Genomic DNA, 56,117 nt, shown 5'->3' with positions numbered 1-56,117 from the left:
CTTCGACGCCAACGGCGGTGTCTTCGAGACCCTCCTCGGCCCCGAGGACGCCGTCATCTCCGACGCCCTCAACCACGCCTCCATCATCGACGGCATCCGCCTGTCCAAGGCCCGCCGCTTCCGCTACGCCAACCGCGACATGGCGGACCTGGAGCGGCAACTGAAGGAGGCGTCCGAGGGCGGTGTCCGCCGCAAGCTGGTCGTCACCGACGGTGTGTTCTCCATGGACGGCTATGTGGCGCCGCTGCGGGAGATCTGCGACCTCGCCGACCGGTACGACGCCATGGTCATGGTCGACGACTCGCATGCCGTCGGCTTCGTCGGCCCGGGCGGCCGCGGCACCCCCGAGCTGCACGGTGTCATGGACCGCGTCGACATCATCACCGGCACCCTCGGCAAGGCGCTCGGCGGCGCCTCCGGCGGCTATGTGGCCGCCCGCGCCGAGATCGTCGCCCTGCTGCGCCAGCGCTCGCGGCCGTACCTCTTCTCGAACACCCTCGCCCCGGTGATCGCGGCGGCCTCGCTCAAGGTGCTCGACCTGCTGGAGTCGGCGGGCGACCTGCGCGAGAAGCTGGCCGGGAACACCGCTCTCTTCCGTCGCCGGATGACCGAGGAGGGCTTCGACGTCCTGCCGGGCGACCACGCGATCGCCCCGGTGATGATCGGCGACGCGGCGAAGGCCGGACGCATGGCCGAACTGCTGCTGGAGCGCGGGGTGTACGTCATCGGCTTCTCCTACCCGGTGGTCCCGCAGGGCCAGGCCCGCATCCGGGTGCAGCTGTCCGCCGCGCACTCCACGGGCGACGTCAACCGCGCGGTCGACGCGTTCGTGGCGGCCAGGGCGGAGCTGGAGGGCTGAACCGCCCCTACGTCTTGCGATAATCGTTTGCATGATCGAAGCGCGGCGGCTGCACATCCTCCGTGCGGTGGCCGACCACCGCACCGTCACGGCCGCTGCCGCCGCGCTCTACCTGACGCCCTCCGCCGTGTCCCAGCAGCTCATCGCGCTGGAACAGGAGACCGGTCACCGGCTGGTCGAGCGGAGCGCCAAGGGAGTACGGCTGACTCCGGCCGGTGAGATCCTGCTCGGCCACACCCACGCCGTCCTCGCCCAGCTGGAACGCGCCGAGGCCGAGCTGGCCGCCTACGGCGCGGGATCGGCGGGCACGGTGACGCTGGCCGCGTTCGCCACCGGCATCGGCCTGGTGGTGGCCCCCGCGCTGGCCCGGCTCACGCACACCGCACCCGGCATTCGGGTCCGGGTCCAGGACGCCGAGGGCGACGCGAGCCTGCCGATGGTCCTGGACCGGCAGGTCGACGTCGCGGTCGCCGTGGAGTACCGGGGCGCGCCCGCTGCGGACGACCCCCGGCTCACGCCCGTCCCGCTCTACGCCGAGCCCTTCGACGCGGTCGTGCCGGTCACCCATCGACTCGCCGACGCACCCGAGGTCCCGCTGGCCGAGCTGGCCAAGGACCCGTGGATCGGCCCGTACCCGGGCAACCCCTGCCACGACGTCGTCGTCCTGGCCTGCGAGCACGCCGGGTTCCAGCCCCGCCTCGAGCACTCCTCGGACGACTTCCGCGCGGTCGTGGCGCTCGCCTCGGCAGGCGCGGGTGTGGCGCTCGTGCCCCGCTCCGCCCTGCGCGGGATGGACCTCACCGGTGTGGTCGTCCGCCCCGTCGACGGCGTCGCGCCCACCCGCCGGGTCTTCGCGGCCGTGCGTCGCGGGGCGGAGGAGCACCCGCTGATCCGCCCGGTACTGGATGCGCTTGCGGAGGCCGCGGCGGTCGACTGACGGTAGGACCGCGCCGGGCACGGCAGCCTTCCCTCTTCGTCTCACATCTGAGACGTAGTCCCGAATATGGGACGGTTGCGATAGGCTCCCCCGAATGGAATCCCACGTCATGGGCACCGCCGATGCCGCCGATGCCGCCGATGTCGACGCCCGGCTGGCCGTGCGCCTCGCCGAACTGCGGGCGGAGCGGGGGTGGTCGCTGGGCGAGCTGGCGGACCGCAGCGGAGTCAGCCGCTCCACGCTCTCCCGGGCCGAACGCGCCGAGATCAGCCCCACCGCCTCGATGCTCAACCGGCTGTGCGGCGTCTACGGCCGCACCATGTCCCAGCTGCTGAGCGAGGTGGAGGCGGAGCCGGCCCAGGTGGTGCGCGCCGCCGGACAGGCCGTGTGGCAGGACGCGGCCTCCGGCTTCGTACGGCGCTCCGTGTCTCCTCCGCACCCCGGGTTGCGCGGCGAACTCGTCGAGGGACGGCTCGCCGCGGGCGCCGACATCGCCTACGACCGGCCGCCCGTGCCCGGGCTCGAACAGCACATCTGGGTCCTCGACGGGACGCTGGAGGTGACCGCCCAGGATGGAGAGCACCGGCTCGCCGCCGGTGACTGCCTGCGGCTGCGGGTGTGGGGCCCGACGCGGTTTCGCTGCCCGGGCCCCGGCCATGTGCGCTACGCGCTGGTGGTGGTGCTTCCATGACCGCGATCGTCCGGCTCGGCGGCCCCGACGTGCTCGGCCGTGCCGAGGAGCTGGCCGACCTGCTGACCGACGCCGTCGACGGCGGCGCCTCCGTCGGGTTCCTCGCCCCGCTCGACCGGGCCGAGGCCCTCGCCTGGTGGCGGCAGCGGGCGGCCGCGGTCGACGCGGGGAGTCTCACGGTGTGGGCGGCGTCGGCGGGCAGCCGGGTGGCGGGCACCGTGAGCCTCGCCTTCCCGGACAAGGCGAACAGCCGTCACCGCGCCGAACTGGTCAAACTCATGGTGCACCGGGAGGCCCGCGGCCGGGGCCTGGGACGCCGGCTGCTGACCACCGCGGAGCGGGCCGCCGCCGAGGCCGGGATCACCCTGCTTCACCTGGACACGGAGACCGGCAGCCCGGCCGAGTTCCTGTACCGCTCCGCGGGCTGGACCTGTGCGGGGGAGATACCGGACTACGCGACGACACCGGCCGGAGCGCTGCACCCGACCACGCTCTTCTACAAACGGGTCGGGGCCTGCTCCCCCTGAGCGGCAGCCGACTGTCAGTGCCATTGGCTACGGTGCGGAGCATGCCGGACGCCGAAGACGTACGCCGTATCGCTCTGTCCTTGCCCGAGACGGCCGAGAAGACCGCCTGGAACATGCCCACGTTCCGGGTCGCGGGGAAGATGTTCGCCACGCTGCCCGAGGACGAGACGTCCGTAGCGGTGCGCTGTCCCAGGGAGGAGCGGGACGAGCTGGTGCTCGCCGAGCCCGGGAAGTTCTGGGTCGCCGGGCACGAGGCGCAGTTCGCCTGGATCCGGGTGCGCCTCGCCGCCCTGGAGGACGAGGCCGAGCTGCGGGACATCCTCGCCGATTCCTGGCGTCAGGCGGCCACGCCCCGGCTCCTCGACCACCACCCGGAGCTCGGCCTGCCGGCCGGAGGGTGACGACAGGAGAGTGACGGCAGGAGAGCGACGACAGGGGTGAATGGCGCATAAACGGGTGCGCGACCACCGTCCCGAGTGCGGTATTGTTTCTGTGCACGTTCGGCCGGGGGAAACCCCAGGTCAGGCGGGCAACGGGACGTGGCGCAGCTTGGTAGCGCACTTGACTGGGGGTCAAGGGGTCGCAGGTTCAAATCCTGTCGTCCCGACAGTGAAGTCGGAAGTTTTCGCGGGTCAGGGGCTCTCTTCGGAGGGCCCCTGTCGCGTTGGCGGGCGCAGTCCGCAGCCCTTCCGGACACGAGACCGACGGTCGACCCACGGTTCAGGTCTGCGTGTCGGGTGCCGGCATGGAGCGATGGTGCAGCCGGGCGGCCAGTACCGCGACGTCGTCCTCCGCGTGGCGGGCGTCGAGGCGGGCGAGCACCGTGTCCAGGACGTCCTCGACGCCTGAGGCGGCCTCGAAGCCGACCCCGGCGAGTCGGCGCAGGGACTGGTCGATGTCCTCACCGCGGCGCTCGACGAGCCCGTCGGTGAAGAGGACCAGCGTCTGGGACGGCTCCAGCCGGTAGGTGGCCGGCTCGTAGCCGCCCAGCCCGGTGCCCAGAGGTGGGCCGACCGGTATGGGTAACAGGCAGGCGCTGCCCTGCTCGTCGATCACGACCGGCGGCAGATGGCCCGCGCTCGTGATCGTCACCTGGCTGCGATTGGGGTCGATCTGTGCGATGAGGCAGGTCGCGGGCCTGCGGTCCGGCTCGCCGGCAGCGAGCTCGTCGAGCTGGCGCAGCACGCGGTGCGGCGGCAGATCGGCGGAGGCGATGTAGCGCAGGGACGAGCGGTAGGCGGTCATGTCGACGGCTGCCTCCAGACCGTGGCCCATGACATCGCCGACCACGAGCAGCGTACGGCCGAAGTGCAGCCGGACGGTCTCGCACCAGTCCCCGCCGATCAGCGCGCTCTGCCCGACGGGGAGGTAGCGGACGGCCACATCCAGATTGGGGTGCGGCCGGCCCGGAGCCGACAGCAGGGCACGCTGGAGCTTTCCGACGATGCCGCTCACCGCGTCATGCTCCCGGGCGTGCCGGATGTGGGAGGCGGCGTGTTCGGCGAGGAACGTCAGGACCTCCGTCTCCTCGTGGGTGAACGGTGTTCTCTCCCGGGCGCTCACCAGCACGCCGTAGCAGTGACCGTTCGTGACCAGCGGCACGCAGAGCGCAGGCCCCCGGTGGCCCGCCACCGCAGACGGGAGTGAGTTCTCTCGCGAGCCCACCGCCTCCTCAGCCGCGGCCACAGTCAGCCAGGGGTCGGGCAGCACGGCCGCGTTTCCGGCGACGGCCTCGTACCGTGCGCGGAACTCGCGCCCGCCGCGCAGCACGGCCGCCGCACCACCGACCTGCCCGGCGATCTCTCGCACCAGCTCGGCGCACGTGGTGTCCTCATCGAGCGTGGTGCCGATCCGCGCCGCCGCCGAGCGCAGCTCACCGAGCCGGGACGGGACGCCGATGCCCGGCACGGGTGCGGCCCCAGGCGTGGGCGGCTCCGCCATCGCCGGCCCGCGAAACGACTCGAACCCTCCCGCCACGTTCACCACCCTAAGCACATGACGACTCCGCGCAGGTAACGCGCAGATTGCATCACTGCGGAGACGCCCCCACACAACGGCACCTCCCGCACGACCGGCGCGCCGGGCCGACCGAGCCGTGGACCTACGGAAACGCCGCCCCCTTCCGTGCGTATGACGCTACATCAGCGTTCGACCGGACGGCGTCCAAGATCGCCCCGACGGCGAGGACCTGTGATCACGACGAGCGCGTTGTCGGTCAGGTCGTGTGCGCCCGAGCCACGTGGCCGCCTCGCTCACAGATTGATCATGTGCCCGGCCAGGCCGTGCAGGGCGTCCTGGACCGCCTCGCTCAGCGTGGGGTGCGCGTGCACGTTCCTCACCAGCTCGGTCACCGTCAGATCCCATTTCTGCGCCAGGGTCAGTTCCGGAAGAAGCTCGGTGACGTCCGGGCCGATCAGATGCGCGCCCAGAAGCTCGCCGTGGCGGGCGTCGCTGATGAGCTTCACGAAGCCGGCCGTGTCGCCGAATCCGTGCGCCTTCGCGTTCGCCGTGAAGGGGAACTTCGCGGCACGGACATCGAACCCCGCCTCCCTGGCCTCCCTCTCGGTCCAGCCGAAACTGGCGACCTGGGGCTGGCAGAACGTGGCCCGCGGAATCATGCGGTAGTCGAGCTCCATCGTCTCGGCACCGGCGATGGTCTCCGCGGCGATGACTCCCATCGCCTCGGCGGCATGGGCGAGCATCAGTTTCGCCGTGACGTCCCCGATGGCGAAGATGTGCGGCCGGCTGGTACGGCACCGGCCGTCGATGTCGATGGCACCACGGTCGGTGAGCCGGACGCCCGCCTGCCCGAGCCCATACCCGGCGGTGCGCGGCTGGAAGCCCAGGGCCTGGAGCACCGTGTCCGCTTCCAGGACCCGCTCCTGGCCGCCCTGCGAGACGACGACGCGCACTCCGTTCGCCGTCTCCTCCATCGACTCCACGCGGGTGGACGTCATCACCGTGATCCCCTGCCGGCGGAACTGCCGGGCCAGTTCCGCGGAGACCTCCTCGTCCTCCAGGGGAGCGATCCGGTCGAAGAACTCGACCAGCGTGACGTCGACGCCATAAGCCCGCAGCAGGTGGGCGAACTCCACTCCGATCGCGCCCGCTCCGGCGATGATGATGCTCCCGGGCACGTGGTCGGAGAGGATCTGCTCCTCATAGGTCACGATGCGTCTGCCGAGGCGGGTCCCCGGCAGCAGCTTCACGGTGGAGCCGGTGGCGATGATGCAGTGGGCGAAGGTGAGGGTGGCTTCCCCGGTGGACATCCGGACGTTCAGGGTGTGGGGATCGACGAACGTTCCCTGCCCCTCGAACTGCGCGATGTCGTTCTTGCGCATCAGATAGTTGACGCCTTTCGCGCGCCCGTCGGCCACCTTGCGGCTCCTGAGGTACGCCGCCCGGTAGTCGAGACTCACCGCACCGTCGAACCGCACGCCGAAGGTGTCCGCCTCATGCAGCACCAGCCGTGCCACTTCCGCGTTTCGCAGCAGTGCCTTCGCCGGGATGCAGCCGATGTTCAGGCAGATTCCGCCCCAGAACCGTCCTTCGACGATCGCGGTCCTGAGACCCAGCTGGGCGCATCGAATGGCTGCCACATACCCACCCGGCCCCGCACCCAGGACCACCACATCGAACTCTGTGTTCATGACTCGGCCTCACGGGTTCATGACGCGTCGGCGGACCGGAACAGCTCAGGGTTGTGCTGGACGAACTCCCGTACGCCCGAGGCGGGCCGCCCGGTGGCCTTCTCCACGTCGTGGGTCGCGCGGTCATAGCGGTTCTGCGCGTGCAGCAGCGCCATGGTGGTCAGGTGCTCGACGACATGGTCCGGAAGGCCCTGCCGGTTCAGCTCGTCCTCGAACTCGCCGTACGGCAGGTCGACGTAGGTGACGGGACGGCCCAGCGCGGAGGACAACTCCTCCGCCATGGCCGCCATGTCCTGCGAGACCGGTCCGGTCAGCTCGTAGACGCGGCCGATGTGTGCGGCGGGATCGGCGAGAACGGCGGCGACGACACGCGCGACGTCCTCGGCCGCCACCGGAGAGGTGCGGCCCTGACCGAAAGGAAGCCGCATCGTCCCGTCACGTGCGATCGAGGCGAAACAGAAGATCCGGAACAACGGATTCTCCATGAAGACCGTCGGCCGCACATGGGTGACGGGAAGACCGGACCAGTCCAGCACCTGCTCGGTGAGCCAGTGCTCGCGTTGCTGTGTCGATTCGGCGGTGCTGGTGAGGTCCATCCGGGAGACCGTCATCTGCGACATGTCGACGAAGACCTCCAGACGGCCGTAAGCGCGCGCCGCCGCGGCGGTGACGAGAGCCGCCTCCAGGTACTGCGACGACACGCCCATGCCGAAATACATGCGATGACAGCCGTCCAGCGCCCGCACCGCGTCCGCCGGGCGCGTCAGGTCTCCCACCGTCACCTCCGCACCCGTTTCGCGGAGCGCATCGGCGCGCTCGTCCTCCCGGTGCACGAGCGCGCGCACCGCGTGCCCCCGCCGCCGAAGGTCGTCCACCACCCGGCGTCCCACCGATCCCACACTCCCGGCCGCCCCGGTCACCAGCATCAGCGGACTGTCGACCACGATGGCTCCTGATCTCGGATCGATGCGAGTGTCCGGACAGCCGGCCCGGTCGATCGGCCGGCATAGCGGCACGCCGTCCCGTCGGCATAGCGGCACGCCGTCCCGTCGGCATACCGGCACGCCGTCCCGGCGGCCGGCCGGCAGGCCGGCACCGGCCCTGGTCAGCCTAAGCGCGGCCCGGCTGCACGGCATGTCGACCCCGGTCCGGGCGCCCTTTGCGGGAGCCCGGACCGTCCGTCGTCCGCCGCCCCGGTCAGGCCTGCGTCTCGGTGCGGTCGGCCGTGCCCCACAGCGTGTGGAAGCTGCCCTCGCGGTCGACGCGCCGGTAGGTGTGGGCGCCGAAGTAGTCGCGCTGGCCCTGGGTGAGCGCGGCCGGCAGGCGCTCGGCACGCAGGGAGTCGTAGTACGACAGCGACGCCGAGAAAGCGGGCACCGGCACGCCCCGGCGGGCCGCGGTGGCGATCACCTCGCGCCACGGCACCTGCGCATCCCTGATCTCCGCCGCGAATCCCGCGTCGGACAGCAGGCTGACCAGGCCCGGGTCCACGGCGTAGGCGGCACGGATACGGTCCAGGAAGGCGGCCCGGATGATGCAGCCCCCGCGCCAGATCCTGGCGACCGCCCCGAGGTCGATGGTCCAGCCGAACTCTTCGGCGGCGTCCAGGATCATCTTCCAGCCCTGGTCGTAGGCGATCAGCTTCGACGCGTACAGGGCCTGCTCCACCTGCGCGGTGAAGCGCTCGGCCTCGTACGAGGTGAGGTCCCACCGGGTGCCGCCGGGCAGCCCCCGGTACGCGTCGCGCAGCGCCGACTGGCCGGAGGCGGCACGGGCGAAGGTGGCCTGGGCGATGGCGGTCACGGGGGAGCCCAGCTCCAGCGCGGTCTGCACGGTCCAGCGCCCGGTGCCCTTCTGCCCCGCGGCATCGGCGACGACGTCCACGAACGGCCTGCCGGTCGCCGCGTCCACATGGGACAGCACCTCGGCCGTGATCTCGATCAGATAGGAGTCGAGGCGGCCCTTGTTCCACTCGCGGAAGATCTCGGCGATCGCGGCGGGGGAGAGTCCGGCCACCTGACGCAGCAGGTCGTACGCCTCGCCGATCAGCTGCATGTCGGCGTACTCGATACCGTTGTGCACCATCTTCACGAAGTGCCCCGCGCCGTCGGTGCCGACGTGCGTCGTACACGGCTCGCCGTCGACCTTCGCACTGATCTTCTCGAACATCGGACCGAGCGCGGCATACGACTCCGGTGAACCGCCGGGCATGATGCTCGGCCCGTGCAGGGCGCCCTCCTCGCCCCCCGAGACGCCCGCGCCGACGAAGTGGATGCCACGCTCGCGCAGCGACCGCTCACGGCGCCGGGTGTCCGCGAAGTGTGCGTTCCCGCCGTCGATGATCATGTCGCCGTGCTCCAGCAGCGGGGCGAACTCCTCGATCACCGCGTCGGTGGCCGCGCCCGCCTGCACCATGATCATGAGGCGGCGGGGACGTTCCAGTGCCGCCACGAACTCCTCGGCCGTCTCGGCGGCCACGAAGGCACCCTCGTGTCCGAACTCCTCGACCAGCGCCTTGGTTCTGGTCGGGGTGCGGTTGTGCACGGCGACGGTGTACCCGTGCCGGGCGAAGTTCCGGGCCAGATTGCGGCCCATCACCGCGAGTCCGGTGACGCCGATCTGCGCGGTCGCCTGCATGCTGTGCTCCTCGGGTCCGGATCCGCCCCGTGCCCGCGTGCCCGGCGGGTGCGGCGGATGTCGCTCGGTACGGCTCGTACCGCTGTACCGGTCAAGTACGGACGGCGGGTCACCGGTTGCTCACCGCGAGAAGAGCGATCTGCGCCGGCCGGGCGCCGGCCCCCCGGGCGGGCCATGCGCTCATGGCCCGACGAGGTGGAGGGAGGCCCACAACGCCACCACTGCGCCCGCCAGGGCGGCCGGTACCGCGATGGCCCCGAGCGGGGTGAACTCCCTGAGGTCGACGCCGCGGCTGTACCGGTGGGCGATGGCGCCGCCAGAGCAGCGTGGCCGGCGACCCCGCACAGGTGAGATCGGGACCGATGTTCACGCCGAGCACGGCGGCGAGCACCGCGCCGGGCCCGGACGGCACGGCCGGCGGCAGCAGGACCGGCACCGCCGGCAGGTTGTTGATCGAATTGGCCGGCAGGGCCGCCAGGGCCGCGATCCCGAGCAGGGCGGGCAGTCCCGTCCCACCCGGGACGAGCCGGTCGAGGCGTCCGCGAGCCCGTGGTTGACGACGGCCCGCACGACGATGCCCAGCGCCAGGACGAACGCCGGAAACGACGGCGCGGCGGCCCGTACCGCCGTGAGCGGGGTGGCCCGGCGCCGGACGAGCGCACGGCCGGCGCGGACCAGCGCTCCGCCCAGCGCCGACCAGGCCGGGTCGATGCCGACCGCCGAGGCGACCACGACCCCGACGAGCGTGCAGCCGACGGTCACCCGGTCATCGACGCCCCACCCCCGTCCCCTACGCCCCCGCCTCCCGCAGTCGCCACCCGTGGTCCACCGGCCCGATGCCGGCGCCCAGCGCGAAGCCCGCCGCGATGGCCGCCGTGACGTACCCCTTGGCCCGTCGTACCGCCTCGGGCACCGTGAGGCCCTGCGCGAGCCCGACCGCGACGGCCGAGGCGAGGGTGCAGCCCGTGCCGTGGGTGTGCCGGTTGTCGTGGCGCTCGGCGCGCAACCAGTGCTCCTCGCAGCCGTCCGTCAGCAGGTCCACGGCCGCCCCGGGCAGATGCCCGCCCTTCACCAGGACCCACCGGGGCCCGTACGACAGCAGGTGCGCGGCCGCGCGGCGCATGCCGGGCTCATCGGTCACCTCCAGACCGGTCAGCTCGGCGACCTCGTCCAGGTTGGGTGTGGTGACCGTGGCGAGCGGAAGCAGCCGGCCGCGTAGGGCGTCCAGCGCGTCGTCGGCGAGCAGCCGGTCTCCGTGCTTGGAGACGCTCACCGGGTCCACCACGACCGGGGCGGCCATGTCCGCGAGCAGATCGGCCACCGTCGTGACCAGCGCGGGGGAGGCGAGCATCCCGGTCTTGACCGCCTGGACGCCGATGTCGTCGACGACGCTGCGGTACTGGGCGCGGACCGCCTCCACGGGCAGCTCCCAGGCACCCTGCACGCCCACCGAGTTCTGGGCCGTCACCGCGGTGACCACGCTCATCCCGTGCGCGCCGAGCGCCAGCATGGTCTTCAGGTCGGCCTGGATCCCGGCGCCGCCGCCGGAGTCGGATCCGGCGATCGTCAGCACACGGGGCGGCGCGGTCATGCGCGACCCTCCTCTCGGGACTGCCGGACCTTCCGGGCTTCTCGGGTCTCTCGGGCGCGCAGCGGCGCGTACACCGCGAGCGCCACCAGGAACGCCACGTAGTACGAGACGTCGGCGCCGTGCAGCGCGCGGGCGACCGGACCCACGTACAGGCCGGTGTCCATGAAGGGCACCGCCGCCGCGAACGCCACGGTGAACGCCAGCAGCGGGGGCCACACCGGCCGCGGCCGGGCCGTCTCGGCGGCGAGATCGATGCCGGTGCCGCGGCGGGCGAGCCAGTCGGTGACCACGATCGCCACGAACCCGGGAATCCAGTAGCTCACGAACAGCAGGACGTTCTGGAAACGGGCTGTCGTGTCCGCCGCGTGCATCCACAGCACCAGCGGGAAGCCGAGCAGCGCGGCGAGCGCGGCCGCCGCCGGACGCGGCATGCGCACGCCCACCGTCTGAAGCGCCAGGGAACCGCTGTAGTCGTTCATCGCGTTGCTGCACAGTGCCGCCAGCGCCACGGCCAGCAGTCCGAAGGCCCCGGCCGCGCCTCCACCCAGCAGCGCCTCGACCCCCGCCGCCGTCTGGTCGGTGAGCGCGGCCGCCGCCCACAGCCCGAGGGCCTGTACGGCCACGAAGGACACCACCAGTCCGAGCAGCGTGCACCAGAACATCCGGGAGCGGGAGGTGGCACGCGGCAGATAGCGGCTGAAGTCGCTGGCGTACGGCGCCCACGACAGGGCGAGGCTGAGCGCGATGGTGCTGGTCAGCACGAACGCGCCCGCCCGGTCGGCGCCGTGTGCGCTGCCCGTGGCGGCCGGGTGGACGCTGCCTGACATCCGCAGGGCGATCAGCGAGAAGGCGGCCGCGAGGACGAACGTCATCACGATCTGGAGGCGGTGGATCGCCTCGTATCCGAGGACCCCCAGGGCTCCCTGCGCGAGCATCACCACCAGGACACCCAGCCAGAACGGCCAGCCGCACAGCCGGGCCAGCGCGTCCCCGCCGAACAGCCCGATCAGCGCGTCCCAGGCGACCGACGACAGCCACTGGAGCACACCCGGCAGAGCCACCGCCCGCCCGAACGCGAGCCGGGCGAGCGGCAGCTGACCGGCGCCGGTGCGGCTGCCCCAGGTGCTCAGATAGGCGGTGGGCACCGCGCCGAGCACCGTACCGAGGACGACCGCGGCGAGGGCGGTGGTGAAGTCGAGCCCGAGCGCGATACCGATGGTGCCGGTGAACACACCGGTCATGGTCAGATTGGGCGCGAACCACACGGTGAACAGGCGGCCCGGGCCTCCGTAGCGACGGGTCTCGGGAACCGGCTCGATGCCGTGCCCCTCGATGCGGAGATCGCCGGGTGCGGTGGGCATCCGCCCGTCGAAGACGGCTCGCCGGCTGTCGGCGGGCAGCCCGCCGGGAACATGCGCCAAAGGCATGAAAGACATCCCTCCGCCAGTACGAACTGGTTCAGGTTCGACGGGTGTGATCTCAGCCCCGAGCGGGGCACCCCGTGTCCGGTACGGCGGCAAGATTAACCCGAGCTGCGGGATGTGCCATACGGATGGGCCGCCGCCGGATCCGGCAGCGGCCCTTCTCCCCTCGCGTGCGGTGCCGGCGGTCGCCGAGGCGGCGGTCCTAGGCCGCGTGCTCCAGCACGCCCTCCGCCACCTTCTTGTCCAGTGCCGCCCGCACCAACGCGGCGGACAGCACCGTAGGTTCGGTGTCGCCGGCCAGCCCCACCAGTTTCTCCGGGTCCTTGGGCAGCCCGAGCCGCTCGGCTCCGGACAGCGCCTTGGCGTCCACGTACGGCGCCACCTCCGGCCAGACCCGCTGCACCTCCCGCAGGAAGATGTCGGCGCCGGCCGGCCCGATCCCCGGAATCTCCTGAAGCAACTCGCGCAGCGTCGGAATGTCCCCGTCCGCCTCCTTCCGCAGCCGGCGCAGATCGCCTCCCCAACGCTCCGTCAGCAGCTCGGCGCCGTCGCCGAGCTGGGTCGCCGTCCGCTCGTCGTAGCGCCGGTAGCCGCCCCGGCCGAGCGCGTCCACACGCTCCTGCCAGTCGGCCCCGGCCATGCGCCGCGGATCGCGCAGACCCGCCTCCTGCAGCGCCCGCACCGTCTCCAGGGCGATCGAGGTGCGGATGCGGGCGCTGAGCAGCAGGGCCATCAGCAGCAGCCGGTAGAGCGGCTGCGGGGCGTCCTTGAGCGGGATACCCGCTTCCTCGGCGTAGGTGTGACCGTGTTCGCGGACGAGTTCTCCCACGACGCGGTCCGCCTTGTCGCGGCGGGGCACGGTGATCTCACTTCGGCGGCTTGAGCGGGTCGTGGCCGATGGTCATCAGCCGATGGCGGCGGTCCTCGTCCTCGGCACGCTCGGGCTCCGGTTCGTCGTACAAGTCCTGCTGGGCGGTCACGGTGTCCACGACCTCATGCATCACCTGGATGTCGTCGTCGGTCAGATCCGTGCGCCGCTTCTGCAGGATCGCGAGGACATGCCGTCCGGTCGGCGGGCCCGCATGCTCGGGCAGCGGCTCGGTGTCCTCGCCGGCGTCCAGGACCCGCAGCCAGGCTGCGAGTTCCTGGGAGGTCATGTTGACCACGCGGTGGAACTCGTCCCACAGCGCGTCCATCTCCAGGGCGTCGGTCATGGCGTACTCCTCTCCGCCCTCGGTGGCACGGCCCCTGTTCGTCGGTGGTTCAGTCCTCCCGCGGCCAGTTCTCGGCCTCGAACATCCAGCGCTGCTTCTCCAGCTCCGCGGTGAGTCCGATGAGCAGGTCCTGGGTGACCGGATCGGCCTTCTCCGTGGCGTCGATCCGCGTACGCAGCCGTCCGATCGCCGTCTCCAGCGACTCCGCCATCAGCCGTACGACGTCCGTGTCATGCAGCCAGCCCTCCTTCGCACCCGTCAGGCCGAAGGCGGACGCGACGGTCTCCGGCCGCCCGTCCGGCGGGACGCCGAGCGCGGCGGCCCGCTCGGCGACGGTGTCGGCGTACGTGCGTGCCGTGGCCACGACTTCGTCCAGTTGGAGGTGGATCGAACGGAACCTCGGTCCGACGATGTTCCAGTGGGCCTGCTTCCCGACGAGTGACAGCCCGAGCAGATCCACCAGGGTCTCCTGGAGGGCGTCCCCCGTGACCTGGCGTGCAGGCTCGGGCAGGGTGCTGTGCACCACGGTCATCGCGCGCTTCTCCTTGTCGGTCGGTATGCCGGTCGGTATGCCGGTCGTCTTGCCCGGCCCGGGTGCCCGGGACGGATGGGGTGAAACCCGGTGGCAGGTCCGGAGCGGGGGAGCGGGGCGGGAAGCTTTCCCGGTAGGCCGTCCGCGGTCTATAGTTAAAACTAGCGGTGCTAATTAATGGTCTGAGGCCGATCAGGAGTCCCGTCGTGCGTACCGTCCACTTCGCGGCAGCCCGCCGCACCCCCATCGGCAAGCTGCGCGGCGCCCTGTCCCCCGTACGGCCCGACGACCTCGCCGCGACGGTGATCCGCGCCCTGGTCGCGGACGTGCCCGGCCTCGACCCGGCCCGCATCGACGACGTCTACTGGGGCGCCGCCAACCAGGCAGGCGAGGACAACCGCAACGTCGCCCGCATGGCCGCGCTCCTCGCCGGACTGCCCGAATCCGTCCCGGGCGCCACGGTCAACCGGCTGTGCGCCTCCGGTCTGGAGGCGGTGACGACCGCCGCCCGCACCATCGCCGCGGGCGAGGCCGACATCGTGCTCGCCGGCGGATCCGAGTCCATGAGCCGCGCCCCCTTCGTACTGCCCCGCCCCGACGAGGCACTGCCGCACCGCATCGAGACCGCCGACACACGCCTCGGCTGGCGCCTGGTCAACCCCGCCATGAAAGACCTCCACGGACTGCTCTCCATGGGGGAGACCGCCGAGGAGGTCGCGGAGCGGTACGGCATCGGACGCGCACGCCAGGACGAGTTCGCGCTGCGCAGCCACCGGCGTGCCGCGGACGCCCGCAAGAACGGGTGGTTCGACAGCGAGCTGCTGCCCGTGGCCAGGCCGGACGGGGTCGTGGTCTCCGTCGACGAATGCGTGCGCGAGGACACCTCGTACGAGAAGCTCGCCCGTCTCAAGCCGGTCTTCCGCGAGGGCGGCACCGTCACCGCGGGCAACGCCTCGCCGATGAACGACGGAGCCGCCGCCCTGCTCCTCGTCAGCGAGGAGGCCCTCGACGAGCTGGGACTGGAGTCCCTCGGCCGCTATGTCGCGGGCGCCTCGGCCGGCGTCCACCCGGATGTGATGGGCATCGGGCCCGTCCCCGCCACCGAGAAGGCCCTCGCCCGCGTCGGCTGGACGATCGGCGGCATCGAGGAGGCCGAGCTCAACGAGGCGTTCGCCGCCCAGACCCTCGCCTGTGTCGACCTTCTCCGCATCGACCCGGAGCTGGTCAACCCCGACGGCGGCGCCATCGCGCTCGGGCATCCCCTCGGCTGCTCGGGCGCACGGATCCTGACCACCCTGCTGCACCGCATGCGCCGCACCGGGGCGTCCCGAGGGCTCGCCACCATGTGCGTGGGGGTCGGGCAGGGCACCGCGGTGCTCGTGGAACGGCCGTAGGATTTCCCCCGCCCGTGATCTACTGAGTCGGCGCGAACCCCGACATGAAGACCGAGGCGATGACCCGACACTGCTGTGCGGCGATGACGGACCGGGTGAACCGGCGCCGCGACCAGCACGACGACCCCTTCTCCTGCCCGGACGCACTGATCCTGTTCACCGGCAGGTTCCGGGAGTACGCGCTGATCGTCCACGACGGCGGCGCATCGGGCATCGGTGTCGACTTCTGCCCGTGATGCGGCCGGCGGCTCCCGGAATCCCAGCGGGACCGGTGGTTCGAGGAGCTCGAGAACCGCGGCGTCGATCCGTGGGACGACGAGATCCCCGCCGAGTTCCAGGACGACCGCCGGCTCGGCTCCTCGGCCGGGAACGTTTGACGCGTGCCGTCGGGCATACGGCAACCCGGGCGTGGGGCAAGGCTGTCGGGGCGCGGTGGACGCAGGGCCCCGGCCTGCGGCCCCGGACCGCGCCGCCGGGCGAGACGCCTCTGAACGGGGCCGGATGCATGGGCATAGCATCGGTCCCCGCATGAACACGATGACGCTCTGGAACATATCCGCATGGGGGTTCGCCGCGCTGGCCGTCGCAGCGATGCTCGTCGGCTTCTCCAAGACCGCCGTGAGCGGCGCCAACACGGTCAGCCTCGCGGTCTTCGCCGCGGTCCTGCCCGCTCGTGCCTCGACCGGCGTCCTGCTGCCCGTGCTGATCGCCGGCGACATCCTCGCGGTCCTCACCTACCGGCGGCACGCCCACTGGCCCACCCTGTGGCGGCTGTTCCCGGCGGTCGCCGTGGGCGTCGTCCTGGGCACCCTGTTCCTGATGTGGGCGGACGACGGGGTCGTACGGACGTCGATCGGCGCGACCCTGCTGCTGATGGCGGCGGTCACGGTGTGGCGCCGCCGCAGCGCCGACCGGCCCGACGGCCCGGATGCGGTGACCACCCGAGCCGGCCGGATCAAGGCCCGCTCCTACGGCGTCCTCGGCGGCTTCACCACGATGGTGGCGAACGCCGGCGGCCCGGTGATGTCGATGTACCTGCTGTCGGCGGGCTTCCGCAAAATGGGCTTCCTCGGCACCTCGGCGTTCTTCTTCCTGATCGTCAACGTCTCCAAGGTGCCCTTCAGCGCCGGCCTCGGCCTGATCGACGGCCGCTCACTGCTGCTGGACGCGGCGCTCGCGGTGTTCGTGGTGCCGGGCGCGTTCCTCGGAAAGTGGGCACTGCACCGGATCGACCAGCGCCTGTTCGAGCGACTGGTGATCGCGGCGACCGTGGTGGGCGCCGTCCAGCTGCTGCTGCGCTGAGCGGGACGGACTCATGGACGCAGCAACGCGGGGAGGTCCGCGAAGGAGTCGAGGACGTGGTCGGGCTCGCCGCTCGCGGCCCGATGGGTCTCCGGCTGGTATTTGCCGGTCCTGACGAGCACACCGGTGATCCCGGCGCGCTGGGCCGCGAGAACGTCGTTCTCGATGTCGTCGCCGACCATGAGCGCCTGGTCCGGGCCGACCCCGAGACGGGCCAGCGCCGCCTCGAAGAACGCGGGCGACGGCTTGCCCGTGACCTCGGCCTCCACCCGTGCGGCCCGCTCCAGACCGAGCAGGAACGCCCCCGAGTCGAGTTGCAGCCCCTGGTCCGTGCGCCAGTACAGATTGCGGTGCATGGCGACCAGCCGCGCCCCGCGCTGAAGATGGCCGAAGGCGCGGTTGAGCGCCGCGTAGTCGAACTCCGGTCCGGCCCCGCCGAGAAGCACGACGTCCGGGACGGCGTCCTCGTCGTCGTCGACGACCGAGACCCCGACCAGGTCCTCCCGGATGTCACCGCTGTTGAGCAGCCGGCACCGCGCGCCCGGACAGCGGTCGGCGAGATACCCGGCGGTGACGGCGGGCGCGGTCAGGACGTCTTCGGCGGACACCGGGAAACCGGCCCCGGAGAGGGTCTCGGCGACCGATGCGCGGGTGCGGGACGTGGTGTTGGTGACGAGGGCGACGGCCAGATGCGCCGCGCGGATCTCCCGCAGTGCCCGGACCGCGCCCGGCAGGGGCTGCCACGAGACGGTGAGGACCCCGTCGACGTCGATGAGCACGGCGCGCACAGCATCCATACCAGGACCCTAGCGAGCGGAGCGCCCGCCCGTCGTGTGGCCGCGGGCGGGGGAGCCGGAGCAGCCCGTACCCTCGTGGCCATGCTCCTCCACGTTCTGGTCCTCGGCGGCACCACCGAGGCGCGTGAACTGGCCGCCTCGCTCGCGGCCCGTCCGGACGTACGGGTGACCACATCCCTGGCAGGCCGGGTGTCCCGGCCGGGAACGCTCGAGGGGGGCGTACGCGTCGGCGGGTTCGGCGGCGCCGAGGGGCTGGCCGCCTGGCTCCGCGCGCACCACGTGGACGCGCTGGTCGACGCCACGCACCCGTTCGCCGCCGGAATATCGGCGAACGCGGCCCGGGCCGCCGCGGCCGCGGGTGTCCCCGCCGTGGTGCTGCGCCGGCCCGGCTGGCGCCCGGCGCCCGGCGACCGCTGGCATGAGACGGGCTCCCTCGCGGGTGCGGCCGCGCTGCTGCCGGCGCTCGGCCGGCGGGTGTTCCTCACCACCGGCCGGCTGGGCCTCGCGGCCTTCGCCCCTCTGGCGGACCTGCACTTCGTCGTACGGTCGGTGGAGCCGCCCGAGCCGCCCTTGCCGCCGGACACGGACGTGGTGCTCGCCCGCGGACCCTTCACGGTCGAGGACGAGACGGTGCTGCTGCGCGAGCACCGCATCGAGGTGCTGGTGACGAAGGACAGCGGGGGAGCGGCGACGGCGGCCAAGCTCACCGCGGCGCGGGAACGGGGAATCCCGGTGGTCGTCGTACGGCGTCCGCCCCTGCCCGAGGGCGTCACCGCGGTGCCGGACGTGGCCGAAGCACTCTCCCGGCTGAGGCTCGGCCCCGCCGGGAACGGGCCGGATCCCGCCTAGTCCCGCGGATGCCTGCGCAGCAGATACGTGTCCATGATCCAGCCCTTGCGTTCCCTGGCCTCCGCACGCAGCCGCTCGATGCGCTCGGCCGTCTCGGTCAGGGGGCCGGAGACGAGTATCTCGTCCGGTGTGCCGATGTACGCGCCCCAGTAGATGTCGATGTCCTGGTCCGCGTACTGCCGGAAGGCCTGGTGGGCGTCGAGCATCACGACCACGTCGTCGACGCCTTCCGGGAAACCCTCCGCGAGACGGCGCCCCGTGGTGATCTGCACCGGCCGCGCCACCCGGTTCAGCCCCGTGCGGTGCCTGGCGACAAGCGCCGAGACGCTGCTGATTCCGGGCACGACGTCGTACGAGAACGTCACCGTGCCGCGGGCCAGGACCTCCTCCAGGATGCCGAGCGTGCTGTCGTAGAGCGAGGGGTCGCCCCAGACCAGGAAGGCGCCGGTGTCCTCCTCGCCCAGCTCCTCGGCGATGAGCCGCTCGTAGATGTGGGCGCGCGCAGAACGCCAGTCGCCGACGGCGGGGGAGTAGGCGGCGCCGCCCGCGGCCCGGTCGCGCTCGGGGTCGCGCGCCTCGGCCAGGCGGTACGTCCCCTCCGGCAGGTGTGCGTCGAGAAGGTCGCGGCGCAGCTGCACGAGGTCCGACTTCACCTCGCCCTTGTCGAGCACGAAGAACACGTCCGTGCTCTTCAACGCCTTGACCGCCTGAAGGGTCAGCTGATCGGGATCGCCCGCCCCGATGCCGATCACATGAATCTTTCGCACGCCACGAGTCTGCCGTACGCCGCCGACAGCCCGCGCACACCCCTGCCCCGGTCCGCCTACCGCTGCTCCCCGCGCAGCCGCGGCGCCCACGCGCGGGCGTCGACCGGCGCCGCCTCCCGCTCCACGGTCGCCGCCGAGTCCCGCGCCCAGCGGACCAGTTGTGCCACCCCGATACCGTACGGCCGTTCCTGGCCGGTCGCGATCGCCCACTCCTCCACGGCCCCGGCACCGCGTCGCAGCAGCCGGGCACCGCCCGTCGTGTTGCCACGGGCCGCGTGTGTGAGGCCGACGGCCAGCTGGGCGAGCCCGCGCCACAGGGCACGCTCCCCGGTGGGACCCGACTTCCACGCGTCCTCGAAAACCTCGTGGGCATGGAACGGCCGCCCGTCGTCCAGCAGCGCCTGAGCCTCGGCGACGGTGTCCTGCGGTGTCCGTACGACTCCCTCCGGCTGGCGCGTCACGCCCGGCGAGCCGTACGGAAGGGGCCGCCCCAGTCCGTCCCGTGGCCGGGCATTGCGGGCCCGCCCCTCGGCGTCCCGGTCGCGGTCCCGGTTCACGGTGGCCTCCGATGCGTCGTTCATACCCCGATTGTCCCCCGCCGTCCGCCCCTTCGGGGCAGTGCGCGGCGTGGGGTAGAGTTCTGTCCGCGCGATCACGCGGGCCACCGCGAGAGGCGCACCGGGACGTGGCGCAGCTTGGTAGCGCACTTGACTGGGGGTCAAGGGGTCGCAGGTTCAAATCCTGTCGTCCCGACGGTGAGGTAGTTGAATTTCCATACGTCAGGGGCTCTCTTCGGAGAGCCCCTGACGCATGACCGGAAGGCTTGATTTCTGCTCCTGTACTCCGGACAGGCGCGCAGCGATGCATACGGTGAACACCTATGACCGCCGTGGGGGTCAGGGTGTGGTCGCGGTCGGGAGGGACTTCTCGGCCCAGACGGTCTTGCCGTCGAGGGAGTAGCGGACGCCCCAGTTCTGCGCGAGTTGGGCGATGATGAACAAGCCGCGCCCGCCTTCGTCGATGGTGTTCGCGTGACGCAATCGCGGCGCGAGGGAATTGCTGTCGTGTACCTCGCACGTGAGTGCGCGGTCCTTGATGAGCTGCAACCGCAGAGGCGGGGTGCCGTAGCGGACGGCGTTGGTGACCAGTTCGCTGACGATCATTTCGGTGGTGTAGGCGGTTTCCTCGTCGATTCCCCACAGGGCGAGCTGCTGCCGGGTGTGGGTGCGTGCCGTGGCGACAGCTTTGGCGTGCTGGTCGAGATGCCATGTGGCGACGTGGTGAGCGGGAAATGTGTGGGTGCGGGCGAGGAGCAGGAAGACGTCGCCGTGGCAGGTGTCGCTCCGCAGCCGGTAGAGCACGTCGTCGCACAGGTCCTGTAGCGGCCGCTCAGGGTGGGCCAGCACCCGCTGGAGGATGTCCGGGGACGGGGCGGTGCGCAGGAGGGATGCGGTGTAGAAGGCGAGGACGCTGCCGTCGCTGACAGGGATGGCGGTGGCGGCGAAGGGGGGTCCCTCGGCACTGCCCAGAGGGGGCCCGGCCGGCAGGTCGGGGATCTCGGTGGTCCCGTCGGGGTGGGCGAGGACGGGTGGGGGATGGCCGGCCAGGGCGATGGTGCAGGCCTCGGCGAGCGGGTCGTAGACCGCGTACACGCAGCTTCCCCCGAGCGGCATGGGGTCGCCGGACGGCAGGGCGGTGCGTTCCTGGGCCAGGCTCAGGGCGGTGTCGTTGAGGCGGGCGAGGAGCTCGTCGGGCCCCAGGCCGAGTGCCGCCAGGCAGTGGGCGGCGGTCCGTATCTGTCCCAGAGTGGTGGCCGCGTGGATGCCCTTGCCGGTGACTTCGCCGACCATCAGCGCGGTGCGGGCGCCGGGCAGGGCGAAGGTGTCGAACCCGCCGCCTCCGCCGATTTCGGAGGGCATGTACATGTGCGCGGTTTCGACGGTGGTCTGCGTCGCAGGGTGGGGCAGCAGAACATGGCGCTGGATTGTCAGGGCGATGGTGTGTTCGCGTGTGTAGCGGCGGGCGTTGTCGATGCACAGCGCGGTGTGAGCGGCCACTGCGAGGGCGAGGGCGACATCGTCGTTGTCGTAGACGTCCGCCCGGCCGGTGCGGTACAGGCTCAACAGCCCCAGCACTGTTCCACGCAGCGTCAGGGGGGCTGTGATGAGGCTGTGGGCACCGGAGGCGCGGATCGCCTCGGCGCGTGCCGGGGCGGCTGCCAGCCAGGGCGTGTCGGGGCCCAGGGCGACGAGGCGGGGCTTGAGATCGGCCAGCGTCTGGGCGTAGGGCGTCGGGAACGGCAGAGCGCGCACGTCACCCACCGGATGCGCCTGCATCTGCTCCTCGCCACCGTCGTGGCCGTAGGCGGCGCGGCGCAGCGGCACCTTGAGTCCCAGAGGGCTCAGCGGAGGGTCCTCGCCGCGTACCACCGCGTCCACCACGTCCACCACGGCTATGTCGGCGAGGTTCGGCACCACCTCATGCACCAGTTCCTCGCAGGTGGCCACCACGTCGAGGGTCTGTCCCACGTGCTCGCGCACCGAGCCGAAGACGCGCACGCGGGCGGCTGCCTTTTCGCGTTCGGTGACATCGAGCATCTCCGCCAGCACCCCCAAGATCTTCCGCTGCGGGCTCTCCAGACGGGATGCCGAGACGGAGAACAGGTACTCCGGCCCCGGCGCGCCCTTCGGACGCACTCCCACCAGGTGGCCCCGTGCGGGCGTGCCGCTCTCCAGCACCCTCTCCAGCATCGCCTCCACCTCACGGGGTGCAGAAAGGTCGTACACCTCGGTGATGTGCCGCCCCACGATCTGCCCGGGGGGTGCCCCGTACAGAACCGGCCGGGTGAGTTTGAGCCGTAGGATTCGCAGCTGCCTGTCCAGGATCAGCAGGCCTGTGGGGGACTGGTGGAACAGAGCTTCCAGTACCGCAACACCCTCGACGGGCGAGATGGCGTCGTCTTGCGCCACGGCAACCACCTCCACTATCCAGCCTGCTCCCGGCTCCTGTGCGTCGCTCCCCAACCCGGTACTTGCCGAACGATCGTCAAGCTGTCTGTGAGGCACAAGCCGGATGTGGCGGATCCTGCCTTCGGCGACCAGCTCGGCCAGGGCGCCGACGGTGTCCTCGATGGGGCACCTTGGGGGTCGACGCGGTGCAGGTAGTACAGGTCGACGTGGTCGGTGCCCAGGTGCCGCAGCGAGCGTTCCAGGGACCGGCGGACGTACTCGGGCCGGCCGTTGAGACCGAGGACCCGGCCGGCGTCGGTGATCTCGACGCCGGTCTTGGTGGCGAGCACGGCGTCTTCGCGGCGCTCTGCCAGGGCCTTGCCGAGAAGCTGCTCGTTGATGAAGGGGCCGTAGCTCTCGGCGGTGTCCAGCAGGGTGACGCCGAGCTCCGGTGCGCGGTGGATGGTGGCCAGCGACTCGGTCTCGTCGGTGGCGCCGTAGAACGCGCTCATGCCCATGGAGCCGAGCCCTTGGGTGCCGACGGTCAGGCCCTGGCTGCCCAGTGCGCGGTGTTCCATAAGGATTTCTCTTCATAACTAACTGGATAGATGCGTACGTGGACCTGTTGCACCGCGAGTGTCAATAACTAGATAGTTACTTGCTAGCCTGGCGGACATGCCACGGGACTCCAGCGCCACCAAGGCCCGGCTGCTCGACGCCGCCTTCAGCGAATTCGCCGCCTACGGCATCGCCGGGGCCCGGGTGGACCGGATTGCGGAGGCCGCTGGGGCGAACAAGCGGCTGATCTACGCCTACTTCGGCAACAAGGAGCAGTTGTTCGACGAGGTCTTGCGGCGGGCCCTGACGGCGGGTGCCGAGTCGGTGCCGTTCGACGTCGACGATCTGCCCGGATACGCCGGTGCGGTCTTCGACCACCTCGTTGCCCGTCCGGATCTGATGCGCCTGCGCCTGTGGCAACTGCTGGAACGCCCCTCCGCCACCGGACTCGAACCGGACGCCTTCCGGCGCAAGACCGCCGGGGTGGCCGACGCTCAGCAGCGTGGCGATGTCGCCGGGGAGATGGAGCCTGCCGATGTCCTGACCATGGTTCTCGCCGTGGCCCAGGCGTGGTTCTGGGCGGCCGAGGGGGAGGAGGTGGGTCAGTCCTGGTCGCCGCAGCGGCTGGCCCGGCACCGCTCGGCGGTCGTCGAGGCCGCCCGCCGGATCTGCGAGCCGAAGACCGCTGAGGGATAGCCGCCTCAAGGGCGCGTGCACGGGAGTGCTCGTACGAGGCTGCCGTCAGCCTTGGGGCGCAGGCGCCGCGGTCGCGTCGGCTGTCACGCTCCGCGCGTGGTCGACGAACCGCTGTGGGGCCGGTGGCAGGGTGCGCGAGGCCAGCCAGGCGATGCCGATGTCGCGGGCCGCCTGTACATCGGTGACCTGGAGGTAGCGCAGGGGCAGGTCCGGGTTCCTGTCCGGGGCGGTGGAGGCTTCCCGCGAGACCGGGATCAGGGACACCCCCAGACCGGCCGCGACCAGGCCGCGCAGGGTCTCGACCTCTTCGCCCTCGAAGCCGACGAGCGGGCTGAAACCGGCCTGGCGGCACAGTGTCTCGGTGACGCTCCGCAGGCCGTAGCCGGGCTTGAGCACGATGAACTGTTCCTCGGCCGCCTCGGCCAGACGCACCCGTTGCCGCTGGGCCAGACGGTGCCGGACGGGGACGGCGAGCCACAGGCTTTCGACCAGCAGCCGCCGCCATGTGATGAGGGGGTGGCCCGGGTCCCGGCTGGTGATGATCACGTCCGCGGTGGAGTCGAGGAGGCGCTGGGCGAGACCGTTCTCGTCGGCCTGGTGCAGTTCGAACCGGGTCTGTGGGAAGGCCTCCCGGAACCCGGTGACCAGCCTCGGGACGAGCCAGGTGCCCAGCGTGTGCAGGAAGGCCAGCGACACCACGCCGCCTTCGGGGTCGACGACCTCGGCCACCGCCCGGCATCCGCGGTCGTAGCTGTCCAGTACGGCGTCGACGTACTCCTTGAACACCCGTCCCGCCGGGGTGAGGCGCAGAATCCGGCCGACGCGATGGAACAGCTCCGCACCCACCTCGGCCTCGAGCCGGTTCAGGGCGCGTGACAGGGCGGGCTGGGTGACGCGGGCCTCCGCCGCGGCATCGGTGACCGTCGCGCCCTCGGCCACGGCCTGGAAGGAGCGCAGAACGTGCAGGTCCATGGCCTCATTCTCTCGCCGTATCGGTCACGGCATTTTCAGGTCGTAAGTGCATGGTTCGTGGGGCGGGAGCCCAGGGACAGGGACCGTGCGGTCACGGTGTCGCAGAGCTGTTCGGCCTCGGTGACGGTCCGCTCCCAATCGGGGAGCCGGTGACCGGGCCGGACCGGTTCGCGTCGGGCGTTCGTGGCCGCCCGTCGTGCCTCGGCCAGCTGGTGGTAGGCGGCGCGGCGCAGTGCCTGCCGCTGGGCCGGCGCGGCACTCTGGGCGAGGTCCTGGTAGCGGCGGGCCGCGGCCAGAGCCGCCTCGGTCAGGGCGTCGGCGCGGCCCGCCGTGGAGCGCGGCCACAGGGCGAAGTGCGCGACGAGCACGAGGGCGGACGCGAGAGCGGTGTCCAGGATGCGGGGCCCGTACAGCGCCCGGTGATCGCCGAGCAGATCGACGAGGACGAACACGATCGCGGTCAGGCCCGTCGTGGCCACCGCGTAGTGATGGCGCACGCCGACCGCCATGAGCGCGCCGAAGACGGCCACCAGGCCGATGAACGCGTAGGTGCTCTCCGTCAGCAGGTACACCGTGCCGATGGCGGCCACGCCGACGACGGTGCCGATGCAGCGGTGCAGTGCCCGGCCGAAGACGGGGCCGAAGTCCGGCTGGTAGACGAAGGCCACGGTCATCGGCAGCCAGTAGCCGCGCGGGGCGTCCAGCAGGAGGGCGCACAGCTGCGCGGCAAGGACGCAGGCCGCCAGCAGGGCGGCGTACCGCAGACGTGCCGATCGGCTCTGCCGGGGACGTGCCGGAAGCGAAAGGGCCGCGTCGTCCATCCGTTCGACGTGGGTGGCGGCGCGCAGCTCGGCGAGGGCGCGCAGGCCCGGAGAGCCGGGTTCGACGGCCGGCAGTACAGCGGCAGCCGCGGGTCGGCCGTCCGGCAGGGACCCTACGGCCGTGTCCTTGCCGTCCGGGGGAGACGGTACGGCCGGTTCCTCGCCGTCCGGGAGCAGTCCCCGGGCGATCAGCAGGGGGATGTCCACCACGGTCGCCGGCAGCGGACGCCCTTCCCACAACAGCGTCGTCACCGCCTCACCCAGCCGCGCGGCGACGTGGAACGCCCCGAGGAGCCGGTCGGCCTCCGCGTCCCGGCGGCGCGCGTGACCGGACGTCAGGTAGCGGCCCATCATGTGATGGGCGACGTCCAGGGCGTCCGTGAGCTGCCGCCGGGCATCCTCGGCGGTCGCCGTTCCGGCTGCCGCGAGCGCCTCGGACGCGGCCCGGTACACAGCACGTACGGCGGCCCGCTCGACGTGGTGACGCCGCCACAGCCATGGGGTCGCGGACAGTACGAGGACCAGGCCGACGCCGGTGAGCAGGGCGAACGGGGCCTGCCACCACGGCCCCGGTACCGGGATGCCGCCGCCGACCGTGGCGCCCAGCAGGAGGTGCATGCCGGCCACGGACGCGGTCCGCTCGCGCAGACTGATCGCGCCGCCGACCAGGGCACAGACGGTCAGGCAAACCGTCACGGCCGCCGTCTGCCCGGTGCGCAGCGCGAGTTCACCGGCGAGCAGCCCGAGGGCACTGGCCAGCCCCATCCAGCCCAGCCGTCGCGCCCGCGTCCGGTAGGGGTCGGAGCCATCCTGGCTCACTCCCCACAGGGCGCCGATCGCCGCTATCACCGCAGGGGTCATGCGTCCCGTCCACACGCCGGCGAGCAGCGGGAGGGCGAGGGCGACGGCCCCCCGCAGCGCTGCCGCCAGCGGGAATCCGCCGAGCGCGCTGACCAGGGGACGGCGCGGCCGTGACGCCGTGGGAATGTGCGGTGCACGTCCCTGGGGCGCGTTCGCTGCCGATGCCATACGGCCGTGTCCTTTCCTGGCGGGCGGGGTCGGCCGGCCGGATCGATGATCTGCGGGAGGGCGATGAAGGGGAGGATCACACGGCCTTGACGGGCGGGTAGTCCGGCTGCCAGGCGGCGGCGCGGACGCGCTGTCCGATGTCGTCGTCGACGGGGGCATGGGCGACGCCGTCCTGAGCGGCGGCCCGGGCCACGGCCACCGCGACCGCGACGGACGTCTCGCGCAGCCGGTCGATGAGCGGAAGGATCGGGGCGCCCGGCGCGGTGGCGTCGGTCTGCCCGGAGACGGCGTGCGCGGCCGCGACGAGCATGCGGTCGGTGACGCGATCGGCCTCGGCGATGATGGCGCCCAGCCCGAGACCGGGGAACACCAGGGCGTTGTTGGCCTGGCCGATCTCGTAGGTGACGCCCTCGAACTCGACGGGGGCGAACGGGCTGCCGGTGGCGATCAGCGCACGGCCGTCGGTCCAGGCGAGCAGGTCGGCGGGGACGGCCTCGGCCAGCCGGGTCGGGTTGGACATCGGCAGAATGACCGGACGCCGCACATGGGCGGCCATGGCCCGCACGATCTCTTCGGTGAAGGCGCCACCCTGGCCGGAGGTGCCGATCAGGATGGTGGGCCGGACCCGGCGGACGACCTCGGCCAGCGGGATGCCGCCGAGCTCGTCGTCGCGCTGCCAGCCGGCGACCTCGGTGCCACGGCGGGCATAGCGGATCTGGAAGTCGCGCAGGCCCCGCTGGCCCTCGGTGAGCAGGCCGTGGCGGTCGACGGCCCAGATGCGTGAGGCGGCCTGCCGGCGCGAGAGACCGCTGGTGACGAGGGCGTCGTGGAGCTGGTCGGCGACACCGATGCCGGCGGTACCGGCGCCGAGGATCACGATGCGGTGGTCGGGCAGCGGCACACCGCCGGCCTCGACACCGGAAAGCACGGCGGCGAGGTTGACGGCGCCGGTGCCCTGGATGTCGTCGTTGAACGTGAAGACCTTCTCGCGGTAACGGTCCAGGATGCGGCGTGCGTTGGCCGGGCCGAAGTCCTCCCAGTGCAGCATGGCCTTCGGGAACAGAGCGGTGGCCGCGGCGACATAGGCGTCGATGAAAGCGTCGTACGTCTCCTGGTCCACGCGCGGATGCCGGTTGCCCAGGTAGAGCGGGTCGTCCAGCAGTTCCCTGCGGTTGGTGCCGACGTCCAGCATCACCCCCAGCGTCCGCTGCGGGTCCACTCCGGCGGCGGCGGTGTAGACGGCCAGCTTGCCCACCGCGATGTCGATCCCGCCCACACCCCAGTCGCCGATACCGAGGATGGCCTCGCCGTCGGTGGCCACGATCAGGTCGACGTCGTCCGGGCCCAGGCCGGTGGCGCGCAGCGACCGCTCGATGTCCTCCGGTGCGTCGACCGACAGATACACCCCGCCGGGGCGCCGGTATTCGTAGCTGTAGCGCTCGATCGCCGCGCCGACGGTCGGGGTGTAGACGATCGGCAGCATCTCTGACAGGTGATCGCCGATCAGCCGGTGGAAGAGCCGCTCGTTACGGTCGTGCAGTGCCGTCAGATAGACGTTCTTCGCCAGGTCGGTCGGCTGCGCCTGGTACTGCTGGTAGGCACGTGCCGCCTGCTGGTCCTGGGTCAGCACCTGCGGGGGGACCAGGCCCACGAGGTCCAGTTCCCGCCGCTCCTCCTCGCTGAAGGCGGTGCCCCGGTTCAGGCGGGGGTTGGACAGCACCGCCCGCCCGCGGGCGGTGGTTTCGAGTCGGCCTGCCGCCGAGTTCCACTTCGTGTCCACAGTCGACTCCCTGTCGGTCCTGGACTCGGATGACCTCAAGAGTCGGTGAACGCTGCGGCATGCGTCCAATGCCTGGCAATCGGGCACTCCATAACTTCAGTGCATGGAAGGCCGCTGACGTGCGTTTTTCGCTGGGGTCCGGCGTCGTGCAGCCGGCGCCGTCATCTCATTCCTTCTCCTCGCTCATGTGGCTTCCCTCTCCTCGCTCGTGTGGCCCTCCTGCTCGCTCACGGGCCTCAGCGCGGTCAGGAGGGCGAGCTGCCTGCGGTCGCGCAGCTCGCCGAGCTCGGTGGACGGGGAGGAGCCGTAGGCCTTCTCCACGGCCTGGATGACCTGTTCCTCGCGTTCGGGGTCCGGCGAGGGCTCGCCGGCCGTCACCGTCTTGTGCATGGATTTGCCGATGCCCGTGACGATGTGGCGGTAGCCGCCGGGACCGCCGCCCAGGTGCTGGCCGAGGAAGAGCCCGACCGTCGCCCAGCGGATGCCGAGGGAGTTCGTCAGCACCTTGTCGATGTCCTCCGGGCCGACCACGCCCTGCTGGACCAGGCAGGTGGCCTCACGAGCCACCACGTACTGCAGGCGGTTGCCGACGAACCCGGGGATCTCCTTGTGCAGGACGACCGGGGCGCGGCCGAGGAAGGTGTAGAAGTCGACGGCCCGCTGCACGGCGTCCTGGCTGGTGCGCTCGCCCGGTACATGAGCCGGGCCGGCGGCATTCGGGACTGCTTCTCCGGCGGCCCGATCCGGGCGTTGACCCGACGGTGCCCACAGAGAGGCGCTCAAGCGAATCCTCCCTCCACGACCGGAGGTTCGGCCGCGGCGGGCGCGGGTGGCCAGGCATGCGGTGAGAGGACGCCCTTCACATACGCGCGCGCCACCAGAGCCGTTCTGTTCGTGACCCCCCAGCGCCGTGAGAGGCGCGCGAGATGGTAGTTGACCCCGTCCGCGGTCAGGCCGACCTCTGTGGCGATGCGCGTGCTGGTGCAGCCGGCGGCCGCCAGGGCGAGGATGCGCGCCTCCATGGCGCTGGTCTGTCCGGACTCCTTCGTCCGCCCGGTGGGCAGGGCAGGAGCCGGCGCCTCCGGGATCCGCAGGATCAGCAGCAGATTCGGCGGGGCGTCGGGTGCGGTGCCCACCAGGTCGATGGTCATCTCGCCGTGTCGCTCCACACCGGTCGGCGGGCACCAGGACACCTCGATCGGATACCGGGACCTCCGACGCAGCCGTAGCGCCTCAGAGATCGGATCGAGCCGCCCCGCCGTCGGGCGGAAGAGGTCGAGGGCACTGCGCCCCACGAGGCGGCCGGGGAGCGTGCCCCACTCCGAGGCCATGGCGTGGTTCGCCGAGAGAACGGTCCCTCGCGCGTCGCAGAAGGCGGCAGGGAGCGGGATTCGGTCGAAGAGCCCGGTGGCCCGGTTGCGCCAGAAGACCGCCTGTTCGCTGTCCGGAGCCGGCGCCGATGCGTTCGACGTGCCGGCCGCCCGCTGCCCTGGGGTGTCCATCCATCGCTCCCGCAGCTCGTACATGACCGGTGAAGGGGGTGGCAATCCCGCTCGCGTCACCTCCGCTACAAGAATTTGTAGCACTGATGCGATCGTGCACCCCCCGTCGACGCCAGGGTGGACGAGCGGCGCCCCACCGGGGGCGACAGTCCCTGAACGATCGAGGGAGCTACCTTCATGCGCCATAAGCGCACCGTCCGCCATGTGGTGGGCAACATACTCGGCGAGGGCCACACCGTCCGCCACGTGGTGGTCCATCTCCTCACCCCGCTGCTGATGTGTTTCGGCATGGGCCTGTCCTACCTCGGCGCCTTCCATGCGCCTCAGGCCCACACGCACGGGCTGAAGGTCGCCGTGGTGGGTACCTCGGCGCGCAGCCATCTGCTGGCCCAGGCGGTCAAGGACAAGGCCGGTGACGCGCTGGATGTCACCACCGTGCCCGACCGGGCCGCCGCACGGCGGCAGATCATGGACCGGGACCTGGTCGCCGCGTACGTCCCGAGCCCCAGGCACGCCGAACTGCTGGTCGCGGAGGCGAACTCCGACACCTCCGCCGAAGCGGCCGAGGAGGTCTTCACCGCGGTGGCCGCCCGGCAGGGCGCCTCGCTGGAGGTCACCGACCTGTCCCGCTCGGCGAGCGGCGATCCCACCCATACGAGCCTGTTCTTCCTGCTGGTCGCCCTGAGCGTCGGCTCCTACGCCGGCGTCGCGGCCATCGTCGCGACCGGTGCCGCGCTCAGCGTGTGGACGCGGGCCGCCATCGGTATCGCCACGGCACTGGCGGTGAGCGTCATCGGGGCGGTGCTGGCGGGTCCGTGCTTCCATGTCGTCGACCACGACCTGTGGGGGGTGTGGGGCATGGCCTTGATGTACTCGGCGGGCATCCTCACCATCGGCATCGGCCTGCACACGTTCCTCAAGCGCTCGACCACGCTGGTGCTCATGGTGCTGTTCGTGATGCTCAACTTCACTTCTTCGGGCGGCGTCTTCGAGCCCGAGCTCCAGAACGGCTTCTTCGGCGCGCTGCATGCCTTCTGGAACGGCGCCGGATTCGTCGAAGGGGTCCGGAGCCTGCTCTACTTCGACTCGGCGGGCCTGGGGAGCCGGATCCTCTCCCTGGTGCTCTGGCTCGTCGCGGGCCTGCTGCTGGTGGCCGCGGCCGCGATCGCGGAGCGGCGTACCACCTCTGTCCCGGCCCCCGTCACCCCGAGGGAGGCGGACGCTCTGGAGGAGATGGGCGAGGCCGTCGCCGTATGACCGACCGTCAGACACCCGCCGGGCCGGCACCCGGCGGGTGCCGCGTTCTCGCCGCCCGAGCACACCGGACACGGGCACCGGACGGAACCCGCTGCATCCGGGAAGGGCACGGCCCGCCGCGCCCGGGAGCCCGGAGGCGGCGGGCCCGTCACGGCTCAGCCCGCCTCGGCCGGTGTGAAGCTCACGTCCGCCGTGACCACGGTGCCGCCACGGCGCCCGGGAGCGTTCTGGTACTTCCAGTACAGGTTGGTGTGTGCGATCACCTGCTCCGGCGACGGTGCGCCGTACGCGGTGAGGTCCTCCGTCGTGTGCGCGTCGCTCACCAGCGTCACGTCGTACCCGCGCACGAGGGCGCCGTGGAGGGTCGAGCGGATGCAGGCATCGGTCTGGGCGCCCGTGACGACGACGCGGCCCACTCCGCGCCCGGCGAGCAGCGCCTCCAGCTCCGTGTCCTCGAACGAGTCGCCGTACCGCTTGTGGACGAGCGGCTCCGCGTCGTGGCGCACCAGTTCCGGCACGTACTGCCAGTTCTCGCTGCCCCGCTCGAGGCCCTCGTCGTCGGAGTGCTGCACCCAGATCACGGGCACGTCCTCCGCCCGTGCCTTGCCGATCAGGGTGTTGATGTTCTCGATCACGCTGTCACGGTTGTGGGAGCCGGCCACCACCCCGTTCTGGACGTCGATGACGAGCAGCGCGGTGTTCGGCCGGTCCGGCAGGGTTGTCATGGGGACTCCGGTTCTCTGTCGGCGGGGCCACGTCGAACCCCACCCTAGAGGCGGCCACTGACATTGCTATTGCCAGTCAGGTTCCGGTGGTTGTGGCACTGCCACTGACTGACGTCCTGCTGGGCTGGCTTCCCGTTGTTCTGCCCGGCCGCCCGCGCCTGACCTCCGGCTGGGAAGGCATCTTCAGGACGACAGCATCGGTCACAGCGGACGCGGTTCCTCCGTCCTCCGTGCTGCGTGGGGTCCAGGACCACTCGGATCGCCGGATCTCCCGGATCGCCGGGATCATTGGGCTGCTCGGATCGCCGGATCGCCGGATCGCCGGGCTGCTCGGATCACCGGGCCGCCCGGATCGCCGGACCGCCGGGATCACCGGCCGCTCGGATCGCCCGGATCACCAGGCCGCCCGGATCACCAGGCCGCCCGGATCACCAGGCCGCCCGGATAGCCGGACCGCCCGGATCAGTGATCACTTGGATCACAGGAGAGCCCGACGGCCCCGAATTCCGGCGTATTCCACGCCGAAGGCACTTCGAAATGCCCCTTGACTTCGCAAGGCCCCCGCGCCACATTCCCTGACGCTGCATCAGATCGGGAGGTGAAACGCCTCACCGTCCCCCGCCACCCCTGGAGCGATCTGCCATGCCCACAAGCGCGGACCCCGCGAGACGTACCGCATCCCCCGCGGCGGAGGGACCGTCGCGCCGACAGGTGCTCGGCGCGGCCGGTACCGGGCTCGCCCTCGCGGCCGGGCTGCCGGGGACCGCCGGCGTGGCACACGCGGCCGGCCTGCCCTTGCTCGGCACGTACGACGTCGTGGTGATCGGCTCCGGTGCGGCGGGCATGACGGCCGCGCTGACGGCCGCCCACCAGGGGCTGAGCTGTGTGGTCGTGGAGAAGGCGGCCACCTTCGGCGGTTCGGCGGCGCGCTCCGGAGCCGGCATCTGGATCCCGAACAACCCCGTCCTCCTCGCGGCGGGCGTCCCCGACACCCCGGCGAAGGCGGCCGCCTACCTCGCGGCGGTCGTCGGCCCGGACGTGTCCGCCGAGCGGCAGCGGGCCTTCCTCGACCACGGCCCCGCCGTGATCTCCTTCGTCATGGCCCACAGCCCGCTGCGCTTCCGCTGGATGGAGGGGTACAGCGACTACTACCCGGAGCTGCCCGGCGGACTGCCGAACGGCCGCTCCATCGAGCCCGACCAGCTCGACGGGAACCTCCTCGGCGCCGAACTGGCCCACCTCAACCCGCCGTACATGGCGATCCCGGCCGGCATGGTCGTCTTCAGCGCCGACTACAAGTGGCTGACGCTCGCCGCCGTCAGCGCCAAGGGAGTCGCCGTCGCCGCCGAATGCCTCGCCCGGGGCACCAAGGCCGCCCTCCTCGGCCAGAAACCTCTCACCATGGGGCAGTCCCTCGCCGCCGGGCTGCGCGCGGGACTGCTCACCGCGGGTGTGCCCGTGTGGCTGAACACCCCGCTCACCGATCTCTGCGTCGAAAGCGGTGCGGTCACGGGCGCCGTGGTGACGCGCGACGGTACGCCGGGACTGCTCCGGGCCCGGCGCGGTGTGATCGTCGGTTCCGGGGGCTTCGAGCACAACGCGGCCATGCGTGCGCAGTACCAGCGGGGGCCCATCGGCACCGACTGGACCGTGGGCGCCCGGGAGAACACCGGTGACGGCATCCGGGCCGGTGAGCGGGCCGGCGCCGCGCTCGACCTGATGGAGGACGCCTGGTGGGGCCCGGCGATCCCGCTGCCGGACCAGCCGTACTTCTGCCTCGCCGAACGCACCCTGCCCGGAGGCCTGTTGGTGAACGCCTCCGGTGCCCGCTTCGTCAACGAGGCCGCCCCCTACAGCGACGTGGTGCACACGATGTACGACCGGAACCCGAGTGACCCGGACATCCCGGCCTGGCTGATCGTCGACCAGAACTACCGCAACCGCTACCTCTTCAAGGACGTCGCGCCCGTTCTGCCCTTCCCCGACGCCTGGTACGACTCCGGCGCCGCGCACAAGGCCTGGACCCTGGATGCGCTCGCCGGGCGGATCGGGGTGCCTTCCGCCGCGCTGAGGGCCACCGTGAGCCGCTTCAACTCCCTCGCGAGGAGCGGTAAGGACCCCGACTTCCACCGCGGGGACAGCGCCTACGACCACTACTACACCGACCCCGCAGTCTTCCCCGACTCCTGTCTGGCGCCGCTGTGGCTGCCGCCGTACTACGCTTTCAAGATCGTCCCGGGTGATCTGGGCACCAAGGGCGGACTGCGCACCGACGCGCGGGCCCGGGTGCTGCGCGCGGACGGGACGGTGATCCCCGGTCTGTATGCGGCGGGCAACGCCAGCGCCGCCGTCATGGGGCACAGCTACGCGGGAGCGGGTTCGACGATCGGTCCGGCCATGACCTTCGGCTACGTCGCCGCGCTCGACCTCGCGGGTGTGTAGTGACGGGTCGCGGCGCTGGGCCCGGGGGCCGCGCGCGGGGTAAGGAGCGCGGACAACGGGGAGCGGGACGCAAAGGCGGGGCAACGGGGTCATATAGGCTGCTCTCTTCGGTTTTGCAGTCCGCGAGTGCCCGGGAGCCCCTGTGACCGTAGCGATCCCCCCGTCCGACACGGCCGGTTCGCCCGACGACCGGCCCGCGCCCCGCACACCGGCCGACGACGCGCCCGCGGCTGCGCCGGCCCCCGACGGCGACGGGTTCTGGGTGGAGCCCGCGGCGGCCGAGGAGGCGGCCCCGGTGCCGGGGGAGCCCGAGGTGGCCGAGGCTGTGGCCCGCGACGCCCGCGAGTTCGGTGTGTACGCCCGGACCGGCGGCTGGACGTTCGCGCTGAAGGTGGCGCGCAGCGTGCGGCCCGGCGGACAGCCGGCGGGTGAGACGCCCAAGATCTCCGCCAAGAGGTTCGCCGAGCTGGCGGGGTGTTCCGCGGAGCGGATCATGCGCTACTACAAGGCCTGGGACAAGGCCGCCGACGACGGTCTGGTCCCGCACTTCGAGATCCTGGTCCCGGGCCAGGACATCGAACTGCCGGACTCCGACGTATGGCTCTCGTACTACACCGCGCGCTCCAGCGCGTCCTCCGAGCGGGGGACCGCGATCGCCGCGGCGGCCGAGGCCGAGGGCATCCGGCCCACCAAGGCGCTGGAGGTCGCCGAGAACCCCACCGCGCTGCGGGCCGCCATCCTCGCCGATCCCGCGACCGCGCGGACCGCCAGGGCCGCGCTGTTCGACCGGCTCAAGGAGGACCCGGTTCTCCAGACCGAGCTGGCCCGTGACGTCGCCCGCACGGACGCGCTGAAGAAGGCGGTGGCCACCGAGAACCGGGCCGCGGACCGTATCGGCTATGTACGGCAGATCGCGGAGAACGGGCAGGTCAAAACGCCGGCCGGGCAGACGATCGACGCGCCCGCCGAACTCCGTGCTCAGGCCGAGCGCCATCTGTCCCTCATCGATGAGCTGGACGACGGCGAACAGGCCGGGCAGTGGGCCGCCGAGGCGTACGACACGGTGAAAGAACTCGTGGTCCAAGCCGTCGAGGCCGACCCGGAACTGCGCCGCGAGGAACGCCGTACGAAGTTCTACGGCAGCCTCCAGCGGGCCACGAAGGTCTTCGAGGAACTCACCCTGGACGACACGGACGACCTCGACGACCTCTACGACGACGACATGCTCCAGCGTCTGGAGCAGCTCCGGACGGCCATCGGCACCTGCATCGCGGCCCTGCGCGGGGCGGCCCCGGAGCAGCCGTGACGCACGGGACGCCTGGCGTGGCGGTCTCCGCCCGGCTTGGCGGTCTCCGCTCCGGTGGCGGTCTCCGCCCGGCGTGGCGGTCTCCGTCCCGGTGGCGGTCTCCGCCCGGCGTGGCGGTCTCCGTCCCGGTGGCGGTCTCCGCCCGGCGTGGCGGTCTCCGCCCGGCGTGGCGGTATCCCATCCCCGGTGAGGGGGCGGGACGCGGTCGATCGGTGGCTAGGCGGGGACGGTGGCCGGACGCGGCTGCGGTCGCGGTACGGAGGCGCGGAGACGGTGGACCACAGGCGGCAGGAACGGTGAGACCGCCGTCGCCGCGGCCGCCGCGGACAGGGCGATGGCCCAGGCGGCCGGGCCGAGAGGCGTGCAGCCGAAGAACTGGCTGAGCCCCGGGGTCTGGACGACGGCCGCCAGCGCCACCAGGGAGCCCACGGAGGAGACCACGATCGACCTGCTCCGGCCCCCGGCCAGAAGCGTCTGGCCGAGCTGGGAGCACACCAGCGCGATCAGGGCGACGGTACGGGCGCGGGTGCCGCGCCCGGTGAACCGCGCGGCCAGCCACCCGGCCGTCGCTCCGAGCGTGGTGGCCACGGCGCGGTACACGGTTTCCTCGGTCAGCGCCGAACCGAGCGAGACCTCGGGACCCTCGTGGAGCATGCGTTCGGCGGCTTCGGGAGGCGGCGGGCGCAGGGCCACGGCCATGGCCGGTGCGAGGTCCGTGAACAGGTTGACCAACAGCAGCTGGCGGGCCGTCAGGGGCGAGATGCCGGTCGCGGCCGCCCCGAGCACGGTGAAGGCGATCTCCCCGAGATTGCCGCCGACCAGGATCGCCAGGGCCTGGCGTACCGAGGCCCACATGGCGCGTCCCTCCACCAGGGTGGCGAGCACCGTCTCCAGCCGGTCGTCGGTGACCACCAGGTCGGCCGCCGCCCGTGCGGCCGGCGTGGCCCGGGTCCCGAACGCGATTCCGATGTCCGCGAGCCGGATGGCGGGCGCGTCGTTGGCGCCGTCGCCGGTCATCGCGACCGTGCGGCCGAGACGCTGGAACGCCTGCACTACGCGCACCTTGTGCACCGGGGTGCCCCGTGCGACGACGCCGACGTCGGGCAGCAGCGCGTCGAGCGCGGGGTCGTCGAGTTCGTCGAGTTCGGCACCCGTCACCACACGTCTGCCGTCCAGGACGCCCAGTTCGGCGGCCGTCGAGCCGGCGGTGCCCGGGTGGTCACCGGTGATCATCACGATGTGCACGCCCGCGTCGGCGAGTTGACGCACCGCGGCCGCGGCGGTCTTGCGCACACGGTCGGCGAACGCCAGGAACCCGGCGAAGTCCAGATCCCGCACGGCCTCGTCGGTGAGTTCCCCCTCGGGGGCATCCCGGAGTTCGGCGACCGCCAGCACGCGGTGGCCCTCGGCCGCCAGCCTCTCCCCGGCGGCGAGGATCTCCGCGCGGCCCTCGGCTTCCAGCGGCCGGCCGCCGCGGGTGGCACAGCGCCCGACCACCTCCTCCGGGGCTCCCTTCACCGACAGGATCCGGCGGCCTTCGGACCGGCACAGGGTGGCGTGGAAGCCGCGGCTCGGTTCGAAGGGCAGGCCGGACAGGCGCTGCCAGCCCGGCGCACCCGTCGTCCGCTGCACCCCCGCCTCCTCCGCCCCCGAGGTGACCGCACCGTCGGTGGCGTGTTCGAGCCCGTTCGGGCCGTGCGGGCGCGGTGTCGCCCGCAGCGCGGCGGCGAGCACGGAGCGCTGCTCCTCGCCGAGCGCATCGAGGGGCCGGCTGTCGCCGTCCGCCGCGACGGCCACGAGGGAGATACGCCCGTGTGTGAGGGTCCCGGTCTTGTCGAAGCACAGCACGTCGGTGCGGCCGGCCGCCTCGATGGTGCGGGGGTCCCTGACCAGGGCACCTCTCGCGGAAAGCCTTCTGGCTGCGGCGAGTTGGGCGGCGGACACCAGGAACGGCAGCCCTTCGGGAACGCTCGCCACGGCGAGCCCCACCCCGGCGCCGACGGTGTCCCGGGCCGGGCGTCCCCGCAGCGTGCCGGCCGCCATCACCGCCGCGGCCGAACCAAGTGCCACCGGCAGCGTGCCGCGGGTGATCCGGGCCAGTCTGCGCTCCACCCCGACGGCGGGGGCGGCGCCCCGGCCGATCGCCGCTGCACGGCTCGCCTCGGTCGCCTTGCCGGTCGCGACCACGACCGCGCGGCAGCGGCCGGCCGCGACCGTGGTGCCTTCGTAGACCATCGACGTACGGTCCGCGAGGTCCGAGGCCAGTACCGGCGCCACATCCTTGGCCACCGGAAGCGACTCGCCGGTCAGCGCCGACTCGTCGGTCTCCAGGTGGTGCGCCTCCAGCAGCCGAGCGTCGGCGGGCACGACGTCACCGGCGTTCAGGTGCACCACATCGCCCACGGCCAGGTTCTGCGCGGGGACGGTGGCGTCCGTGCCGCTCCGCAGCACCTTCGCCATGACGGCCGACTCGCGCCGCAGCCGGGCCACCGCCCGGTCGGTCCGGTGGCGCTGGAAGCCGCCGAAGAGCCCGGACAGCGCGGTGACGGCCACGATGACGACGGCGTCGAGGACGGCGCCCACGGACGCGGACATGGCCGCGCCGGCGCCCAGCACGGGCGTGAGCGGGTTGGCCATCTCGGTCAGGTAGGCCCGGCCGAGCGACACCGCCCCGCTCTCCTCGTCGGGAGCGGTGCCCCGCCGCCGTACCTCTTCCGCGGTCAGGCCCTCGTCCCTGCTCCCGGTCCTCGCGAGCACGGTGGCCGGGTCCATGGCGTGCCAGGGGTGCCGGGACTCGGCGGTCAGGGGCAGGGGCCGCCGCAGCAGCCGCACCGCCGACCAGACACCGACGGCCGTTCCCAGGGCGGCCGCCGCGTTGAACGCCGTCGTGCTGTGTGCCGCCGCCCGCCGCGACTGCCCGGCCACCGACGCCGTCGCTCCGACCGCCGCCGACGCCTGCGCGAGCCGCACCCCGCGCTGCGCGCTGTCGCGTGCGCCGCGGCAGGCCCGTACAAGGACGACGGCCGCCGCCGGATCGCCGTCCACACGCACGTGCGCGCCCCAGGGCGGGCAGCTCCCGGGGCCGGCGACGCCCACCCCCACGTCGGCGGCCCGCAACGCGGACGGATCGGCGGAGACCAGCAGCACGCCGCTGCCGTCGCGCTGGAGGTCCCGTACCGCGTCGAGCACCTTCTCGCCCGGGCTGCGCACCGCGTCGGCCTCCCGTACCACCGGGTCGCGGGTGTATCCGCCGGTGGCCACGACGGTCAGTCCGGCGGCGTGGGCGGCGGGCACGAAGGCCCCGGCGGAGTCGTGCATCTGCGGCACCAGGCTGACCAGGGCGCGCAGCCGGCGTCCGTGGGCCAGGCCGAGCACGAGCCGCGCGCCGTCGCGTTCCAGCCGTTCCCGGGCCCGCGCCGCCGTGGGTCCGTCCAGCGCCAGTTCGTCGAGGGGCCCGAGCGTCCACTCGCCCTCCCGGGACAGCCGCTCGGGCGCGGAGCCGTCGAAGAGCCGGTGGGCCCTCGCGGCGAGTTCACCGCCGGGCGCGTCGTCGTCAAGGGTCACCAGATCGGCCAGGACGTCGGACCCCGCGGCCAGGACATCCGTGTCGAGGAGCAACGTGCCGATCCGGTCCAGCCGGCGCAGGGCTCGCGGGTCGGCCACGAGGATCCCCTTGAGTGCCAGGCCCCGGCCCAGGGCGCAGGCAAAGCCTTCACGGGCCAGCAGCGGCGCCTTGGGGATGGCCGCCAGCGCGCCGCCGGCCGCCTTGCCGGGGCGCCGGGTGACGAGGAGTGATCCGGCGAAGGACGCCGCTCCCACGAGGGGCGCCCGGTCGGCGTAGCGCTCGACGGGACCGTGCCTCAGCGGGGTCTCGCGGGGGAGCGGGGGCTGCCCGAGATGGGCTCCGGCCTCCGCGCTGCCGGTGAGGCGCGGCTCGGCCGCGGTCCAGGCGTCGCACTCCGCGTTCGCCTCCATCACCCGCAGACCGTGCCGGACGGTGTCCACGGCGACGCCGAGGAGCCCGCCGGAGCCCGCTTGGCCCAGTGCCGTGAGCGCGGCCATGAGCAGTCCGGCGTTGTTGCTGCCGACCGCCCGGTCCACCAGGGACCGCAGCCGCGGGTTGCTGTCGACGAGCGGGACGAGGGCCGCGACCGAGGCCGGTAGGGGAGCGCGTCGCACCAGGCCCGCCGCGGCGGCCAGCGGCGCGGCCGCGAGGTGCAGCCCCACGGCGGAACCCGCGCGCCGTGCCCTCTCGCCGGAGCAGGGGTGGTCGGGCAGGGTGAGGTCGATGTGGTGAGCCTCTTCGATCGTCTCGACCGCCTCGGTGAGGGCCTCGACGATGTCCTCGACCTCGGAGCCGCCCTCGGTGGCGACGATGACATGCCCGAGCACCGTGTTGGCCACCGCCCAGGCCACCCCCGGCACCTCGGCGATCCGCCGCTCGACCTCCTCGGCGAGCTTCTTCGCCTTGGCTCGAGGCAGGTCACCTTCCCGCAGCCCGCGTACGGCCACGTGTGCGCGTCCGTCGAAGTGCCGTACGCGCTCTCGCCTGCCGCTTCCGAGTACGGCGTAGGCCGAGGACACAACGGCCCGCAGCAGCGCGCCTCCCGGCAGTGCCACCACGTATCACCTGCTCCCGGGCCACGGTGGTTGACTCCCCGTGGCACGAGTAGCCACACATCGTAGGTTTCAATCCGGCAAGAGCTCTCACACTCCCCCAAGGGGGTGAAAATGGAATAAACAGATATCTCTCGGAGAGGAAGGCAGTGGGATGGCCAAGGCAGTGGGGACCGCTCCCCAGCAGGAGACGTCCCAGAAGCAGCACATGGAAACCCATGCGCATGAAGGTGTCGGCGTGCACCTCCATACGCTCACGCTGCACCCGTCGCTGAAGCTTCCCTACATCACCAGGGACGACGTGACGAGTACGGCGAGGGCGGCGACGTCGCGGGTGCCGGGCGTGCCGTCCGGCAAGGACGTCTTGTTCTACGGAGGGCTCGGCGCGATGGCCGTGGCGGGGGCTCTGGAGTGGCCGATCGCACTGGCGGTCGGCGGAGCCACCTGGCTGCTGCGCAGCGGTAAGAAGCGGGGAGAAGGCGCCGGATCGGCGACCGAGCGCTACGGCCAGGGCCGTGGCGTGGCGGGGACCGGTAGCTGAGGCCGGAGGCCGCTGTCATCTGACGGCGCGCGGCGTCGCCGGCGCCGCGCCGGGCACGCGGACGCGGAGCGCCCGTGCGTGCCGCGTGTGTGGGGCCGCCGGGTGCCCCTGGGGGGTGGGCACCTTAAACGTCGCGCGTCGCGACATCGAGTCATCGTGGTATCGATACATCGATACATCGACAAAAGCAGACCGCGTGCGCGAGGGTGCGTGCGCGAGGGCGCATGAGCGCATATGTATCAGGCGGTGGCCGGTATGACGGTGGCGCGCAGGTGGCGGGAGTAAGCGGCCCACAGCTGCCACGCGACACGAAGGACGATCGCCTCGGCCAGCGCGAGACCGATCTTCGTGGCCACGGCTACAAGAATCTCGCCCATGTCGACTGACTTTCTGTACTCGGTTGCGGATGTCCGATATCCGACCATGCAGCCGTTTCTTCCGTGATGGGTGCCGTACGCGCATACGTTCGATGGCTTTTTGGTGAACAAACGGGGTCAAGGCGGTCGGAATCTGGGCGCGCATCGACGATCGGCACGGCTGCGACGGCGCCTGGACAACGCTCTCCGGCCGTCCGCGGTGCCGGAACCATTCCCAGGCGGTCGACAGCAGTCCGCCGGGAGTGCCGTCGTGCATCAGGTCGGTGATGGTGAGGAGCGGCACACCGGCCGCGCGTCGTGTCACCGTCTCCGGCGGCTGCCGACCGGCGCGCAGTGTCAGGGCGCCTGCCTCGGCCAGGTCGCCCACCGTCGCTGGTGGTCCCCGGAGTCCCGGCCTCCATGTCGAGTCCGGAGGGATGTCGCGCATGGTTGGCGGCAACCCCAACTCGTCCTTTTGCGCAGCGAGTTCCTTGCGGAAAGGTTCTGTCGTCGCGCGCTGCGGATCCACGCGGTCCGACGCCTTCGAGCCCGGGCCACCATCGGACCTGCGCCATGGGAAGTCGCGGTGCACTCCGGTACTCGAGCCGAAGCCCCGGAGGAGACGGTCGCTTCGGTCGCAAGGTCTCCAAGGTCTCCACCGGGGGCTTGTCAATGTGTGCTTGGCGTCAGGCGGCGGCGTCCAGGACCGCGCGGAAGCGGGCCCGACCGGAGAGCATGTGCTCGTACGCCTTGGGGGCCTCGGAGAGCGGGAAGGTCTCGATCAGGGGCTTGATGCCGTTTGCGGCGCTGAAGGCGAGGTTGTCCTCGTTCTCGATCGGGGTCCCGGTGAGGTGGCCCTGGATGGTGCGGGTGCCGAAAATCAGCTCTGCGGTCTGTGCCTGGATGGGGTCGGGGGCCGCGCCGACGACCATGAGCTTGCCGCGTGGGGCGAGTCCCGCCACGAGGGGGCTCATGGACGAGCCGCTGGAGGCGGTGGCGATGACTGCGGCGGCACCGCCGAGGTCCTGGAGGGCGTCGGCGATGTCCTGCCCGTTGCTGTCGATGTAGTGGTGGGTGCCCAGTTGCCGGGCGAGAGACTCCTTCTCGGTGCCGCGGGCGACGGCGGCCACCCGGTAGCCGAGGCTGCGTGCGTACTGGACGGCAAGGTGCCCGAGTCCGCCGATGCCCTGCACGGCGACGAGGGCGCCAGGGCGGGAGCCGATCTGCTGCAACGCGGTGAAGGTGGTGAGGCCGGCGCACAGCAGCGGGGCGGCCTCGGCCGGCGGGAGCTCCTTCGGAATACGGACCAGGCCGCTGGTACGGGCGTAGGCGACCTCGGCGTAGCCGCCGTCCGTGGTGGTGCCCGTCTGCTGCTGGTTGCGGCAGTTGACGAAGTCGCCACGGCGGCAGGGATCGCACTCGCCGCAGTGACCGGCCAGGAAGCCGACCCCGACGCGCTCGCCGACGTGCCAGGCGGTGACTCCCGGGCCCACCGCGTCGATGACGCCGACGATCTCGTGGCCCGGGACCAGCGGCTGCTCGGGATGAGCGCGCCGGCCCTCGGCGGCGAGCACGTCGGAGTGACAGACCCCGCAGTACTCGACGCGCAGCCGCACCTGGTTCGGCGCGGGGTCGGCCAACTCCCGATCGACCAGACGGAAGGTCCGGTTTCCGGTGACTTCGAAGGCTCGGTACGTGGTCATGAGCTGCTCCTCCGTTGCGGCGCGACTTTCAATGCGACCGGTCGTCTCTCTCAATATGACCGACCGTCTTAGGCGGCGCAATCCCGGATCCACTCGCCTTGACAAGGCTAAGACGACTGGTCATATTGAAGGATGTCCGCGGATGAGCCGCGGCATTCCGCACCTGAAGCACCCGGCCGTACCCCGCCGCGCGTGCCAGGGATCACGTCGCCGCTACGCCCGCGGCGTGGGCCGCCTCGAACCCTGGGACACAGCTCATGTCTGCCAAGAACGGCACGGATCTCCGCTCGGAGCCGGCTCGATACCTGCCGGACACGTCCGGCGCCGTCGCCTCACCTGCATCCGCCCCGCGCCACGACCCTGTTTCCCACGCGCCGCGGAGCGCGAGTGTCAGTCTCCTGGCGATCTCACTGGGCACCGCGGGCCTGGGGGGAGCCTGGCAGGCGGCGGCGAATCTCGTGTCCGCCCCCATCCAGATCAGCGATGTCCTGTTCACGGCCGCCGGGCTGGTCTGGGTCGTGCTCCTGGGCGCCTACGTCCGGCACGGCGGAGCGCGATGGCGCAATCTGCGTGAGGATCTGCGCCATCCGGGCCAAGGGTTCGCCCTCGCCTACGTTCCCATCATCGGCATGCTGATCAGCGGTCACTTCTCGCGCTTCGGCCAGGAAGGCGCCCGCTGGGCCTACGCCGTGTTCCTGGTGGCGTCCGCACTGGTCGCCGCTCATCTGCTCGCCCACTGGCTCACCGGTGCCCTGAGTGAGACCGCGCTGCACCCCGGCTACCTGCTGCCGGTCACCTCCGCACCGTTCATCGCGAGTGCCACCGCGTCGACGCTGCACCTCCCCGAGGTCGCGGCGGCGGCTTTCGCCGTAGGCGTCCTGTACTGGCTGGCCCTCGGTGCGGTCATCCTCGGCAGTCTGATCACCGGCAGCCCGCTTCCGGCGCCGGCCCGGCCCACCCTCACCGTCCTGATCATCCCGCCGGCCACCGGCGGCATCGCCTGGCTCGCCGCCCACCGGGGCCGCCTGGACGGGGTCGGCTACGGGTTCTCCGGAATCCTGTTCTTCACTCTCGCCGTGATCGCCTTCCTGCTTCCGACGATGAGCCGGCGGTCCTTCCACACCGGTCTGTGGATCTTCAGCTTCCCGGTGGCCGCCACCGCGAACTTCCTCGTCCGCTGGGCGTACGCGGCGGTAGTACCCGGCCGTGAGGCCCTCGCATGGGCCCTGATGGCCGCCGCAAGCGCCGTCTTCGTTCTCCTGACCGGCGCGACAGTGGTCCACGGCGGCCGGCAGCGGAAGTCCGGGAACTCAGGCCACGAGTGAGTCGAACAGGGCGAGGAAGTCGTCCAGCGGCTCTCTGCTCCGGGTCACCTTGGCCCGGAGCGCGGCACCTTCCCAGGCGTTCACGAGAAAGCCGGCCAGCGTCTCCGGATCCAGAGTGCTGTTGAGTGTCCCGGCGCTGCGGGCCTCCTCCAGCGCAGACGTCACCAGGGCGGTCCAGCGGTCCAGCCCGGATTCCACCTGACTGCGAACATCCGCACTCTGTGTGGAGAGTTCGGCACCGAAATTGCCGAAGAGGCAGCCCCGACTGAACTGGAACCGCTCCAGGTCGTCGGCCAGGTAACCGAAGTGCGCGCGCAGGCGCGGAGCCGGAGCGAGCGTCTGATCCTCGAGCATGTCCAGCCGACGGGTCACCGCATAGCGGCGCATGATCTCGACCGCGAGCGCTTCCTTGCTCGGGAAGTGGTTGTAGAAGGACCCCTTCGGCACGCCCGCGGCACGGGTGATCTCCTGGACCCCGATGCCGTTGAACCCGCGCTCGTGGAAGCATTCCGCGGCGGCATCGACCAACTGCTCGCGTACGCTCGGCCTCGGCATCTGCGACTCCTCACTCCTCCCTATCAATGTGACCGGTCGTCTTGTAGGTGTCAAGCGTTCTGCCCCCGCTCCGGCTTGGTCGTTCGGCAGTGAGCGTCACCTGTCAATATGGTGACGCGAATCTGGAGCACGCCTTTACGTGCGGAAATCCCGCACTTGACTTCGCTGCGACGCTTCGAGCCCGCCGGTCGGTGCGGTTCGAGATGTTCGTGTCGCCGGAGCGGCTGGACGCCTGGTACCTCGAGTCCGGGATCGTGGACGCCGTCACTCCTAGCCGCGAGTCCGGCGTCGAGCAGGCGGTGACGGTTCGCGAGGCCGTCTACGCGCTGGTGTCGGCTCGGCTGGCCGGCGAGCCGTTCGACAGGAAGGCGCTCGCGGTGGTGAACGGCGCGGCCCGGAAGCCTCCGGTGGCGCCGCAGCTCACCGCAACGGGGAGGTGGACGGAGGCGACGCCGGAGGAAGCGTTGTCCACCGTGGCCCGCCATGCTGTCGAGCTTCTGAGCGGCCCGGATGTGCCGCTGATGAAGGAGTGCGCAAATCCCGAGTGCACCCGGGTCTTCATCGACCGGTCACGTGGCACGCGCCGACAGTGGTGCGGCATGGAGTCCTGCGGGAACAAGCTCAAGGCGGCCGCGTACCGCGCGCGCAAGCGGCGGGCGGAGGCGCCTGCGGGTCACTGAGGGGGACGCCGAGGGGGCATCGTATCGGGGCCGCGACGCGCGGGCGCTGGCCGTGAATCCGGCGGAGCGGACCGGTACCCCACGCGAAGTGCACAGTGGCGTACGCCGGTTGGACGGATACGCCGGTTGGACGGATGCCGAGCCGACGGAGCCGCAGTCCGGCGGTCCGGGACGGCAGAGCCTGTCCGCGTCGACGACGGCTTGGGCGAAGGCCTCAGGTACTTCCTGCTGTACGTCGTGGCCGATGCCGGGCAGTGTCCGGTGGGCGTAGGCCCACCAAACTACGACCGATGGGTCGGTCCCGCCATGGTTGAACTCCCAGCCAAGGACGTCCCCGAGCCCTACCGCCGGCGCTTGACGAAGGTGCGGGGCCGGGCACACATCCCCACGGATATCGTGGCCGTACGGGTCCGCGGGGTCGATCCGCTACCCGGTGATCCCGTGGTGCCGGCTCACCACATGATGTGTGTCCAGGACCACGCGTGACGCGGTCCTTGGCTCCGGTGCTGTGACTACCTTGCCCATACGACTGCACGCCACCGTCGCGGTCGGCGCAGCGGGGGGTCCAGGCCCCGCACGTCACGTCCGGTCCCGGGGCAGCGGCTCGGCCGCGACGGAGCCGTGATTGGCGACCAGCTGAAAGGCGGGGGCTGTCACCGGGAGGCCCCCTCCCGCACGGCCGCGAGCCGGGCGCGGGCGATGTCGGGGTAGCGGACCGTGAACATGACGGGGAGGACGAATGTGGCGACCGTCAGGAGCGTGCGGGCCGTGCCCGCGTCCGGAGCGTAGTGACGCAGCAGCACCCCGCCGATACCGGAGAGGGTGAACGCGCTCGCCCACACGATGGTGATGTGGCGGTTGATGCGCAGGAACAGCGGGCTGTGCCACAGGTGCCCGGGGACCTGGGTGCGGGCGATGCCGAGCGTGAAAGGACGGCCGAGGGCGAGTGAGCCCCAGGCGGTCGCCGCGAGCCACAGCGAGGACAGCGGCGGTCCGTAGTGAGCCAGGGCGGCGGAGTCCGGCGCCGCGAACGCGGCGACGGCGTAGGCGGTGAAGAACACCACGGCGCTGCACTCGATCACCAGGGCGTCCCAGCCGCGGCCGGAACGAAGCTGGACCACGACCAGACCTGCGGCCAGGACAAGGCCGGTGAGCACGGCCCAGCGCAGATCGACCGTACCGGTGAGCGCTGCGACGGCAATCCACGGGAGGAAGCTGCGGATGTAGCCCACGGTGGTGGTCTCCTCTCGACTCGTGTGTGGGTGTGCTCACCAGCCTGGTGATCATCCGGGCACTTCAGCACCCGGATAAAGTGCAAGACTCAGTGCAGGAAACTGCACGGGACGGGGGTGCCGATGAGCCTGCAGAACCTGGGTCTGACGCCTGAACAAGAAAATCTCTATCGCTATCTGTTGCGGACGCCGCGCGCCGATCCCACAGTGGCCGAGACGGAACTGGGCATTGGCGTGCGCATGGTCCTCGACGAGCTGCGGGCCCTGGGCCTGGTCGACGAACTGCTGCTACCACTGCCGCCGGCCGCAGCTGTCGACGTGCTGGTCCGCCGGAGGATGGAGCAGGCTTCCCGCGAACTGGCGCGCATGGATGCGGCTTTCGACGTCGTGCGTGACCTCGCCGAGGAAGCGCGGCGTGGTCGGGCCGTCGAACTTGTCGAACGCCTCCCCGACGGCCTGGAGGTCAATCGTCGTGTCAGTGCGATGCTCGACCGCTCCGAGACGATGCACGCCAAGCCGCTGCCGCGCAGCGTGACCTACTCCGACGAGTACGCGCGCCGTTACCGCCGGCAGTTGGCCGACGGGCTGGTCAGCCGGACAATCATCGGCACCGCGGCCCTCGACCTGCCCGAACAGCTGGCCTACGCACGGCAGATGCACAGCCTGGGCGACCTGCACCGAGTGTCCGCCGAGCCGTACCTACCGCTGCTGATCATCGACCGCCGGGTCGCCTTCGTTCGTGTTGTACCAGGCAAACCGAGTGTCGAGGCTCCCACACTGATGATCCGTCAACCGGGCATCGTGGCCGTGCTGGTGGAACTGTTCGACGGACTGTGGTCGCGCGCTGCGGACCTCGACGGACTCGAGCTCACCGCGACGGAGGCACGGGTCCTGCGTGCGCTCGCGGAGCACAGCAAGGACGAGACAGCCGCTCGCGCCATGAACATGTCTCTTCGCAAGTACCGCACGCATGTGGCCGACCTGATGAGCCGCCTGGGCGCGAGCAGTCGCTTCCAGGCGGCCCTGCGCGCGAAGGAACGCGGCTGGCTGTAACGCCCCGCACACAAGGTCGCCAAGTGGCCGTGTGCGAACCCTGTTTCAGCCCGGTCCGGCAACCCCTTGGTGCGCCAGACCAGGGTGCACCGGCCAGGTGGGGCGTGTCGCAGTCGCCGCGGAGCCGCGGGCTCTACCCGTGGCCGGACCAGGGAGGCATGGATCATTGCCGGATTCATCGTTGATGACCGGGCGAGCCGTCTGCAAGGCTTGGGCCTCACCGATCGACTTGAACGGGGGGGCAAGCACGCATGAGGAAGATTCTCAACACAGCCCACATCTACATGATCGTCGGGCTGGTCGGTGGCCTGTACTACCGCGAAATCACCAAAGCGAAGAACTTCACCGGTGACACCCAACTCGCCGTTGTGCACACCCACGTTCTGGCCCTCGGAATGATGTTCTTCCTTATCGTCCTGGCGCTGGAGAAACTGTTCACCCTCACCTCCATCAGGCTTTTCGCTTGGTTCTTCTGGACCTACAACGCCGGCCTGGCGCTGACCGTCGCCATGATGACCCTGCACGGGACCCTGACGGTGCTCGGACATTCCAGCGGTGAGGCCATCTCGGGAGCGTCCGGGCTCGGGCACATCCTGCTGACCGTGGGTCTCGTGCTCTTCTTCATCACCCTGAGCAAGCGCATCCCCTCCGTCTCCAGGACGGGAGGCGACACGGCCGGAACCCGACTCCCCCTCACTTCGCCGGCCGAGGACCGGTGACATCGCGGTTCCAGTCACCGCCTGGGCCCGGGGCGCCCTGCGTCGAGGGCTTGCCGCCTTGCGCTGCCGGATTTCGACTCGCGGCCCAGGCTGAGGCCGAATGGCGCTGTCCAGGCCTCAAGCGCTGTCCAGGCCTCGCGCCAGCCCGGTGATCAGCCGGCCCCGCCACGTCGATGCCGCGGGCAAGGAAGAGCCCGGCCTCAGGAAACGCCGATCACCCTGCCTACCGACCACGCAACCCGACCGGTGGCCGTGATCGGCCCCGGGACACTCGGCCGTCGTGACTGAGGGTGACCGCTGGCGGAGGCGGTCGTGGGCGGTCGAAGTAGGCGTCAGCTGACCCGAAGACCGACCGCCAGCGTCAGTTCAAGGACCCGGTGTGGCGATGCGAGATCCGGAAACAGCTCCCGCAGCTGCGACATCCGGTACCGGACTGTCTGGGGATGGACGAACAGCGCTGCCGCCACCTCGTCCCGCCTGCCCTGGTGCAGCAGCCACGCCCGCAACGTCTCCTCCAGCCGCCGTGCGGTCGCGACAGGCAAGGTGTGCAACGGTGCGAGGGCTCGGGCACGCAGGTCTGCCAACGCGTCCACGTCGGCGCTCAGCACCAGCTCGGGCAGGTGGTCCTCGGTGTCGCGAATATCAGAGGAGAGGGAGCGCGCGCGTACGGCTCGTGCGTACGAGGCGGACGCACGAGTCCATGGCCGGGCCGGGCCGACCACGGCGGTGCGGTCGGTCAGCTGCCGCAAGAGATGTGATCGGTCGGCATCGGGGACGAGCAGCACACCGGTGGCGTCCGGCAGATCGTCGAGGACGAGGGTGCCCGGGTCGAGCGCGCGGTAGGCAGGCCGGGCCTGGGCGGCGGGCAGCAGGACCGCGGTCACCGAAACCGGAGGCTGCCACCCGGCCCGTTGAGCAGAGGCCAGCAACACGTCCGGGCTCGCGCCGGCGAGGAGATCGCGGGCCAGGTGTTCCAGGTGGCGCTCGTGGGCCCTGCCCCGGGCGGCCAGTTCGTCGGCGTGGCCCGCGGCGCTCGCGGCGGAGAGCTCGTCGATGTAGGCGAAGGTCAGCTCGGCGAACTTGGCCACCTCGGCAGCGGGCAGACCTGCGGGTACGGCACCCGCTGCCAGGCATCGCCAGGCCACGCGGGCGCCGACGCGGTAGGCGCTGAGCAGGGCGTCCATCGAACGGCCGTCGCGCACCTCGCCGCGGCCCAGCTCGTAGGCTGCGTCACCGGCGTCGCCGCCCGTGGCGTTCCCGCTCGCGAGGTCCAGGTAGTGCCCCAGGGCGGTGCGGACGGCTCGGCGGATGGTGGCGCCCATGTGGCCCGACAGGGCGTTGGCGTAGGAGGGGACCTCGTCGATGATCGCCTGGACGACCTCGTCGGCGGTGGTCTTCAGCGCGGCCCTCAGTGCGGTGACCGTCGTCTCATCCAGGGCCAGTTCGCTGGCCCTCCGGATTGCATGGCTCACGTCTTTGTTCCCTGCGAACAATTCAGCCGACCAGATTTACGTCCTGCGGTCAGGACTTTACGCCTTGAGGCGCAGCAAGCTGGAGTCATGACGAGTGCAGCCCTCCGCAGCAGGGCGTGGAAACTGCTGGAGATGGTCACGACGCCGCTGCTGCCGTCGGACTACCTCGACCTGGTCAGCCCACTGCGTGCGGGCGCTGACCTGCGTGGGCGCATCGAGGCCGTGTACCCCGAGACGGGTGACGCCGCGACCATCGTGATCAGACCGGGACGGGGCTGGCGCGGCCACACAGCCGGTCAGTACGTGCGGATCGGGGTCGACGTCGACGGGGTGCGACTGTGGCGTGCCTACTCCATCACCTCGCCGACAAACCGCCAGGACGGCCGCGTCACGATCACCGTGAAGGCGATCCCGGACGGCAAGGTCAGCAACCACCTGGTCCGCAGGGCGAAACCGGGCACGCTGATCCAGCTCGACCAGCCGACCGGTGACTTCGTGCTGCCGCAGGCCAAGCCCGCCAAAGTGCTCTACCTGACGGCCGGCAGCGGCATCACGCCCGTGATGGGCATGCTGCGCGACACCGAGTTCGACGACGTCGTCATGGTCCACTGCGCACCCCAGCCGCAAGACGTGATCTTCCGCAGCGAGCTGCACGACCTGGTCGCGGCCGGGAAGCTGCGGCTCACCGAGGTGCACACCGCCACAGACGGCATGCTCGACATCGCCCGTCTCGACGAACTCGTGCCCGACTGGGCCGAGCGCGAGACCTGGGCTTGCGGGCCCGCGGGCCTGCTCGACGCCGCCGAAAAGCACTGGAGCGAGCACGGCGTACAACAGCGCCTGCACACCGAACGCTTCCGCCCCGGCATCGTCGTCGCCGGCGACGGAGGCGAGGTCACGTTCAGCGCCACCGGCAAGACCGTCGACGCGGACGGCGCCACGCCGTTGCTGGACATCGGCGAGGAGGCCGGCGTGCTCATGCCCTCCGGGTGCCGCATGGGCATCTGCTTCGGCTGCATCACGCCGCTCAAGGCGGGTGCCGTCCGCGACCTGCGCACCGGCGAGATCACCGAGGCCGAGCCGGGCGTCCTCATCCAGACCTGCGTGTCCGCCGCGGCGGGCCCCTGCGACATCGAACGGTAGGAGCACCTTGACCGCCATCGACCCCACCGACCACCTGACCGCGGAGCAGATCGAGGACCTCGGCCGCGAGCTGGACGCGATCCGCGACGAGGTGATCGCCGGCCGCGGGGAGAAAGACGCCGCCTACATCCGTAAGGTCATCTCGGCGCAGCGCAAGCTCGAGCTGGTCAGCAGGGGCGTGCTGCTGTTCTCGATCTTCCCGCCCGCGTGGCTGCTCGGCACCGCCGGTCTGTCCGTGGCGAAGATCATGGACAACATGGAGATCGGCCACAACGTCCTGCACGGCCAGTGGGACTGGATGCGAGACCCGAAGATCCACTCCACCACCTGGGAGTGGGATCACGTCTCGCCGGCCGACCAGTGGAAGCACTCGCACAACGAGCTGCACCACACGTACACCAACGTGATCGGCAAGGACAACGACCTCGGCTACGGCATCATGCGCGTCGACGAGGACCAGAAGTGGCACCCGTTCCACCTCGGCCAGCCGCTGTGGAACCTCATCAACGCCTGCTTCTTCGAGTACGGCATCGCAGCGTACGACCTGGAGCTCGGCAAGAACCTGAACAAGCGCCGCCGCAAGAACCCGGAGTTCCGCGCGCGGGCCAAGGCCGTGGGCCGCAAGATCCGCAAGCAGGTGCTCAAGGACTACGTGATCCACCCGCTGCTGTCGGGCCCGTCGTTCCTCCCCACGCTCGCCGCCACGTTCACCGCGAACCTGGTCCGCAACATCTGGTCCCACTCGGTGATCATGTGCGGGCACTTCCCCGAGGGCGTGCAGGTCTTCGAGCGCCGGTCGATCGAGGGCGAGACACGCGGCCAGTGGTACCTGCGCCAGATGATGGGCTCGGCGAACATCAGCGGCAGCAGGGCCATGCACTTCATGACCGGCAACCTGTCGCACCAGATCGAGCACCACCTGTTCCCGGACCTGCCGAGCAACCGGTACGCCGAGGTCGCGGTGAAGGTGCGCGCGCTGTTCGAGAAGTACGAGCTGGAGTACGTCACCGGACCGCTGCCCAAGCAGGTGTTCTCCGCGTGGCGCAAGGTCTTCCGGCTCTCGCTGCCGAACAAGAAGCACGAGGTCAGAACGCCGGACCGCGAGCAGGAGCTCGTCGCGGCCTGATCCTTGGTACTGGTTCAGATCTTTCGGCCGTACCGGCGGCACCGCCGGGTTCGCTGAGATCGGTTGCGGACAGTGGGCGACCGCGACATCAGACCGTACGACACGGGATCCGGGCAGCCCGGTGTCCGGCTGCGCTGCCCGGACGTGCGCCAGGAGCTCAGCACAGCCCCCGGCGAGGTGTTGTAGTGCGCTGACCTGCCGTGGTCGGGCCGGTAGTCGGGTGCGTACGCGCACTCGGTTTGCCGACGGGCGGGCTGGGTGGAAGGCGTGGGCTGTGACGTGGACACTGCCGGAACTGATGCTCGCCGCCCCTGTGTCCGACCCTGCGCTGCTGCCGGGGTGGGCGGGTGAGCCCAAGTTATGGACAGGGTTTGCAACTGTCCGTTGTCCAATGGGCCAGGGCCTCTCCGGTCAGCGGGGAGTGACACTGGAGAGGCCCTGGCGGATTGAGAGGGGCAGTTGTCCCTGGGGGCGATCGTTAGACGTTGAGCCAAACCGCGTGGTCCGGTTCCAGGAGTCCGTCCGTGATCGGGCCGCTGGCCAGCAAGGTCGCGGTGTGTTCAGGCAGCTGGTACGCCTCATCTGACAGGTTGACCACGCAGGTGAAGCCGGGTTCGCGGTGGAAGGCGAGGACGCCGGCGGGGGCGTCGAGCCAGGTCATGGTGCCGTCGCCGAGGGCGGGGTGGTCGCGTCGGAGTTTCAGGGCGGTGCGGTACGGCTCCAGCATCGACGTCTCGTCGCCGGTCTGTGCTTCGACGCTGCGGCTACCCCAGTCCGGGGGTTGCGGCAGCCAGGGTGCGGCGGATGTGTCGGCGGGGCTGAAGCCGAACGGGAGCGCGTCGCCGGACCAGGGATGGGGACGCGGCAGCCGTCGCGGCCGGGGTTGGTGTGGGCGGAGCGTTCCCGGACGGGGCCCTGGCGTACGGCCTCGGGCAGGTCTTCGATTTCTGGGAGGCCGAGTTCATCGCCCTGGTAGATGTATGCGCCGCCGGGCAGGGCGAGCATGAGGAGGGCTGCCGCGCGGGCGCGGTGGGTGCCCAGTTCCGGGTCGGCGGGGCCGTCGGGGAGGTAGGGGGCGTTGGGTATCCAGCGTTTGACGTTCGGGCGGGCGTAGCGGCTGGTGTGGCCCATGACGTCGTGGTTGGACAGCACCCAGGTGGCGGTTGCGCCCACGGAGGAGAGCATGGCGAGGGAGTCGTCGATGGCCGCACGCAGGTCCTTGGCGTCCCAGCCGGCCATGAGGAAGTCGAAGTCGAAGGCGGTGTGCAGGCCGTCGGGGCGGACGTACGCGGCGAGTCGAGGTCTGATCGGTGGGGCGCTGGTGTGGCGCATAAGGCTCAACCCTTCGCTCAAAGACCAGTGGCAGCCCCTGACCGGCTCACATACCGACGAGAGGGGACCGGCCCCTGCAAGCCGGCCCCCCTTCCTACTTCACCTGCCGACGCTCAGTAACGTCAGCCGATTCTCCTCCATGCGCAGGTAGTCGCAGTTGACGTGCAGTGCTCGAACCCCGGCAGGGTCACGAAGAACCGTCACCGTCCAGCATCCGCCACGACGGGGCCGGGAACCCGCTGAACGCCTGTCGGTTCTGCAGGTACGGGATCGCCGCACGCCCGCACCGTTCCATGTGTTAGTCTTACGCGTTTGCGTGGTCGTCGCGGTGGGCGATGCTGCCTGTTCCGTTCGGCGTGTGCGTGGGCTGTTCAAACCTGCCGGGCCTTCCTCGGTACGTTCCCTTGCGGAAGGCTGTTTATGAAGCATCCCAATGACTCCGGCATCGCCCACGGCAGTCCCGCCCAGCCCGGGGCAACGACCCCGGCGCTGCTCCCGGCCGTCACCTTCGCCGGTCTGGAACTGCCGACGAAGGTGCTGCGGACACTGAGCGAACTCGGGGTGCGCGAACCCTTTCCGATCCAGGCCGCCACACTGCCCGATGCCCTGGAGGGGCGCGACATCCTGGGACGCGGGCGCACCGGATCAGGCAAGACGCTCGCCTTCGGCCTGCCGATGCTGACACGTACAGCCGGGCGGCGCGCCGAACCGAAGCAGCCCCTCGCTCTGGTCCTTGTGCCCACCCGGGAGCTGGCCCAGCAGGTCACCCAGGCGCTGGCGCCGTACGCCGAGGCACTGCGGCTGCGGATCGCCACGGTCGTCGGCGGAACGTCGATCGGCCGGCAGGTCACCGCGCTGCGCCAGGGAGCCGAGGTGGTCGTCGCCACCCCCGGACGCCTGCAGGACCTGATCGAGCGCAACGCCTGCCGCCTGGGGCGGGTGAGAATCACCGTGCTGGACGAGGCCGACCAGATGTGCGACTTGGGATTCCTGCCGCAGGTTGCCGACGTGCTCGACCAGGTGCACCCCGACGGTCAGCGGATGCTCTTCTCGGCCACTCTCGATCGCGACGTCGATCAACTGGTCCGCCACTACCTCCACGACCCCGTCGTCCACTCGGTCGACCCGGCCGCGGGCACGGTCACGACGATGGAGCACCACGTTCTGGTCGTCCACGGCCCTGACCGCTACGCCGTCACCACGGAAATCGCCGCCCGCGACGGCCGCGTACTGCTGTTCCTCGACACCAAGCACGCCGTCGACCAGCTCACCCGGCATCTGCGGGCCAGCGGGGTGCAGGCCGGGGCCCTGCACAGCGGCAAGTCCCAGCCACAGCGCACACGGACCCTGGCGCAGTTCAAGAACAGCCAGATCACCGTTCTAGTGGCGACCAATGTCGCGGCCCGTGGCCTGCACGTCGACGACCTCGATCTCGTGGTCAACGTCGATCCGCCCACCGACGCCAAGGACTATGTGCACCGGGCGGGCCGCACCGCCCGCGCCGGTGAGTCCGGCAGCGTGGTCACGCTCGTGCTGTCGGGCCAGCGCCGCGAGACGAGCCGCATGATGGCCGGGGTCGGCATCGAGCCGACCGTCACCAAGGTGCGCTCGGGCGAGGCGGAGCTGAGCCGGATCACCGGCGCCAAGACTCCCTCCGGGATCCCGCTGGACGGCGGGCCCGCCGTCCCCCGACCCAAGAACACCAACGCTCCCTTCCGCGGCCTCGGCACCAGCAAGGACACCTCCCGCGGCGCCGGCGGCAAGTCCCGAAAGGCCGGCGAGGCCCGCAAGCTGGCCGAGGCCCGCAGGGCCGCCCTCGTGCGTCGCAACGGCTGAGAGCCGTTGCCCTGGCAGCCGGGCCACGGGATCGACAACCCTCGGCCCGGCCCGAAGCCGTGCTGTGCGCCTCACCTACGAAGTCAACGCCTTTGGCCGCGAGAGAGATACCCGCCGAAACGGAGCAGGATGACGTTGCCGGCGCCTCGCACTGCGCCCAGCATGACAAGCTGTGCTTGCCCACCCCCGAACCCAGGAGGTCACCATGACCGCAGAGCCCCTATCTACGGAAGGTTCGGAGCCGGCTGCCCCCGAGACGTCCCCTCTGGAGCCGGACAGCGACGGCAACTACGACCTCAAGCGCAAGTTCCGCGAAGCCCTGGCGCGCAAGCGCGGTGCGCAGGCGGACGCCGCTGATATTGCCGCCAAGTCCGATGCGTCGAAGGTGCGTTCGGCGCACGGCCCGGCTGCGAGCCAGCGGTCGTTCAGGCGCAAGAGCGGCGGCTGAGTCGACGAGTCCCGCGATTTAACCGCCTTCACCGGTACTCGCGCTATCCACTCGCGCGTCCCGTGCAGTGGCCCGCGACGTGCGCATGCCCGTGCGCGCTTTGCGGGCGGGGCGTAGCCGGCGGACTCGCCTGGGGGAATGGCCCAGATGCGGTTGGTTCGGGTCGGTGGCGCCGCCGAACTGGAATTCCGGGATGAGGGCACTGCCTTGTCCGAGGTCCGAGGGTACGCGGCCGGTGTTGCGCGCCTTGCGTGCCCCTGTACCGCTGTGAAAATCGACTGCGGTTGTCCGGGGTGACGGTAGGCATCCGCGTGGCAAGGACATTCGTTCCCCGTCCTGCTGCGGCTGATCGACACACAGACGGTCGCGTTCCGGGCAGCGGTCGCCTTCGTGCCCAGCCACGACGTGCAGGTGCCGACCTGCCCCGAGTGGAGGCTGTCCGATCTGGTGCAACATCTGAGCGGGGTGCACCGCCGCCATGTCACCGGTTCCTCCCGCGGCTTCGGCCGCTGGTTCGCGCAGGCGGCCCTGGAGCGCGGCGACAGGGCCGTCGTCCGCAACACCGACTCCCTCGCGGACCTGCCGGCCGCCCACGGCGAGGCGATCCGCCTCGTCGAGCCCGGCGGAGTATCCCGGCTGCTCGGGCCGCCACCGGAACGGCGACCGTGCTGCCGGGCTGTGGCTCAGGCGTCGATGATGACGGGGATGATGAGGGGTTTGCGGCGGTAGGTGCGGAACGCCCAGTTCGCCACGGCGCGGGCGAGGAGTTGTT

The 56,117-nt window shown here is 71.3% G+C and carries 51 protein-coding genes, 2 tRNA genes, 2 pseudogenes and 1 riboswitch (1 of these 56 running past the window's edge); of the genes and pseudogenes, 25 read left to right on the top strand and 30 right to left on the bottom strand.

Annotation, left to right across the window (positions count from 1 at the left end):
- From ABZ876_RS34030 to ABZ876_RS34005, 6 genes are all read left to right on the top strand, one after another.
- Positions 1-859: the 3' portion of a glycine C-acetyltransferase gene (locus tag ABZ876_RS34030; protein WP_361789045.1), read on the top strand. 341 nt of this gene lie to the left of the window's left edge; only the last 859 of its 1,200 coding nucleotides appear in the window; its start codon lies off the left edge, out of view; the stop codon is at positions 857-859.
- A gap of 31 nt (positions 860-890) precedes the next feature.
- Positions 891-1,796 (top strand): LysR family transcriptional regulator, encoded by a 906-nt coding sequence (locus tag ABZ876_RS34025; RefSeq protein ID WP_361789043.1) that lies wholly within the window; start codon positions 891-893, stop codon positions 1,794-1,796.
- Positions 1,797-1,890: 94 nt separating this feature from the next.
- Complete coding sequence (locus tag ABZ876_RS34020) at positions 1,891-2,487, top strand: XRE family transcriptional regulator (protein ID WP_361789041.1); 597 nt, start codon at positions 1,891-1,893, stop codon at positions 2,485-2,487.
- The gene (locus ABZ876_RS34015) at positions 2,484-3,014 is read left to right on the top strand and encodes a GNAT family N-acetyltransferase (protein WP_361789039.1); all 531 of its coding nucleotides are present in this window, start codon (positions 2,484-2,486) and stop codon (positions 3,012-3,014) included. Before ABZ876_RS34020 ends, ABZ876_RS34015 begins: the two co-directional genes overlap by 4 nt.
- A gap of 41 nt (positions 3,015-3,055) precedes the next feature.
- Positions 3,056-3,415, top strand: a complete 360-nt coding sequence (locus tag ABZ876_RS34010; protein WP_361789037.1) for an MmcQ/YjbR family DNA-binding protein — start codon at positions 3,056-3,058, stop codon at positions 3,413-3,415.
- Positions 3,416-3,547: 132 nt separating this feature from the next.
- A tRNA-Pro gene (locus tag ABZ876_RS34005) sits at positions 3,548-3,621 on the top strand.
- Between the two features lie 113 nt (positions 3,622-3,734).
- On the opposite strand, the gene ABZ876_RS34000 is transcribed toward ABZ876_RS34005, so the two are convergent.
- The 10 genes and pseudogenes from ABZ876_RS34000 to ABZ876_RS33955 all read right to left on the bottom strand — a co-directional run bounded on the left by ABZ876_RS34000 (position 3,735) and on the right by ABZ876_RS33955 (position 14,062).
- Positions 3,735-4,991, bottom strand: a complete 1,257-nt coding sequence (locus ABZ876_RS34000) for a GAF domain-containing SpoIIE family protein phosphatase (protein WP_361789035.1) — start codon at positions 4,989-4,991, stop codon at positions 3,735-3,737.
- Between the two features lie 275 nt (positions 4,992-5,266).
- Positions 5,267-6,664, bottom strand: coding sequence for a dihydrolipoyl dehydrogenase (gene lpdA, locus ABZ876_RS33995; RefSeq protein WP_361789033.1), 1,398 nt, complete (start codon positions 6,662-6,664; stop codon positions 5,267-5,269).
- Between the two features lie 17 nt (positions 6,665-6,681).
- Complete coding sequence (locus ABZ876_RS33990; protein WP_361789031.1) at positions 6,682-7,608, bottom strand: NAD(P)H-binding protein; 927 nt, start codon at positions 7,606-7,608, stop codon at positions 6,682-6,684.
- Between the two features lie 253 nt (positions 7,609-7,861).
- Complete coding sequence (gndA, locus tag ABZ876_RS33985) at positions 7,862-9,301, bottom strand: NADP-dependent phosphogluconate dehydrogenase (protein WP_361789029.1); 1,440 nt, start codon at positions 9,299-9,301, stop codon at positions 7,862-7,864.
- 180 nt (positions 9,302-9,481) lie between these two features.
- Positions 9,482-10,063, bottom strand: a pseudogene (locus tag ABZ876_RS33980) (ArsB/NhaD family transporter); the annotation flags it as partial.
- Between the two features lie 28 nt (positions 10,064-10,091).
- Positions 10,092-10,892 carry a bifunctional hydroxymethylpyrimidine kinase/phosphomethylpyrimidine kinase gene (gene thiD, locus ABZ876_RS33975; RefSeq protein ID WP_361789027.1) on the bottom strand — a complete coding sequence of 267 codons (801 nt, stop codon included), beginning with the start codon at positions 10,890-10,892 and terminating at the stop codon, positions 10,092-10,094.
- The gene (locus tag ABZ876_RS33970) at positions 10,889-12,319 is read right to left on the bottom strand and encodes a cytosine permease (protein ID WP_361789026.1); all 1,431 of its coding nucleotides are present in this window, start codon (positions 12,317-12,319) and stop codon (positions 10,889-10,891) included. Before ABZ876_RS33970 ends, thiD begins: the two co-directional genes overlap by 4 nt.
- Positions 12,311-12,404, bottom strand: a riboswitch (TPP riboswitch). Its footprint overlaps the gene before it by 9 nt.
- Before the next feature lie 114 nt (positions 12,405-12,518).
- The gene (locus tag ABZ876_RS33965) at positions 12,519-13,175 is read right to left on the bottom strand and encodes an endonuclease (protein WP_361789024.1); all 657 of its coding nucleotides are present in this window, start codon (positions 13,173-13,175) and stop codon (positions 12,519-12,521) included.
- A 7-nt stretch (positions 13,176-13,182) separates the two neighbouring features.
- Positions 13,183-13,530, bottom strand: a complete 348-nt coding sequence (locus tag ABZ876_RS33960) for a DUF3140 domain-containing protein (RefSeq protein ID WP_361789022.1) — start codon at positions 13,528-13,530, stop codon at positions 13,183-13,185.
- Between the two features lie 49 nt (positions 13,531-13,579).
- The gene (locus tag ABZ876_RS33955) at positions 13,580-14,062 is read right to left on the bottom strand and encodes a DNA starvation/stationary phase protection protein (protein ID WP_361789020.1); all 483 of its coding nucleotides are present in this window, start codon (positions 14,060-14,062) and stop codon (positions 13,580-13,582) included.
- A 206-nt stretch (positions 14,063-14,268) separates the two neighbouring features.
- Here ABZ876_RS33955 and ABZ876_RS33950 point away from each other — a divergent pair, with 206 nt between their 5' ends.
- From ABZ876_RS33950 to ABZ876_RS33940, 3 genes are all read left to right on the top strand, one after another.
- On the top strand, positions 14,269-15,456 hold the full coding sequence (locus ABZ876_RS33950; protein ID WP_361789018.1) for a thiolase family protein: 1,188 nt from the start codon (positions 14,269-14,271) through the stop codon (positions 15,454-15,456).
- Positions 15,457-15,515: 59 nt separating this feature from the next.
- Complete coding sequence (locus tag ABZ876_RS33945; RefSeq protein WP_361789016.1) at positions 15,516-15,692, top strand: hypothetical protein; 177 nt, start codon at positions 15,516-15,518, stop codon at positions 15,690-15,692.
- A gap of 292 nt (positions 15,693-15,984) precedes the next feature.
- On the top strand, positions 15,985-16,758 hold the full coding sequence (locus ABZ876_RS33940) for a sulfite exporter TauE/SafE family protein (protein ID WP_361789014.1): 774 nt from the start codon (positions 15,985-15,987) through the stop codon (positions 16,756-16,758).
- Between the two features lie 11 nt (positions 16,759-16,769).
- Here ABZ876_RS33940 and ABZ876_RS33935 read toward each other — a convergent pair whose 3' ends face one another.
- Positions 16,770-17,555, bottom strand: a complete 786-nt coding sequence (locus ABZ876_RS33935; protein ID WP_361789012.1) for an HAD-IIA family hydrolase — start codon at positions 17,553-17,555, stop codon at positions 16,770-16,772.
- An 81-nt stretch (positions 17,556-17,636) separates the two neighbouring features.
- Here ABZ876_RS33935 and ABZ876_RS33930 point away from each other — a divergent pair, with 81 nt between their 5' ends.
- Positions 17,637-18,404, top strand: coding sequence for a cobalt-precorrin-6A reductase (locus ABZ876_RS33930; protein WP_361789010.1), 768 nt, complete (start codon positions 17,637-17,639; stop codon positions 18,402-18,404).
- On the opposite strand, the gene cobF is transcribed toward ABZ876_RS33930, so the two are convergent.
- Positions 18,401-19,171 (bottom strand): precorrin-6A synthase (deacetylating), encoded by a 771-nt coding sequence (cobF, locus tag ABZ876_RS33925; RefSeq protein ID WP_361789008.1) that lies wholly within the window; start codon positions 19,169-19,171, stop codon positions 18,401-18,403. The genes ABZ876_RS33930 and cobF overlap by 4 nt on opposite strands.
- Positions 19,172-19,227: 56 nt before the next feature.
- Entirely contained in the window at positions 19,228-19,752 is a 525-nt protein-coding gene (locus tag ABZ876_RS33920) for a DUF309 domain-containing protein (protein ID WP_361789006.1), read from the bottom strand.
- Positions 19,753-19,850: 98 nt separating this feature from the next.
- Between ABZ876_RS33920 and ABZ876_RS33915 the strand changes: the two genes are divergently transcribed.
- Positions 19,851-19,924, top strand: a tRNA-Pro gene (locus ABZ876_RS33915).
- Positions 19,925-20,067: 143 nt separating this feature from the next.
- Here ABZ876_RS33915 and ABZ876_RS33910 read toward each other — a convergent pair.
- Positions 20,068-22,140 carry a SpoIIE family protein phosphatase gene (locus ABZ876_RS33910; RefSeq protein WP_361789004.1) on the bottom strand — a complete coding sequence of 691 codons (2,073 nt, stop codon included), beginning with the start codon at positions 22,138-22,140 and terminating at the stop codon, positions 20,068-20,070.
- 14 nt (positions 22,141-22,154) lie between these two features.
- Positions 22,155-22,697 (bottom strand): aldo/keto reductase, encoded by a 543-nt coding sequence (locus ABZ876_RS33905; protein WP_361789002.1) that lies wholly within the window; start codon positions 22,695-22,697, stop codon positions 22,155-22,157.
- A gap of 97 nt (positions 22,698-22,794) precedes the next feature.
- On the opposite strand from ABZ876_RS33905, the gene ABZ876_RS33900 reads away from it, so the two are divergent.
- The gene (locus ABZ876_RS33900; protein ID WP_361789000.1) at positions 22,795-23,373 is read left to right on the top strand and encodes a TetR family transcriptional regulator; all 579 of its coding nucleotides are present in this window, start codon (positions 22,795-22,797) and stop codon (positions 23,371-23,373) included.
- 45 nt (positions 23,374-23,418) lie between these two features.
- Here ABZ876_RS33900 and ABZ876_RS33895 read toward each other — a convergent pair whose 3' ends face one another.
- The 5 genes from ABZ876_RS33895 to ABZ876_RS33875 form a co-directional block, all read right to left on the bottom strand.
- A complete protein-coding gene (locus tag ABZ876_RS33895) occupies positions 23,419-24,345 on the bottom strand; it encodes a LysR family transcriptional regulator (protein ID WP_361788998.1) in 927 nt (308 codons plus the stop codon).
- 35 nt (positions 24,346-24,380) lie between these two features.
- On the bottom strand, positions 24,381-26,195 hold the full coding sequence (locus tag ABZ876_RS33890; protein ID WP_361788996.1) for an FUSC family protein: 1,815 nt from the start codon (positions 26,193-26,195) through the stop codon (positions 24,381-24,383).
- 76 nt (positions 26,196-26,271) lie between these two features.
- Positions 26,272-27,975, bottom strand: a complete 1,704-nt coding sequence (locus ABZ876_RS33885; RefSeq protein WP_361788994.1) for an NAD-dependent malic enzyme — start codon at positions 27,973-27,975, stop codon at positions 26,272-26,274.
- Between the two features lie 183 nt (positions 27,976-28,158).
- Positions 28,159-28,758, bottom strand: a complete 600-nt coding sequence (locus ABZ876_RS33880; RefSeq protein WP_361788992.1) for a 3-hydroxyacyl-CoA dehydrogenase family protein — start codon at positions 28,756-28,758, stop codon at positions 28,159-28,161.
- Entirely contained in the window at positions 28,755-29,477 is a 723-nt protein-coding gene (locus ABZ876_RS33875) for a LuxR C-terminal-related transcriptional regulator (protein WP_361788990.1), read from the bottom strand. The genes ABZ876_RS33880 and ABZ876_RS33875 overlap by 4 nt, the downstream gene beginning before the upstream one ends.
- A gap of 177 nt (positions 29,478-29,654) precedes the next feature.
- Here ABZ876_RS33875 and ABZ876_RS33870 point away from each other — a divergent pair, with 177 nt between their 5' ends.
- Positions 29,655-30,734: a hypothetical protein gene (locus ABZ876_RS33870; protein ID WP_361788988.1), complete on the top strand. Its 1,080-nt coding sequence runs from the start codon at positions 29,655-29,657 to the stop codon at positions 30,732-30,734.
- A gap of 155 nt (positions 30,735-30,889) precedes the next feature.
- On the opposite strand, the gene ABZ876_RS33865 is transcribed toward ABZ876_RS33870, so the two are convergent.
- Positions 30,890-31,459 carry a cysteine hydrolase family protein gene (locus tag ABZ876_RS33865; RefSeq protein WP_361788986.1) on the bottom strand — a complete coding sequence of 190 codons (570 nt, stop codon included), beginning with the start codon at positions 31,457-31,459 and terminating at the stop codon, positions 30,890-30,892.
- Between the two features lie 642 nt (positions 31,460-32,101).
- Between ABZ876_RS33865 and kstD the strand changes: the two genes are divergently transcribed.
- Positions 32,102-33,901, top strand: a complete 1,800-nt coding sequence (gene kstD / locus ABZ876_RS33860) for a 3-oxosteroid 1-dehydrogenase (RefSeq protein WP_361788984.1) — start codon at positions 32,102-32,104, stop codon at positions 33,899-33,901.
- Positions 33,902-34,163: 262 nt separating this feature from the next.
- Entirely contained in the window at positions 34,164-35,207 is a 1,044-nt protein-coding gene (locus tag ABZ876_RS33855; RefSeq protein WP_361789085.1) for a hypothetical protein, read from the top strand.
- A 216-nt stretch (positions 35,208-35,423) separates the two neighbouring features.
- Here the strand turns inward: ABZ876_RS33855 and ABZ876_RS33850 are convergent, their stop codons facing one another.
- Complete coding sequence (locus tag ABZ876_RS33850; protein WP_361788982.1) at positions 35,424-39,827, bottom strand: HAD-IC family P-type ATPase; 4,404 nt, start codon at positions 39,825-39,827, stop codon at positions 35,424-35,426.
- Between the two features lie 151 nt (positions 39,828-39,978).
- Here ABZ876_RS33850 and ABZ876_RS33845 point away from each other — a divergent pair, with 151 nt between their 5' ends.
- Positions 39,979-40,365: a hypothetical protein gene (locus ABZ876_RS33845; protein ID WP_361788981.1), complete on the top strand. Its 387-nt coding sequence runs from the start codon at positions 39,979-39,981 to the stop codon at positions 40,363-40,365.
- A gap of 239 nt (positions 40,366-40,604) precedes the next feature.
- On the opposite strand, the gene ABZ876_RS33840 is transcribed toward ABZ876_RS33845, so the two are convergent.
- A complete protein-coding gene (locus ABZ876_RS33840) occupies positions 40,605-40,742 on the bottom strand; it encodes a hypothetical protein (RefSeq protein ID WP_361788979.1) in 138 nt (45 codons plus the stop codon).
- A 665-nt stretch (positions 40,743-41,407) separates the two neighbouring features.
- Positions 41,408-42,424, bottom strand: coding sequence for an alcohol dehydrogenase (locus tag ABZ876_RS33835; protein ID WP_361788977.1), 1,017 nt, complete (start codon positions 42,422-42,424; stop codon positions 41,408-41,410).
- Between the two features lie 257 nt (positions 42,425-42,681).
- Between ABZ876_RS33835 and ABZ876_RS33830 the strand changes: the two genes are divergently transcribed.
- Positions 42,682-43,749, top strand: coding sequence for a hypothetical protein (locus ABZ876_RS33830; RefSeq protein ID WP_361788975.1), 1,068 nt, complete (start codon positions 42,682-42,684; stop codon positions 43,747-43,749).
- Here the strand turns inward: ABZ876_RS33830 and ABZ876_RS33825 are convergent.
- Positions 43,735-44,304 (bottom strand): TetR family transcriptional regulator C-terminal domain-containing protein, encoded by a 570-nt coding sequence (locus ABZ876_RS33825; RefSeq protein WP_361788973.1) that lies wholly within the window; start codon positions 44,302-44,304, stop codon positions 43,735-43,737. The genes ABZ876_RS33830 and ABZ876_RS33825 overlap by 15 nt on opposite strands.
- Positions 44,305-44,393: 89 nt before the next feature.
- Here ABZ876_RS33825 and ABZ876_RS33820 point away from each other — a divergent pair, with 89 nt between their 5' ends.
- The gene (locus ABZ876_RS33820; protein WP_361788971.1) at positions 44,394-44,984 is read left to right on the top strand and encodes a CGNR zinc finger domain-containing protein; all 591 of its coding nucleotides are present in this window, start codon (positions 44,394-44,396) and stop codon (positions 44,982-44,984) included.
- A gap of 177 nt (positions 44,985-45,161) precedes the next feature.
- Here the strand turns inward: ABZ876_RS33820 and ABZ876_RS33815 are convergent.
- Both ABZ876_RS33815 and ABZ876_RS33810 read right to left on the bottom strand, forming a co-directional pair.
- Positions 45,162-45,254 (bottom strand): annotated as a pseudogene (locus ABZ876_RS33815) (alpha/beta hydrolase); the annotation flags it as partial.
- A 383-nt stretch (positions 45,255-45,637) separates the two neighbouring features.
- Entirely contained in the window at positions 45,638-46,216 is a 579-nt protein-coding gene (locus tag ABZ876_RS33810) for a hypothetical protein (RefSeq protein WP_361788970.1), read from the bottom strand.
- A 123-nt stretch (positions 46,217-46,339) separates the two neighbouring features.
- On the opposite strand from ABZ876_RS33810, the gene ABZ876_RS33805 reads away from it, so the two are divergent.
- Positions 46,340-47,269 (top strand): LuxR C-terminal-related transcriptional regulator, encoded by a 930-nt coding sequence (locus tag ABZ876_RS33805; RefSeq protein WP_361788968.1) that lies wholly within the window; start codon positions 46,340-46,342, stop codon positions 47,267-47,269.
- Positions 47,270-47,520: 251 nt separating this feature from the next.
- Entirely contained in the window at positions 47,521-47,988 is a 468-nt protein-coding gene (locus ABZ876_RS33800) for a DUF2871 domain-containing protein (protein WP_361788966.1), read from the top strand.
- 332 nt (positions 47,989-48,320) lie between these two features.
- Here ABZ876_RS33800 and ABZ876_RS33795 read toward each other — a convergent pair whose 3' ends face one another.
- The gene (locus tag ABZ876_RS33795) at positions 48,321-49,460 is read right to left on the bottom strand and encodes a helix-turn-helix domain-containing protein (RefSeq protein WP_361788964.1); all 1,140 of its coding nucleotides are present in this window, start codon (positions 49,458-49,460) and stop codon (positions 48,321-48,323) included.
- Between the two features lie 132 nt (positions 49,461-49,592).
- Between ABZ876_RS33795 and ABZ876_RS33790 the strand changes: the two genes are divergently transcribed.
- Positions 49,593-50,603: a ferredoxin reductase gene (locus ABZ876_RS33790; RefSeq protein ID WP_361789084.1), complete on the top strand. Its 1,011-nt coding sequence runs from the start codon at positions 49,593-49,595 to the stop codon at positions 50,601-50,603.
- 7 nt (positions 50,604-50,610) lie between these two features.
- Complete coding sequence (locus ABZ876_RS33785; RefSeq protein ID WP_361788962.1) at positions 50,611-51,729, top strand: acyl-CoA desaturase; 1,119 nt, start codon at positions 50,611-50,613, stop codon at positions 51,727-51,729.
- Positions 51,730-52,207: 478 nt separating this feature from the next.
- On the opposite strand, the gene ABZ876_RS33780 is transcribed toward ABZ876_RS33785, so the two are convergent.
- Together ABZ876_RS33780 and ABZ876_RS33775 are read right to left on the bottom strand one after the other, a co-directional pair.
- Positions 52,208-52,456: a DUF3459 domain-containing protein gene (locus ABZ876_RS33780; protein WP_361788960.1), complete on the bottom strand. Its 249-nt coding sequence runs from the start codon at positions 52,454-52,456 to the stop codon at positions 52,208-52,210.
- Positions 52,429-53,061, bottom strand: a complete 633-nt coding sequence (locus tag ABZ876_RS33775) for an alpha-amylase family glycosyl hydrolase (RefSeq protein WP_361788958.1) — start codon at positions 53,059-53,061, stop codon at positions 52,429-52,431. Before ABZ876_RS33775 ends, ABZ876_RS33780 begins: the two co-directional genes overlap by 28 nt.
- Before the next feature lie 420 nt (positions 53,062-53,481).
- Here ABZ876_RS33775 and ABZ876_RS33770 point away from each other — a divergent pair, with 420 nt between their 5' ends.
- From ABZ876_RS33770 to ABZ876_RS33760, 3 genes are all read left to right on the top strand, one after another.
- Complete coding sequence (locus ABZ876_RS33770) at positions 53,482-54,897, top strand: DEAD/DEAH box helicase (protein WP_361788956.1); 1,416 nt, start codon at positions 53,482-53,484, stop codon at positions 54,895-54,897.
- A 205-nt stretch (positions 54,898-55,102) separates the two neighbouring features.
- The gene (locus ABZ876_RS33765) at positions 55,103-55,345 is read left to right on the top strand and encodes a DUF5302 domain-containing protein (RefSeq protein ID WP_361788954.1); all 243 of its coding nucleotides are present in this window, start codon (positions 55,103-55,105) and stop codon (positions 55,343-55,345) included.
- A 390-nt stretch (positions 55,346-55,735) separates the two neighbouring features.
- Entirely contained in the window at positions 55,736-56,074 is a 339-nt protein-coding gene (locus tag ABZ876_RS33760) for a hypothetical protein (RefSeq protein WP_361788952.1), read from the top strand.
- The last annotated feature ends 43 nt before the right edge of the window (positions 56,075-56,117 follow it).

The organism is Streptomyces sp. NPDC046931, assembly GCF_040644655.1.
In the GTDB taxonomy this organism is placed as follows: Bacteria; Actinomycetota; Actinomycetes; order Streptomycetales; family Streptomycetaceae; genus Streptomyces.
Note: the sequence above shows the minus strand (reverse complement) of the source record. Positions and strands in the feature narration are given on the sequence as shown.

Excerpts from the sequence above, each read along its gene's own strand:
- ABZ876_RS34025 (WP_361789043.1), top strand. The coding sequence starts at position 891 with ATGATCGAAGCGCGGCGGCTGCACATCCTCCGTGCGGTGGCCGACCAC.
- ABZ876_RS34020 (WP_361789041.1), top strand. The coding sequence starts at position 1,891 with ATGGAATCCCACGTCATGGGCACCGCCGATGCCGCCGATGCCGCCGAT.
- ABZ876_RS34015 (WP_361789039.1), top strand. The coding sequence starts at position 2,484 with ATGACCGCGATCGTCCGGCTCGGCGGCCCCGACGTGCTCGGCCGTGCC.
- ABZ876_RS34010 (WP_361789037.1), top strand. The coding sequence starts at position 3,056 with ATGCCGGACGCCGAAGACGTACGCCGTATCGCTCTGTCCTTGCCCGAG.
- lpdA (WP_361789033.1), bottom strand. The coding sequence starts at position 6,664 with ATGAACACAGAGTTCGATGTGGTGGTCCTGGGTGCGGGGCCGGGTGGG.
- gndA (WP_361789029.1), bottom strand. The coding sequence starts at position 9,301 with ATGCAGGCGACCGCGCAGATCGGCGTCACCGGACTCGCGGTGATGGGC.
- thiD (WP_361789027.1), bottom strand. The coding sequence starts at position 10,892 with ATGACCGCGCCGCCCCGTGTGCTGACGATCGCCGGATCCGACTCCGGC.
- ABZ876_RS33970 (WP_361789026.1), bottom strand. The coding sequence starts at position 12,319 with ATGCCTTTGGCGCATGTTCCCGGCGGGCTGCCCGCCGACAGCCGGCGA.
- ABZ876_RS33960 (WP_361789022.1), bottom strand. The coding sequence starts at position 13,530 with ATGACCGACGCCCTGGAGATGGACGCGCTGTGGGACGAGTTCCACCGC.
- ABZ876_RS33955 (WP_361789020.1), bottom strand. The coding sequence starts at position 14,062 with ATGACCGTGGTGCACAGCACCCTGCCCGAGCCTGCACGCCAGGTCACG.
- ABZ876_RS33945 (WP_361789016.1), top strand. The coding sequence starts at position 15,516 with ATGACCCGACACTGCTGTGCGGCGATGACGGACCGGGTGAACCGGCGC.
- ABZ876_RS33940 (WP_361789014.1), top strand. The coding sequence starts at position 15,985 with ATGAACACGATGACGCTCTGGAACATATCCGCATGGGGGTTCGCCGCG.
- ABZ876_RS33935 (WP_361789012.1), bottom strand. The coding sequence starts at position 17,555 with ATGGATGCTGTGCGCGCCGTGCTCATCGACGTCGACGGGGTCCTCACC.
- ABZ876_RS33930 (WP_361789010.1), top strand. The coding sequence starts at position 17,637 with ATGCTCCTCCACGTTCTGGTCCTCGGCGGCACCACCGAGGCGCGTGAA.
- ABZ876_RS33920 (WP_361789006.1), bottom strand. The coding sequence starts at position 19,752 with ATGAACGACGCATCGGAGGCCACCGTGAACCGGGACCGCGACCGGGAC.
- ABZ876_RS33905 (WP_361789002.1), bottom strand. The coding sequence starts at position 22,697 with ATGGAACACCGCGCACTGGGCAGCCAGGGCCTGACCGTCGGCACCCAA.
- ABZ876_RS33900 (WP_361789000.1), top strand. The coding sequence starts at position 22,795 with ATGCCACGGGACTCCAGCGCCACCAAGGCCCGGCTGCTCGACGCCGCC.
- ABZ876_RS33895 (WP_361788998.1), bottom strand. The coding sequence starts at position 24,345 with ATGGACCTGCACGTTCTGCGCTCCTTCCAGGCCGTGGCCGAGGGCGCG.
- ABZ876_RS33890 (WP_361788996.1), bottom strand. The coding sequence starts at position 26,195 with ATGGCATCGGCAGCGAACGCGCCCCAGGGACGTGCACCGCACATTCCC.
- ABZ876_RS33875 (WP_361788990.1), bottom strand. The coding sequence starts at position 29,477 with ATGGACACCCCAGGGCAGCGGGCGGCCGGCACGTCGAACGCATCGGCG.
- ABZ876_RS33870 (WP_361788988.1), top strand. The coding sequence starts at position 29,655 with ATGCGCCATAAGCGCACCGTCCGCCATGTGGTGGGCAACATACTCGGC.
- ABZ876_RS33865 (WP_361788986.1), bottom strand. The coding sequence starts at position 31,459 with ATGACAACCCTGCCGGACCGGCCGAACACCGCGCTGCTCGTCATCGAC.
- kstD (WP_361788984.1), top strand. The coding sequence starts at position 32,102 with ATGCCCACAAGCGCGGACCCCGCGAGACGTACCGCATCCCCCGCGGCG.
- ABZ876_RS33845 (WP_361788981.1), top strand. The coding sequence starts at position 39,979 with ATGGCCAAGGCAGTGGGGACCGCTCCCCAGCAGGAGACGTCCCAGAAG.
- ABZ876_RS33840 (WP_361788979.1), bottom strand. The coding sequence starts at position 40,742 with ATGGGCGAGATTCTTGTAGCCGTGGCCACGAAGATCGGTCTCGCGCTG.
- ABZ876_RS33835 (WP_361788977.1), bottom strand. The coding sequence starts at position 42,424 with ATGACCACGTACCGAGCCTTCGAAGTCACCGGAAACCGGACCTTCCGT.
- ABZ876_RS33830 (WP_361788975.1), top strand. The coding sequence starts at position 42,682 with ATGTCTGCCAAGAACGGCACGGATCTCCGCTCGGAGCCGGCTCGATAC.
- ABZ876_RS33825 (WP_361788973.1), bottom strand. The coding sequence starts at position 44,304 with ATGCCGAGGCCGAGCGTACGCGAGCAGTTGGTCGATGCCGCCGCGGAA.
- ABZ876_RS33805 (WP_361788968.1), top strand. The coding sequence starts at position 46,340 with ATGAGCCTGCAGAACCTGGGTCTGACGCCTGAACAAGAAAATCTCTAT.
- ABZ876_RS33800 (WP_361788966.1), top strand. The coding sequence starts at position 47,521 with ATGAGGAAGATTCTCAACACAGCCCACATCTACATGATCGTCGGGCTG.
- ABZ876_RS33790 (WP_361789084.1), top strand. The coding sequence starts at position 49,593 with ATGGTCACGACGCCGCTGCTGCCGTCGGACTACCTCGACCTGGTCAGC.
- ABZ876_RS33780 (WP_361788960.1), bottom strand. The coding sequence starts at position 52,456 with ATGCTGGAGCCGTACCGCACCGCCCTGAAACTCCGACGCGACCACCCC.
- ABZ876_RS33775 (WP_361788958.1), bottom strand. The coding sequence starts at position 53,061 with ATGCGCCACACCAGCGCCCCACCGATCAGACCTCGACTCGCCGCGTAC.
- ABZ876_RS33770 (WP_361788956.1), top strand. The coding sequence starts at position 53,482 with ATGAAGCATCCCAATGACTCCGGCATCGCCCACGGCAGTCCCGCCCAG.
- ABZ876_RS33765 (WP_361788954.1), top strand. The coding sequence starts at position 55,103 with ATGACCGCAGAGCCCCTATCTACGGAAGGTTCGGAGCCGGCTGCCCCC.